Raw genomic sequence first — 57,671 nt, 5'->3', positions numbered from 1 at the left:
TTCGTCACAACGTGGATCTGCAATCCGTCGGATTGTCGATGAGGGGGCTGTTTGCCGTGTCGCCATTTCTCAATGATGCGAAGTACCGTCTGCGTCTGCGCACCGCCGTGGCAGCCATGGCCATGTCGATCCTGCCGTTGGCGTTCGCGCCCGCACAGGCCCAGTCCCCGTCCAGTGCGCAGGGCGCAGACCGGATAACGGGCGTGGTGGTGAACGCGGCGGGTGACTATCTGCGTGGTGCCGAGGTCCGGGTGGAAGGCTCGGACATCGTCAGCGTCACCGACAACGACGGCCGCTTCACGCTGCAACGCGTTCCCGGCAGCACCCATCAATTGAGCATAGCCTATGTCGGATACGAGACGGGCCATGTCGCGGCTGAGCCCGGTGCCACCGACGTACGCGTGGCGCTGAACGCTCAGACGACGGATGCGTCCAGCGATATCGTGGTCTCCGGCAGCCGCCCCATCGCCGAGTCCGAGGAGGCGGCGCTTCAGCTCAAGCGGTCATCCACCTCGCTGGTCGATGTGATCGCCGCCGACAGCGCGGGACGCTTCCCCGACCAGAACATCGCCGCTGCGGTCAGCCGCCTGCCAGGCGTCAGCGTCGGCCGCGATCAGGGACAAGAACGCTATATCAGCCTGCGCGGCGCGCCAGCGAGCTGGACGACCCTGGCATTCGACGGTGTCAACGTCATCAGCCCGGCCGGACGCGAGACCCGCTTCGATACGATCCCGTCGTCGATCGCCAGCCAGACGATCATCCGCAAGGCCGTGACCGCCGACATGCCGGGCGAGACCGTCGCGGGCAACATCAACATCGTGACGCGCAGCCCGTTCGACTATCCCGGGCTGAAAGGCGCGCTCGATGCCGGGTACGGTTTCAACGATCTGGGCCAGGGCAAGCAGTATAATCTGAGCGGCTTCCTGTCGGACCGATTTGCCAACGACACGCTTGGCGTGCTGGTCGGCGCCTCTCGCTACGAACGCGACATGGTGACCGACAATTTTGAGAATGACTGGGAGATCGCTTCCGAGGATCAGGAGCCCGGTGGCCAGAATCGCATCTGGGCCTCAAAGCACCAGAACAAGCTCTACCGCCTGAAACGGAGCAACACCTCCTACTCGGGTCGGCTGGAATGGCGCCCGAACGGCGACAACAAGCTGTTCCTATTGTCGATCTACAGCCAATTCCGCGACGACGAACTGCGCAACGCCTGGGTCTTCGACCTCGACCAGGACGCCAAGAAGACCGGCAGCAGCACCGTCGGCAAGACCACCGGTTATGCGGATATCCGCAACGGAAACACGCCAGCCCAGGGGACGCTGTACGGCGCCGAGATCGAGAGCACGCTCAACTCCAATTCGTCGCGCCAGAGCATCTTCACCAATACGTTGGCGGGCGAGCACGAGATGGATTCGTGGAAGCTGCGCTGGCGCGCGAACTACACCCGCGCCGACGACCGCAGCAAGCCGCCCTTCGGCTCGTCGTGGAGCAGCCCCAGCGATTTTACCAGGCGGCCGACGCTGGTCTATGACTTCACCGATCCGAACCTGCCGAAGGTGCAGCTGTTCAACACGGTGCTGAACGCCGATGGCACCTACGGCGCTGGCGCATCGCGGCCCTATATCTCGCCGACCGAGCTCAATTTCCTGGCGATGACGCGCAACCGGCAGCTCGACCGGACCAACGCTTATACCGCGAAGCTGGACGTCGAACATACGCTGGACCTATTCGGCGCCAACACCGTGTTACAGTTAGGTGGCGAGTATGACAAACGCATCAAGACCTCGACCCGTGTGGTGCAGGAGGTAACCCCAGCGACCCTTGGAAACGCCAGGATTTCCCGGCCGACACAGGCGGACATCAGCATAGATGCGCCATACAAGGGCAAGCTGCCGCTTGGTTATGGGTGGAAGTACTTCTCCAGCGAGCTGGGTGAGGCGCTGTTCGACCGATATCTCGCCGCCGGCGCCGTGCAGGTACAGGCGAACACCAGCGAGCAGAACAACTACCGCGTTTCCGAGGAGGTGATCGCCGGCTATGCGATGGGCACAACCTACTTCGACTGGGGAAATGTCGTCTACGGCGCCCGGATCGAGCATATCCGCAATGTCGGTTCGGCGCTGTCGCTGATCGGGGATGACTGGACGCCGGCCCGCGTTTCCAACAGCTTCACCTCGGTCTATCCTAGCATCCACGTCAATTGGGACATCAACCGCGACATGAAGCTGCGCCTGTCGGGCAATACCGGCGCGGCGCGACCCAATTACGACGCGCTCCGACCCAATTTCTCCTACAGCGATGTCGAACAGACCGTGTCGGGCGGCAACCCCAGGGCGAAGCCGGAACGCGCCAAGGGTGTGGACCTGTATTTTGAATGGTACATGCCCTCGCGCGGGTTCTTCTCGGTCGGCGGCTATTACAAGGATCTTCGCGACATCCTCTACGACGTGGAGCTGCCCGCATTCGGTTCCGACGCGCTGAACACCACGGGCGTCGACCGTTCGGTTTATCGCTACGCGACCATCGCAAACGGCGGCGGCGGGCATATTAAAGGGCTGGAGTTCGCCTTCTCGCAACCGTTCGAGGGGCTCGCGCGCTCGATGGGGCTGGCTGATTGGGCGCAGGGCTTCGGCATCCAGGCCAATCTGACGCTGAACGACTCCAAGGCCACGACCCCGGATGGCCGCACCACTGACCTGCCAGGCGCCTCGCCGCTGATCTACAATGTCTCGGGCTATTACGAGCGTTACGGCTTCTCGGCGCGGCTCAGCTATCAGTGGCAGAAGGCGTATCTCGACTCGCTGGGCGCAGGCGACATCATCGGCGACGCGTATTGGGCCGATGTCGCGCGGCTCGACGCCTCGCTGCGCTATTCGATCAACGAGCATGTGCAGCTCTATGTCGATGCCAACAACCTTACCAACGAACCGGGCATCCGATACCAGGGGGACTATTCGCGCCTGATCGAGCACGAGACGTTCGGTCGCCGCTATCTGGCGGGCGTGCGCATCAACTTCTGAGCGTGACGTGTGGAGACGCCGCGGGGCGCCTCCCGGACCCGCGGATCGAAACGGTATGACCAAGACCATTCTCGTTGTCGAGGACGACCAGGCCACGGCCGACTTCATCGAGACCGGGCTCGTGCTGGACGGCTATCTCGTCCTTCGCGCGGCAGACGGCGTGCACGGGCTGCGGATCGCGCGGGCCGAGCCACTCGACGCCATTGTCCTCGACCGGATGCTGCCCGGCCTGGACGGACTGACCGTGCTGGAGACGCTGCGCGCCGAGGGAACCGACACGCCGGTCATCATCCTGTCCGCGATCGGTTCCACCGACGAGCGGGTGCGGGGACTACGCGCCGGGTCGGACGATTACCTGGTCAAGCCCTTCGCCATGCCCGAACTTCTCGCCCGGCTGGACGTGGTCCACCGCCGCCGCGCAAGCACCCCCGCCGTGGTCACGCGCCTGACATGCGAGGACCTTACGCTCGACCTTCTTGCCAATCGCGCCGAGCGGGCCGGTGACGTCCTGATGCTGCAGCCGCGGGCGATCCAGCTGCTCGAATTTCTGATGCGCAATCAGGGCCAGGTGGTGACCCGGTCGATGATCTTCCAGAAGGTGTGGAACTACGACTTCGACCCCGGCACCAACGTGATCGACGTCTATGTCAGCAACCTGCGCCGCGAAATCGACCGGCCCGGCCTTACCCCGCTGCTGCGCACGGTGCGTGGTGCCGGGTTCCGGCTGGGGGCGGCGCGATGAAACGCCCGGCGACGCTGCGCCGACACGCGCCCTGGCGCTCGACGGCGGGCAAGTTTCTGCTGCTGTATCTGGCGCTGTGCTTCGCATGTACGGTCCCGGCGCTGCTCTACGTCTATCTCGAGACCGACCGCATCCTGCTGGCGAATTTCCAGCGTCCCCTAGAGCATGAGCAGGGGCATCTGCTGAGTCATTATCGCCGGGGCGGAGTCGCGAATTTGAGCAAGGCGGTCGCCGACCGCGCTGGCCCGGAGTATAAGGACGACACCGCAATCCTGCTGGTCGACGCGCAGCATCGTAAGCTGGCGGGCAATATAACGTCCTGGCCAAAGGGGCTGGGGGACTCCATCCAATGGCAAACCAGCGGCCTGCATCGCCGAGGCCACGCGAACCCGGAGCAGTTCCTGGTTCTGACGACCCGCTATCCCACCGGAGAGCGGCTGTTGCTTGGCGGATTGCTCGACAACCGGACGCAGATGCAGCTCGCGCTGCTGCGCGGGCTCGCCGGAGCGCTGGCGCTTGCCATTCCCATCGGTCTGCTCGGCAGCATCGTCCTCGTCCGGCAGATGAACCGCATGGTGAAGACGATCGCCACCGTCGGCGAGCACATCGGGGCCGGGGACTTGCGCCGCCGTGCCGAAACCGACGGCAGCGGCGATCCGGTCGACCGGCTGAAGATCACGCTCAATGCGATGCTCGACCGGATTGAGGTGCTGGTGGAAGAGCATCGCACCTTGACCGACGCGCTAGCGCACGACCTGCGCTCCCCGCTCACCCGCATCCATATCCAGGTCACCCAGGGCCTCGCCGGGGCGACCGATCCGGCGGGTGTAAAGCGATGCGAGGCGATCGCGCAGGAGGTCGCCATCGTCCTGCACATGCTGGAAAGCGCACTGGAGATTAGCCGTGCCGAGGCGGGAGTCGGGCGCGGCACCTTCGAGCGCTTCGACCTCGCCGCCGTGCTGACCGATCTCGGCGAGATCTACCAGCCGCTGGCCGCCGCCAGTAGCGTGGCGATCTCCGCCGCCTGTTCGCCGCGCCTGGAGCTGGAGGGCAATCGCGCGCTGGTAGCACGAGCGCTCGCCAACTTGATCGACAACGCCTTGAAATACGGCGCAGCTGGCGGCGTCATCGCGCTGGAAGCGTCCGCCATCGGTGGCGAGGTGCATATCTGCGTCGCCGACCGCGCGAGCGGCATCCCCGCCTTCCGCCGTGACGAGGCAATGCGCAAGTTCGGTCGCCTCGACGCCTCGCGCAGCACGCCCGGCACCGGGCTGGGCCTCAGCCTCGCCAAGGCGGTGGCATCGTTGCACGGCGGACGGCTCGAGCTGGAGGACAATCACCCCGGTCTACGCGTGCGCATGATCCTCGCGCGCCGTCACGCGGCCTTATGCGATCACCAAGGAGTATCTCAATGATCCTTTCCCGCACGTTCCCCCGCGTCCTGGAGGGCGTAGCCGCTCTCCTCCTGTCGACCGCTTCGACCGGTGCCGCCGCGCAGCAGGCGCGGAACGTGATCCTCCTCCTGGGCGATGCGGGCGGGCTTCCGACGCTCAACGCCGGCGGCATTCTCGCCAACGATGCGCCGCAGTCGCTGTACCTCCACACGATGCCCAATATCGCGCTGTCGGACACGTCCTCGCGCAACCAGTGGGTGACGGACTCGGCGGCGGGGATGACCGCGATCGTGACCGGTCACAAGACCGACAACGGCATGGTCTCGACCCTCCCCTCGGCCAACGGCGCGGTCGTGCCGGTCAAGACGCTGCTCGAATATGCCGAGGAGCGCGGGCTTTCCACCGGCGTCATGACCAACATGAAGATCTGGGACGCGACGCCCGCCGCCACCTTCGCACACGTCGGTACGCGAAAGGACAAGGCGGCGATCTTCAAGCAGATGCTCGCCCCGCGCTATGGAAACGGCGTGGATATCCTGATCGGCAAGGGCCGCGCCGATGCGATCGCCGCCTTCGCCGAGCAGCAGACGACTCCAGAAAAGGCCTTCGCGGCGGCGGGCTATGGCTTCGGCGAGGACCCTGCGCTCGCGCAGCAGGGCGGCCGCATCGCCGTGCTGCGCGACAGCGACTTCGCACCCATCCCGGCGGTGGAGGCGACGATCGCGCAGCTCGCGCGCAATCCCAAGGGCTATTTCCTGATGGTCGAATGGGACATGCACACCGACGATCCGAAGAAGGGCCTGACGCATGTGAAAGAAATGGACGACATGATCCGTCGCGTCAGCCAGATCGCGGGCAAGGACACGCTGATCCTGTTTACCGCCGACCATAGCTTCGGGCTGCGGCTGGGCGGCGGGGAGCGCGGCGTCCCGCTGCTGCAGCAATATAATACCGAAGCGGCCAAGCCTGGCGTGACCGCCGCCACCAACGATGTTATCAGCGTGCAGGACGGCCATACCGGCGAGGAGGTCGTCGTCGCGGCGAGCGGACCCGGCGCTGACAAGGTTCATGGCTTCATGCCCAACACCCGCCTGTTCGATGTAATGCTGTCCGCCTATGGGTGGAAGCAGGACAGGCAGGCACGCTGAAAGCTGGCCGTCCGCTCCCCGGAGCGGACGGCCAAGGTCATCAGCGCATCGGCTCGGCGTGGCGGGTGCGCTCGTCGCGGACCTGGTCCGCGGAGTGTCTCCGCTTCGATGTCCGAGTAGCGCGATTGCGACCGCCTCTCTCGTGCCGAAGACCCAGAAGCACTCATTCAGGAGCTCTCAACCGCTCTCCGAAACCCGCCATTCGTTCATCTCTGTTCAAGCTCGCGCGTTGAGGTGATTGGCTACCCGACCTCGCTAGGCCGAGTGACCAAGCCGCTGGTCGAACGCCGTCGCAGCTCCCCGACAAAGGTCGCGATCCGCGAGTCGAGCTCCGTCGCACGGCGGCGGACCTGATTGCCAAGCGCCTGCGTGTCGTCGGCCGAGGCCGCAAGTATCGAGGAAGCGTCCGCGAAGCGCATGACGATGGCGGAGGTCGACGTTGCGTTGTCGGCGACATCCCTAGTGATCGACTGAATGCGCGCGGTCTTGCACTCGTGCCGCTCGACCGCCGCGAGGCTGCTGGACGATGAGGCCGCGAGACTCACTAGCAGCGCATGGACGCGATCTACCAGCGCTCCCGTTGACCGGCTTGCCTCCTCGATGCGCGCCACGGCCGAGAAGATGGCGGCGGTCGTGCTCGAGATCTGCGCGGCCAGGCTCTTTACCTCGCCTGCGACCACCGTCGCACGCGCGTTCGCGTTGGCATGCGCGAGCGTGCCCAGGTGGTCGCCGAAGAGCCGCTCTGCCAATTCTGCTTCAAACGCGGCCTCGAGGCCCCGACAGAGGACGTGACCTAGTGCAGACGCACTAAGCTTCATGGTGCCGGCCAAGGGCGGTTGCCGCGGTTCGGCTGTCCCTTGTTGGGCCCGGGCGCACCCGCCTGACGTTCAGAGGTCCCAAATGGGAGAGGTACGATGAAGCGTTATGTCACGACCGCATTGGTCGGCATTGCCCTGTGTGCAACGGGAAGTTTCGCACAGTCGCATCAACAGGGCTCACATAACCCTGCTATCAAGGACGGAAGTCCTCACCCTGTGGCATCTGCGGCCAGTGGTGCCAACTCGTTCACCGAGGATCAGGCCCAAGGACGCTTGAAGAAGGCCGGCTTCTCGCGCGTGTCTGCGCTCAAGAAGGACAGCCACGGCGTATGGCGCGGGATGGCTTACAAGGGCGAGAGCAAAGTCCGGGTCGGCGTGGACTACAAGGGCAACGTGGTCCGCTGACCTTTTCTCTTTTCAAGGACGATCCTATGACCCAGACCATCACACGGCTGTTCGACAACTACTCTGACGCGCAGGCCGCGGTGCAGAAGCTCGAAGCGCTCGGCATACCGCATTCAGATCTCAGCATCGTCGCGAACAATGCAGATGGCGCTCATGGCGAGCATCACGTTCACGACCACGGCGGCGTGAACGATCACGGCGACGTGAGCCGTGGAAGCTCGACAGGCGCCGTTCTAGGCGGCGGCGCCGGCCTCCTAGCGGGCCTCGGCCTCCTCGCAATTCCAGGGCTCGGTCCGATCGTTGCGGCCGGCTGGCTTGCCGCAACGGCCGCAGGTGCCGGCCTGGGCGCCTTGGGCGGAGCGGCGACGGGCACGATCGTTGGCGCGTTGAAGGAAGCGGGTCATACGGACGAAGAGGCGCACGTCTACTCGGAGGGCGTGCGCCGTGGCGGCACTCTCTTGAGCGCCCGCGTGTCTGATGAGCTTGCGGCTCAAGCCGAGGCGGTGCTGCACAGCCACAACTCTGTCGACGCGGTCACGCGCGGCGCCGCGTACCGGAGTCAGGGGTGGGCCAGCTTCGACGAGAACGCTCCCCCCTACGACCGCGAGCAGGTCGTAGCTGAGCGATCGCGTTACGCCGGCGCAGGTATTGAAACCGTGCCGAGGACCGATCGCAGCTTCTAATGTTTTGGGCAGCGCTCACGAGCGCTGCCCAAAACCGAGGACTTCGGCCTTAACAGCAGTCGTGATTGCCAGATCTCGGCAAGATCGAATTTCTATGACGGGTGGCTCTTATATGCTCGTGAATGCCTGACAGCCTTCGCACCTTGGCACCGCGATGCCGTGAGCGGGAGCCATCCACCCCATTCGTTCATCTTCGGGTTCGAGCCTTGAGGAGTTTTGCGCAGCTGTCCGGCTTGCATATGCTGCCGGCCGGCGGCGCACCGCCCGCCACCAAACGGCCGACTCGGTTCGGTGTCACGCCCTGAGATGCCGTTCGATCTCACTGAGGCGGAGCGTGAGCGCACGACCCGACAGATGAACGGTCATTCGCTGCCGCTCATCTTCGTTGAAACGAGCAGCCTTGATCAGCAGGTCACGTAAAGCGGCCCGACCAACAACCCTGTTGCCGCCTAACCAGCCACTGCCAAGAGCTGTCTCGGGAGCGAGAATGAGAAGGCCATAAGCGTCGGGTTCGATGTTCTCGATGATGGCGGCGGTGTCCTTCTTCCAAATGGCGGCTCAGCTTACACGCTGAAACGGTCCAGAGGGGGTCGACCTGACAGCCTGCCCTCTGGACGCTCTCCCACATGCCCCCTGGTCCTTTCCTCAGCGATGCTATCGAGATACTTGGACGCGCCGAGGAATGGTTCGCGGTCGGCTTACCCTCGAAACAGGCGCGATAGATCCGCTACCCGCGACGATCATGGTCAGGCGGCCAACCTCTCGGCCACGATCGCTCGGTCACGCCCCTCCCGCTTCGCACGGTAAAGTGCCGTGTCCGCGCTGGCGATCAGCGGCGCATTGTCACGGCCCAAGCCGGCGCCCCACTCGGCCACGCCGAAGGAAAGGCTGACGGCGCCCAACGCTTGCGCACCCTGTCGCGCCCGCAGTGCGCCCAGCGCGGCGCGGAGCCGCTCGATCCGGGGCAGGAGCGCCGCTGCCGTCGCCCCCGGCGCGATGATCGCGAATTCCTCGCCGCCGTAGCGGCAGGCGACATCGCCGTCACGGAAGTGCTCCCGCAACGCCGCGCCGACGAGCTGTAGCACCGCGTCGCCGGCGTCATGGCCGAACTCATCGTTGAAGCGCTTGAAGTGATCGACGTCGCACATGACGAAGGCGAGCGGCGTGCCGGCGCGCGCGGCGCGCGCGATCTCCAGCTGAAGCGCCTCCTCCATGTAGCGGCGGTTGTTCAGTCCGGTGAGCGCGTCGCGAACCGTTTGTTCCCTGAGATCGCGCTGAAGGCGATGATTGACGAGCGCGGACGCGATGTTCTCGCCGAGCGCGTTGAGTCGAAACGCTTCCTCCGTGCCGACGACACCCTGTAAGAACAGTAGCCCGATGACCTCGCCACCGGCGAGCAGCGGCTCGCAGCGGTACGCGCCGGCATCGTCGGCAGCGTGACGACACCCCACCTCATGGCCGTCGCCTAGCACGACATGCCCTTGGCCGAGCCGCAGCGCCCAGCATTCGTCCGGGCCGAAACTCTCGGGGAGCGCCCCGCCCTCACCCCAGCCGGCGAGCCGTACCAGCAGGTTGCGCGAATTGTTGTGAGCGTAGAGCGCGCCCGCCAAGCCGGGCAGCACCTGTGGCACGTAACAGTCGATGATCTGCGCCAGCTCGGCGTCGGTGCGCGCCGCCTGCAGCCGATGCGCCATGTCGCCGAGCCGGGCGATGACGTGTCCACGCGTCTCCAGCGCGCCGCGCTGCGCGAGCAGGTCGGCGTTGGCCGCCTGCAGTCGCCCATCGGTGGCACGTTGCTCGCCCAGCGCCTCGCTGAGCCGCTCGGCCATGCGGTTATATCCGCTGGCGAGGCGATCGAACTCGAGCGAGCCGGTGCGCGTGTCGAGCCTGCTCTCCCCCTCCCCCTCCCCCAGCGCCGCCATGGCATCGAGGACACGACGGAGCGGGCGACGCACGCCGATCGCGACCGTGGCGACCAGAAGAGCGAGCAGCATCGCGACGAGCGGGCCGCCGACCATCACCGCACGCTTGGTGCCGGCGAGCCGCGCCTCGGCGTCCGCCGCGCGCTGTGCCAGCAGGTCGCGCTCGCGCTGTAGCAGGAGGCTTGCGCGCCGATCGACCTCGGCCATCAGCTCGCGCCCTTGTCCGCCGGCGACGATCCGCGTCGCCGCCGCGAAGTCGCCGCGCCGGCCCAGCAGCAGGGGCGTGCGCAGCACCGCGATGCGCCGCGCGACCGCCTCCCTGAGCGCGACGGCGCGCTCGTGCTGGAGTGCATTGTCGGCCGTGAGTCGTTCGAGCCGGCCGAACTGACGGGCCGCGTCTGCGAGCCGCTGGTCTACCGTCGCGACGAAGCGGAGGTCCTGCGTCAGCAGAAAGCCGCGTTGGCCCGATTCCGCCTCGCGCAGTTCGGCAAGGGCCTCATCGAGGTTGACGATCACCTGCTGCGAATGAGTCACCCAGGCGAAACTCTCGCGCGTCTCCAGCGACGATTGCAGCAGAAGTGCGATCAGCCCGGCTAATGCTGCACCGACAATGATGCCCAAGGCGGTCACGCGCGAGATCAGCGATGGGAGCACGGCGGATGATCCAGATCAGGTTGCTATGCTCCGGGCGTAAGGCCGCCATGGTTTCTGACACGTTAAGAACAGGCGGCAGCTCAAGCCCGTGAGCTCTACCGACGCCGCTCTCGCCCAGCGCGCGGGCGAGCATGCCGCTCCCCTCGCACCCCAATGGCGTCGTCACCGCCTGCGCCTTGCGAGGGTGGGTATGCTGATCTAGGTCAACCTGGGAAAAGGGGAGCCTACGGTAACAGGTCCCGTCAGCGAAGATGTACGGCGTCACTACGCCAAAGCCTTCAGGTACATGCATCGCGCGTCTCGAACCAGCGGCGACACTCTGGTGCCATCCGCGCAGGCGTCAATCACCGGAGTGGGTTTGAACCCTAGTACGCGTCAATCGATTAAACTTGCCACAGCCTTGAGCGATTTCGATAGCGCTGGCAAGACGAGGCGGACGCGTAAACCACTGTCACTGTCCGGGATGAAGCACCTCGCCTCGTGCAGTGTGGCAATGGCCGCCACCAAGGCTAAGCCAAGCCCGGCGCCCTCCGTCGCGCGACTAGCGTCGCGACGACAGAAGCGCCGGAATACCTTTACTCGTTCCTCGGACGGGATCCCGGGCCCAGTATCGCACACTTCGGCAACGATACCGTCGTCGAGTAGGCGAAGGCGTGAGACGTCAAAGACCCATAACCGGTCATCCCGCGTGCCCTGCCCGCCTCTCCACTCCAGACATTCATTGATCTTGAGGGCGCCGCCGCGATGAGCGACCGCTGGCGGCACCGCTCCATGTCCAATCCCATGGGCGTTCGTAGGAGACACCGCTAACCCAACTCGCGTTGCGGACGTTCAAAGCGCGTCAGCGGTGGCGACTCATTAACATATGTTGCCCTACGTTGCTGGCACCTTTTTAGAGTGTCAGCACGTGAAGAACCTGAAGATCAGCTCGAAGCTGCTCCTTGCCTTCGGCATCCTACTCGGCTCGCTCCTACTCATGGCAGCCGCGTCAATCACCAGCCAGCGCACCTTAAACGGCGCAGCCGAGCTGCTCGGGCACGACCGACGCGACAAGCTGGTCGCCGTTGCGGCGCTCGACACGGCCACGTCGGACTACCGAAATGCGGAGGCGAACAGCATTCTATCGGAGGCGCCTGCCGACATCGCTGCTGCAGAGACTGACGCGGCAGATCAGGCGGCAGAGGTCGGCAAGAACGCGAGCTTCCTGAGCAATGCGCTCAAGAACCCTGCCGCACGATCCATGTTCGAGCGTTTCGAGGCGGACTGGCGCACTTATCTAGCGCAGTCGAGGACCACGCTGACGCTATCTCATGACAATCAGAACGACGCGGCGCTTGCCAGCTTCCGTCGCAGCAAGGCGGTCTACGATAAAGCGAGCGATGATGCCGGGAAGCTCAAGGCGATCCAGGTCAGCCTGATGGATGGCGACATGGCCGCGGCGAATGCGATCTACACGACGTCGCGCAATGTTTCGATCGGCATCGCCGTCGCGGTGCTCGCGTTGACGATTGTCATGCTGATATCGCTGATCCGCGGCATCGCCACGCCGCTGACCGCGATGACCGCGACGATGCGCCGGCTCGGCGCGGGCGACCTCAACGCCGATGTCGCGGTTGATCCCCGCCGCGACGAAGTGGGTGAGCTCGCCGGCTCGTTGGTGGCGTTCCGCGACCAGCTCGTCGCCGCCGAACGCGCCAAGCAGGAGCAGACGCGGCTGATCGTCGACAGCGTCGGCAATGGGCTCGACTCGCTCGCGCGCGGCGACCTCACCGCGCGGATCGACGCCGAGCTGACCGGCCCCTTCGCCAAGCTGAAGGACGACTTCAACAACGCGATGCAGTCGGTCGCGGGCACGCTCACCGCGGTCAACGCCAGCGCCGAGGGGATCACCAATGGCGCCAGCGACATCCGCCAGGCGTCGGACGATCTGTCGCGGCGCACCGAGCAGCAGGCCGCCAGCCTGGAGGAGACCGCGGCGGCGATGCACGAGATCACCACGACCGTGCGCGACACCGCCGCCAACGCCACCAAGGTCAACGGCGTGGTGACCGACACGCGCCGCGACGCCGAACAGTCGGCCGACGTGGTGCGCCGCGCGGTCGAGGCGATGAACGGCATCGAGCGTTCGTCCAACGAGATCAGCGACATCATCGCGGTGATCGACGGGATCGCCTTCCAGACCAACCTGCTCGCGCTCAACGCCGGCGTCGAGGCGGCGCGCGCGGGTGACGCCGGCAAGGGCTTCGCGGTGGTCGCCTCCGAGGTGCGCGCGCTGGCGCAGCGCTCGGCCGACGCCGCCAAGGACGTGAAGAGCAAGATCACCGCCTCGACCGAGCAGGTCGATGCCGGCGTCACGCTGGTGGCGCAGGCGGGCGAGGCGCTCAGCCGCATCACCGGGCGGATCGGTGACATCAGCGCGCTGGTGTCCGACATCGCCTCTGCCGCCGAGCAGCAGGCGACCGGGCTCCAGCAGGTCAACACCGCCGTCAGCGAGATGGACGGCGTGACCCAGCAGAACGCCGCCATGGTCGAGGAGGCCACCGCGGCGGCGCGCAGCCTGGCCGAGGAGACCGAGAATATGGCGCGGCAGGTCAGCCGCTTCAAATTAGCCGAGACTGCATCACCGGCGTCGCCGGTCCACCAGCTCCAGGCGCGCGCCGCGCAGGTGGCGGCCCGGATGGCTGCCGGCGCGCGCGCGCGCCGGACCAGCGCGGCTGCGGCGTCACCGCAGGATGACTGGTCCTCCTTCTAGGGGTTGATGATGCGTCGACGCCAAGAAGCTGTACCTACCGAGGTGACCGCCGAGGCTCTCCTGATGTCTGCCCAGGCAGAGTGCCTGCTGCTGGATCTTGCCGAGCTGAAGCAGCAGGTCGAAGCGACCCTCGGCCTGCGACGGGCGAGCGAGAAGGGCAACCAGATAGCAACCCAATTACAGTAGCTAAGGACCCATGGAAACGCTGCTGAGTGAGGCGTTCAGAATGGCAAGGCTTTGGGCAGCGGTGATGCGGCACAGACTCAAGCTGCTCGACGGCTCGGTCCTCGTAGTCGTGATGACCTTGATCGCCTTCTACTGCCTCGAGGTGGATGTCTTCGAGCACGAGGGAGATGGGCAGCCTAACATCACGACCAACGAGGCATTGCTCATCGCTGCCTTGTTCTGCGGGGGCCTCGTGGTATTCGCCCTGCGCCGTCTGTCGGAGGCGAAAAGGGAGACGGCACGGCGCATTGTCGCCGAGCAGGAAGCGCGTAATCTCGCCCTTCACGATGCCCTGACAGGTCTGCCGAACCGCCGCGCCTTCGATGAAGCATTGAAGGTCGCTGTGGCGTCGCCTCCGAAGGTCGGCTCATCGCACATCCTCCTGATGATGGACCTGAACGGCTTCAAGCGCATCAACGACGTGTACGGGCACGGCGTCGGCGACGAGGTGCTTCTGCACGTCGGCGGACGGCTGACACGCATGATCAGGGGCGGCGACATGGTGGCGCGCCTGGGTGGTGACGAGTTCGCCATCCTCGCGACGCATGCCGCCGGGGTTGAGGCAGCAACCGGGCTCGCCCAACGCGTCATGGACGCCCTGGAGGCGCCGGTGAACGCGGGCGGTACCGAGCACCGGGTTGGCGTGGCGATCGGCATCTCGCTCACGCCGCAGGACGGCTTGGAGCCCGCAGAGCTTCGCAACAAGGCTGACAAGGCGCTTTACCGCGCCAAGGAGGAGAAGCACCGGACGCCATCGGCGGCGCGCTTCTTTGAAGAAGGCATGGACGCTCAGGCACGCGAGCGTGACGCATTGGAACGCGAGCTTCGCGTTGCGATCTTCAACCGGAGCGTGCAGCCGTTCTACCAGCCGCTGGTCTCGCTCGATGGTGGACGCATCATCGGCTTCGAGGCGTTGGCGCGGTGGACGTCGCCAAGCCTCGGCGAGATAAGGCCGGAGCGCTTCATCGCGGTCGCAGAAGACACCGGGCTCATCAACGATCTCACCCGATTGCTCCTGGAACAGGCCTGCCGCGACGCAGTGACCTGGCCCGCGCACGTCACGCTCTCGTTCAATGTGTCCGGCATCGTGCTTCAGGATCCGCTCTTCGGCGTTGCCGTGTTCAAGATCCTGACCGATGCCAAGCTACTGCCGCAACGCCTCGAGCTCGAGATCACGGAAAGCGCCCTGGTGCGCGATCTTGACGCCGCAGTGCGTGCGTTGGACCAGCTTCGCGGCATGGGGGTGCGCATCGCTTTAGATGATTTCGGCACCGGCTACTCGAGCCTCTACCACCTGCGCGTCTTCAAGCCCGACAAGATCAAGATCGACCGCAGTTTTGTCGACGACATCGAGCGCGACGCCGGCAGCGCCGCCATCGTTCGCGGCCTCATCGGGCTTGGTAGTGGTTTGGGTGCGCAGATCACCGCGGAGGGCGTCGAGACGCAGGCGCAGCGTAACCTGCTCTGGGCACACGGTTGCGATCAGGGTCAGGGCTTCCTCTTCGGCTAGGCTCTCGCTGCCGAAGGCGCGCACCGGCTCTTATCGGCTGAGCACGTCGAGCCAGGCATGAACTTGCGTGGTGAGGCCGCAACTGCCTAGCGCCTTCTACGATCGCGGGGAAAAATGAGCTAGGAGCGTCGCTTGCCGCTTGCGACCATTCGCCTCGTCGTGCCGAGGACACAAGTGCGGTCACTGCAGGCGCCTTTCTCATCTCCCAACTTCGGTCAGTCGTTAATCTCGGCAGTCGCTGCTCGTGGCGTTCCTGGCAGCCGCCTGTCCGACTGACTGGTGTCACCAGCCCATGTGACCCGCGGCAATTTCACGATCGCGAAGGGCAAGCTCCGCCTCGTCGGCCGGACACATAGTTGACATGCCTTCGTCCGCCGCGCGCTGCTGGATCTGCTCGACGAACGGCCGCAACTCGTCCTCGTAAAGACGGAACGCCGATGCATGATCCTCGGGATATCGCTCCAACGCGGCCGCCAGACGACCGGCGCCGATGATCGCCATCGAGCCACCCAGGCCGGCAAGCGGTGAGACGCAGTAGCCCGCGTCGCCCACCAGAACGACCCGCCCGCGAGACCAGCACGGCATCCGGATCTGATTGATCCGGTCGAAGTAGAAATCATCGTCACCTGCGACGGACGCCAGCATGGCCGGCGCCTTCCAACCCAGATCGCCGCACTGCTGCTGGATCAGTCGCCGCTGTTGCGCGCGATCGCGATAGTCATAGGCGATCTCGGCGTCGGTTCGGAAGCCGAAGCCGATATCGGTCCGATCGTCGTAGCCGTTGAGCATCGCCATGCGCCGGGGCACGCGAAAAACCTCGGTCGTGTCGGCGGCCAGCAGCCCGGTCTCCGGCACCACCTTCAGGAAGAAATACCCGCCCATGAAATGGGTGAACTGGTCTCCGTCCCCGAAGACAAGCCGCCGCGTGTTCGATCGGTTGCCGTCGCATCCCACGATTAACGCGACGTCGCGGCGCTCGCCGTTGTCCAGGGTCACGGACACACCGTCGGCACGCTCGTCGAGGCTCGAGATCGATCTCCCGAACAATAGGGTGACGTCGTTCGCCACCGCGCCATACAGGATGTCGAGCAGATCGTCGCGATGGATCTCGTACCGTGTCTCAGAGGCTTGATCGCCGCTGACCGCGATCGAACCCAGCGTTGTATTGTCCGCGTTCTTGAACTCGAAGCGGCGGGACGGCAGTGCCTTGGCACGAACGCGGTCCGCGAGCCCCATCCGCTCCAGGATCGCGATCGTCTCCCCTTCGATGTCGACAGGCGTGCCACCGCGCCGCAATCCCGCAGCCGCCTCCACGACGGTGACCCGATAGCCGAGACAATTCAGGCCGTAGGCCGTGGCCAGGCCAGCGAAGCTGGCACCACTGATGAGGACCTCCGGGCGACTTGCTCCTGCCCCAATATCGTAAGTGGTTGACGGCACCATCGGAACATCCTCAATCTGGACGAACTCCGAGCATATACCGGGTACATGTTAATGTGCAATACCAGCAACGATCCACGCCTGGACAGGCGTACGCGCAAGCGCATGGCCACTCGCCAGGCGATCTCTGATGTCGCCACGCGCCTGTTCATAGAACGCGGGTTCGATCAGGTGACCATCGACGAGATCGCGAACGCCGCGGACGTTGGCCGCATGACGGTGTTCAACCATTTTCCCCGCAAGGAGGACATGTTCTTCGACCGCGAGGAGGAAGCGCGCGCGCTGGCATTCGAGACGGTGCGGTCACGCCCGCCGGGCAGCTCGCCGATCAAGGCGCTGGGTGCGCTCGCGCATCAGATGATCGAACAGCCGTCAGAAACCCTTCCCTTATTCGAAGATACGCGGGTGTTCGTCGAGACAGCACAGGCCAGCGAGACGCTGAAGGCGCGCGCGCGGCAAATGCGCGACCACTTCGTCCAGGATCTGGCGGCACTCCTGCGGCAGGAGTCGACCGGAGGAGACGACGAAAACACTGCCTTTCTGGCAGCGGCGCTGATCACCTCGGCGTGGAGCACGGCGTTCCTGCGGGCGCACGCTGAACTAAGCCGGACGGGCGATGCGCACGCGGCCAAGCGCGTCTTTCTCAGAGTCGTTGATCTAGGAGTTGTAGGTACGTTAGCCGCTCTTGAAGGAACAGCTCCAGGAGGCACCGGCTGAGGCCCACTAGCGGTCACTCAGAGGCTTCTGCCCGCCTCCGCATTCCGGCCGATCGTTCATGTCTCGTCTCGAAGCTCGCGCTTGGCCCGCTGCTCGACGCAAAGCCCGTGCAGCATGACGTCCACAAACGCGTAAGTCTGCTCCTTCCAGTTCAGTCCTTGGCGGATCGTCGCGACTCCCACGATCCCGCGAAGTAGATCGAGCGGCGAGATCCGAACCGACGTGCGCTCGCGTCGGAGTCGCCCTGCAAGGCTATGCAGTGCCACCTTTCGTAGGCTCAGCTGCGATCATGCGGCGGTGGCCGCGGCTCTCCAACAACCTGCTCCTGTCCGATATCGACATCGCGATCCAGGGCCGAGCGCGTCGCATGGGCCGGGCCATTAATTGACGTCTGTTCGACAATCGGTTGACAAAGTCAGATTAATCTGGCGGATTTGCGGAGAACGCTAACAAGCGTGTTCGCGGAGAGGGTTAAGATGAATCGGAAGGCTTCGTTGCTGGGGGGCGCAGCGATCGTCTCGATCGGATTGGCCTCATCCGGCTTGGCTGTGGCGCAGACAACGCCCACTCCGACGGGACCCGCAGGAACCGCGACAAACTCGTCGAGCCCAGATTTGGGAACGTTCACGGCGCCAGATCGGGCGACCAATCAGGCAGACGTCGGCATCTCCGCCAACGAGGAGGCAGGCTCGGGCGAAGTGCTCGTCACCGCCCGCCGCCAAGCGCTCCAGAGCGCCACGGAGCGCAAGCGGAACTCCGACACGATCATCGACTCGGTGGTCGCTGACGATGCCGGCAAGCTCCCGGACAACTCGATCACCGAAGTGCTGCAGCGCGTGCCCGGCGTTTCGATCGTCCGCTTTGCGTCTCTCGGTGATCCGGACCGCTTCTCGGTGGAAGGGTCCGGCATCCAGGTGCGCGGACTGTCGGGCGTCCTGGCGACGCTGAACGGCCGTGAGATCGTCGGCGCCAACGGCGGTGGCGGGATAAGCTGGGGCGAGGTCACGCCCGAGCTCATGGCCGCGGTTGACGTCTACAAGGCAAGCACCGCGGACCGCATTGAGGGTGGGATCGGCGGAGCGGTCGATCTCCGGACCAAGATGCCTTTCGACTTCAAGTCGTTTACCGTCTCAGGCAACGCGCAGGGAGGTTACGGCGACTCCTCCAAAAAGGGCTCGTACGGCGGCTCGCTCCTGGTGGCGAACACCTGGGACACCGGCATCGGCCGACTGGGCGTGCTGGTCGACGTCGCGTACAACAAGCTGCGGAGCCGCAGCTCCTTCGCGCGCGCCGAGCCCTATTACCCCCGCATCGTCGCCGGCGAGCAGCGCTATATTCCCGGCGGCTTTGACTTCGGCCAGGAGGATTTCGAGCGACGTCGTCAGGGCTTCTACGGCGCGGTTCAGTGGGAGCCGACCGAGGGGCTGCGCTTCTTCCACACCAGCTTCATATCCAATTATCGAAGCGATCGGACCGAACGCGTCGTGTTCGCGGTGCCGAGCAACACCGATGCCACGCTCTTCCCCAATCCTTCCGCGGACGCAGCCTACGACTCAAACGGGATTCTGGTGAGCGCCAGCAGCCTGACTCCCGCGTCGCAGGCCAACTTCACGCAAGGCTCGCTTTCGACGTCGGGCACCGCCAGCCGCCAGGAGAACGAGACGCGTGACTTCAGCCAGGGCTTCACGTGGGACGTGAGCTCGAAGCTGCGGTTGTCCGGCGCGGTGCAGTTCATCCATTCCTTCTCGAACCTGGACGCCGAAAGTTCGTCGATTGGCACGACGCTGGGCTCGTTCGGCTTCGACGCCACGGGCGACCTGCCGCTCTTCACCGCCACTCCTGCAACTTCCTTCGGCGATCGTTCAGCCTACCAATGGCAGAGCTTTGCCTTCAATCCGGATCGGAACCGGGCAAACGAGACCGCGGTCAATCTCGATCTCTCCTGGAACGTGGGCGACGGCACCGGCTTCGTGCGCCAGATTCAGGCGGGTGCGCGCTATGCCAACCGCCGAGAGCGGGACAATCAGATCGGCACGTATTGGGCCGCTCTCGGGCGTGACTGGAACGGCTCGCCGCAGCGCACTCTCGCCGACGGACGGCCTGGTGACGCGAACTTCGAAGGCTTCAGCAACTTCTTCAAGGGCGATCTCGATGTCCCCGCCGGCGTCTACACGCCAAGTCAGTCGCTGCTCGGCACCTACGACCCCATCCTGATCCAGCAACTGTACGGCTACGACACGGCAGCCAATCCCAACGGACCCAACCCTGTAGGCCTTCAGGATCGCGCCGGGCTGATCGTCACCCGCCTGCGCAACAAGGCGGCCTACGTTCAAGCCCGCTTCGCCGGGGGCACGGACCTGCGGGTCGACGGCAACGTCGGTCTTCGCGTCGTCCGACTGGAGCGTGAAGGTTCGGGCAACAGCGTGATCACGACCCCGAGCTTCTACTTCTCGCAGGCCGACGCAGACGCGGATCTTGCTGTCGGCGTCGCGAACAACTTCGTGCCGCAGGCCAGCAGCGCCTCGGTGGTCAGCGGTCGCTTCAACGTGACCCGCTTCCTGCCGTCTCTGAACATCAATCTTCACCCAACCGAGAACCTGGCCGTTCGGCTGGCGGCGACGCGCACGCTGTCGATGCCTGACTTCATCTCGACGAGAGCCACGCAGATCATCGGCCTCAACACGGCGACAAATACCAACAACACGGACGGCAACTCGTTCAATCCGATCTTTAACGGCTTCACTGCGAACCGCGGAAACGTCGCACTCAAGCCGACCATGTCGACCAACCTCGACCTGAGCGCTGAATATTACAGAGGCAACGACCTCAATCTACATATTGCTGTCTTCCACAAGGCGTTGACCGACCAGATCCTGTATGGAACAACACTTCGACCCTACTCGCAGACCTTCACGCGAGCGGACGGCACGACCTTCAACGCCACCAGCTTCATCCAGGCCAATGAGGTCTACAACGCCTCCAAGAAGTCGTTCGTCACTGGGACGGAGATCGGCGGCCGGAAGTTTTTCAGCGAACTTCCCGCGCCCTTCGATGGCATCGGCGTGGAGGCAAACTACACCTTCATCGACAGCAAGTCGCCGAGCGCACTAGCAAGGGGTATCAGCGGCGAGGAGCTGAGCGACATACCGCTCGTCGGCCTTTCAAAGCACAACGTGAATGCGCAGCTGCTATACGAGCGTAATCCGCTCTCGCTCCGCGTCGCTTACTCGTGGCGCAGCCGGTATCTGCAGACGACAAATGGCAACGGTACCACGCCGAACTACTCGCTGGTGGATGCATCGGGCGCCAGCAGAACGGTCAGCGCCTCGCTTCCCGTCTACGCCGCGGCATATGGCCAGTTGGACGCCGGCGTGACAATCGAGCTGATCAAGAACCTTCGCGTCTACATTCAGGGAACCAACCTCACCAACTCCACGACCAAGACGCTGATGGGCGGCTATCCGGGCGGCACCCTGCTGACGCGTAGCTGGTTCATCTCGGATCGTCGGGTGGAAGGGGGTATAAACTTCAGCTTCTGATCGGTTCGTAGTAGGAGAGGGTCGGTTGGCGCCGGTCAGGGACATCATCATCGTGGGAGGCGGGACGGCCGGCTGGATCGCCGCCGCCTACCTGGCCAAACGCCTGAACTCAGCCTCCCCCGACGGAGTTCGTGTCACCGTCATCGAGGCACCCGACATTCCGCCCATCGGCGTCGGCGAGGGCAGCTTCCCCAGCCTGCGCAAGACGCTGGAGGCCATCGATATCGACGAGGCCGAGCTGATCCGCGAGTGCTCCGCTACGTTCAAGCAGGGCATTCGGTTCAACGACTGGTTGATCGCGCCCTCGGCCACGGCCCAGCACCATTACTTCCACCCTTTCCAGCTCAGCGATGATCACGACGGACTCGATCTGTTGCCGTACTGGCTGCTCGGTGCCGCCGGCGAGGTTGCCTGGGCGAGCGCCAACACTGTTCAACAGGTCGCGGCCGATGCGTGCCTCGCGCCGAAGCTGGCACAGCACCCGGCTTATCGCGGCCCCCTCGCCTACGCTTACCACTTCGATGCCGCTCTACTTGGCCGACTCCTGCGGCGGCGAGCCGTGGAGTTGGGGGTCACGCACGTGGTCGACACGGTCACCTCGGTGCAGCTTGGAGATGACGGCGCCATCGCCGAACTCGCGTGTTGTGACAGCGGCACCCATCGCGCCAGCCTGTACGTCGACTGCACCGGCTTCCGGGCGCAGCTGATCGGTCAGGCTCTCGACGTTCCGTTCCGATCGCGTCGAGCCGAGTTGTTCACCAACCGGGCGGTGGCGATCCAATTGCCGTATCGATCGACGCAATCGCCCGTGCCCTCGCAGACCTTCGCTACCGCGCAGCGCGCGGGATGGATCTGGGACATCGGGCTGCACGAGCGCCGCGGGACTGGCTACGTCTACTCCACCGATCATTGCAGCGATGATGACGCCGAGCGCATGTTGCGCGACTATCTCGGACCTGACGCGGAGCGATCGAACGCCCGCAGGCTGGACTTCGAGACCGGCTATCGCACCGCACAATGGCACAAAAACTGCGTCGCAGTTGGATTGTCCGCCGGCTTCATCGAGCCGCTCGAAGCCACCGGGATCGGCTTTGCCGAAATCGCAGTTATGAACCTGGTCAATCTTTTTCCTTGGAATGGACAGATGGAGGTGTCGGCACGCCAGTTCAACGAGATCATGGTGCGCCGCTACGATCACGTGGTTGACTTCATCAAGTTGCATTACTGCCTCAGCCGTCGTGATGACGACCCGTTCTGGCGCGACAACCGCGACTTCTCGACGATCTCGGACAGCCTCAGGGAACGTATGGAGCGCTGGCACTATCGCGCCCCCGCCTTCATGGACGTGGATCTGAACCACGACGTGTTCCTCGCCGAGAACTGGCAGTACGTGTTATATGGCATGAACTTCCAGACAGACCTGACCGCCCAGGCTGGATCGTATCGCTTCTTCGAGGACGCGCGCAGGACCTTCGCCGACATCCGCGCGCAACAGGCCAACGCGGTTCGACGGCTTCCGCCACATCGCGCTCTGTTACAGCAGCTCGGTGCAACGATGCCGGCCGTGGCCCTGACATGACGGTCGAGGGCCTCGTCCGGCGCGTCGTGATCGTGGGCGGGGGTAGCGCCGGCTGGATGACCGCGGCGGCCATGGCTCGGCTGCTCATGCCCTCGGGCGTTGAGGTGACGCTCGTCGAGTCGGACGCGATCGGGACGGTGGGGGTCGGCGAGGCGACGATCCCGACCATCAGGGACTTCAACGCCCTGCTGGGGATCGACGAGCATCAGTTCATCCGCGAGACCGGCGGCAGCTTCAAGTTGGGGATCGAATTCGTCGACTGGGGGCGTGTCGGCAACCGCTATTTTCATCCCTTCGGCACCTTCGGGCGGGATACCCGGACGTTGCGGTTCCACCAGCTGTGGCTGCGTCGCCGCCACGACGACGGAAGGTCCGAGCAGGAAGGCCTCGAACACTACAGCATGGCCGCGCTCGCCGCCTCCCGCGGTCGCTTCGGCACGCCCTCGTCCGATCCCAACCACCCGCTCTCGACCGTTAGTTATGCCTATCACTTCGACGCAGGGCGCTATGCGATGCTGCTGCGGCGCTGGAGCGAGGCGAAGGGCGTGCGCCGGATCGAAGGCCGGATCACGAACGTACGCCGCTCCGACCGCGACGGCGCCGTCGCCTCCATCGCGCTCGAGAACGGGACCGAGATCGTCGGCGACCTCTTCATCGATTGCAGCGGCTTCGCATCGCTGCTGCTCGGTCGCGCGATGGCAGAGCCGTTTGAGGAGTGGTCGCATTGGCTGCCCTGCGATCGCGCCATCGCACTGCCCGCCGCGCGGTCCGGCCCGGTCCTGCCCTACACCCGCTCCACGGCCGTGCGCGGCGGCTGGCGCTGGCGCATTCCGCTGCAGCATCGGACCGGTAACGGGATCGTCTACAGCAGCGCGCATCTGAGTGACGAGGCTGCATTGAAGGAGCTGCGCGCCGGCTTGGAGGGCGAAGCGGTCGGCGAGCCGAGGCACCTCCGCTTCATCGCCGGTCATCGACGAAGGCTGTGGAGCCGCAACGTCGTCGCCATCGGTTTGTCGGGAGGCTTCCTTGAACCACTCGAGTCGACCAGCATCCACCTCATCCAAACGGCCATCACACGGCTGCTCACGCTCTTCCCGACCGCCGCGGGCTGGCAAGCCGAGCGCGCTGAGTTCAACCGACAGAGTGTCAGCGAATATGAACGAATACGTGACTTCCTCATCCTTCACTACAAGGCAAGCACGCGCGACGACGACGCCTTTTGGCGATATTGCGGCGACATGCGCGTGCCGGACTCGCTGGCTCGGCGGCTCGATCTGTTTCGTGCCGCCGGACGGATCTTCCGCGAGGGCGACGAACTCTTCTCCGAGAGCAGCTGGCTCGCCGTGATGGTAGGCCAAGGCATCATGCCGCACGCGCACGACCCCGCCGCCGATGCGATTCCAGCGCTTTCGTTGGCGACACAGATGGCTGCGATGCGCAGTGCCCTTGCGCGAGCCGCCGACCAACTAGCGCTCCACGAAGACTACATTTCCCGCTGCTGTGCAGCCGCTTCGGCAGTCGATGCCTCATCGCCGGACGTGCGCTGGCCAGCGATCGACCGGTCGAGAACGGCGGCGGAACCATGAGCGAGTCGCCGCCTATGTCCCGTTGGATCGACCGCCTCGTCTTGTTCGCCCTGGCCTGTGCCGTGCCGGGCGCTGGCGTCGCCGGGAAGTCGGGTGGCACCATGTCGGTCCGCGGTCGCTTCCTCTACACCGCAGCGGGCGAGCGGGTGGTGCTACGCGGCGTCAACGAGATGTTCCCCCACTCGCCCGACCCGACGGGACAGCGGACCCTCCCGGAGATCGCCCGGACCGGCGCCAACTCGGTCAGGATCATGACCACACCCGATTATGCGGCGGAGACGCTCGATGCGGTCTTGCGCAATGCGATCAACAACGGGCTGATACCCATCGCGGAATGCCACGCCGCTACCGGCAAGTGGGAGAAATTGGGCGACTGTGTCGACTATTGGACTCGGCCCGACATTGCCGCGGTAGTCCGACGTCACAGGCGCTGGGTGCTAGTCAACATCGCCAACGAGGCCGGCGCGGAGGTCTCGGCAAGCGCGTTCGTCGCGGGTTACCGCGTCGCGATCGCCCGCATCCGCGCGGCCGACATCGATGTGCCGCTTGTGATTGACGGCTCAAACTGGGGTAAGGAGTACGAAATGCTCCTAGACAGCTGGACCCCGCTGAACGCTGCGGACCCGCGCCGGGCCATCCTCGTGTCCGCGCATAGCTATTGGGTCGGGACCGAGCAGCAGCGCAAGGCGCCTTATCGCGCGATCGTCAAGCGGGTGACGCGCGAGAACATCCCCTTTCTCCTGGGCGAAGGACCGACGTCGTCGGGATGGGACTGCGGGGCGTCGCCGTATCGCTGGGCCATGCGGGTGCTCCAGCGCGCGCAGATCGGCTGGCTTACATGGTCCTGGGGCATGGTACCCAACGGCGACTGTCGCGCCGAGAACCGCTACGACGTGACCAACGATGGGCGATACGGACATTGGAAGTCCGACGCGGGCGAGGCGCTGATGATCTCCGATCCCGGCAGCGTCCGGCACACGTCGCGCCGCCCCTGCTCAATCTCCAACGCAGGCGCCTTATGCACGCCCCCGAGTGGCGGGCGACGCAGGTCGTTAGCCGAGGAGGCACAATGAATATCATGAGGACCGACCGCGGACGTCGTTGCGGCATCGGCGAGAATGCTCACGCGAGCCGTACCCGCGTGACGCTGCTGGAGGGTTAAATGACAAGAAAGATCTCATCTGCCATCGCAGCGACCATCCTGCTGCTGCAGGCCACGTCGCCCGCCCTGGGGCAGGAGGTTCTCGATCAGGACCCGAACACCTTGGCGCCGTCGAAAGACCCGAAGCGGCGGCCTAACGGCCTCGCGCAGACACCGCCGATGGGATGGAACAGCTGGAACAAGTTCGCCTGCAAGGTGAACGAGCAGACGATCCGCGCGACTGCGGACGCGATCGCCACGAACGGCATGAAGGCCGCCGGGTACGAGTACGTCGTCATTGACGACTGCTGGCATGGCACACGTAATGCCGACGGCTTTATCACCGAGGATCGAGACCGATTTCCCTCCGGGCTGAAAGCGCTCGCCGACTACGTTCATGGCAAAGGCCTGAAGTTTGGCATCTATTCAGATGCTGGCACGAAGACCTGCGGAGGTCGTCCGGGCAGCCAGGGGCACGAGTACCAGGACGCGCTCCAATATGCGCGCTGGGGCGTAGACTATCTCAAATACGACTGGTGCTCGACCGGCGTGCGGAACGCCGAGGAGGCGTATGCTCTCATGTCGGATGCGCTTCGTGCCAGCGGTCGCGCGATCCTGTTCTCGATGTGCGAGTGGGGCAACTCGAAGCCTTGGCTCTGGGCCGCCAACATCGGCAACATGTGGCGCACCACCGGTGACATAACCGACAAGTGGAAGGGCAAGCACAGCTACAGCTGGGGCGTCTCCTCGATCGTCGACATGAACGAACCGCTGTGGCCCTACGCCGGCCCTGGGCATTGGAACGACCCGGACATGCTTGAAGTCGGTAACGGCGGACTGACGGACGAGGAGTACAGGTCACACTTCTCGCTCTGGGCTATGATGGCCTCGCCCCTCATCGCGGGCAACGACGTGGCGGCCATGTCGCAGGCCACTCGCGACATCCTCCTCAATCGCGAGGTAATCGCGGTCGACCAGGATCCACTCGGGGTGCAAGGGCATCGTGTTCGGCGCGACGGCGACCTAGAGGTCTGGTCGAGGCCGCTCGCGGACGGCGGTCGCGCGGTGACGTTGTGGAACCGGGGCGAGACGCCGGCGCGCATCACGGCCGAGTGGGCGGCGCTCGGCTTGCCCCCATCTGTCAGGCTGAAGGTTCGCGACCTGTGGGCACACCGGGATCTCGGCTCTAGCTCTCGCCAGTTCGCCAGTCAGGTGGCGCCCCACGGCGTGACCATGATCCGACTAAAGCCATAAACGCCCCTCGCGCTCGCCTCGATGACCGGACGTGCGAGCCATCAGCGGCAACAATTCCCTTCTTGCCATGACTTGATTTGTAAAGTCAGGCTCTAAGCTCATGGAGCACGACGATGAATCATGGTGACCCTGCCAGCCTACAACTTCATTCGTCTGCGCACGATCTATCGCCCCCTCTCTATTCGAGGCGAGGTTACCTTCTAGGAGGTGGTGCGCTGGCGGCGTACATCATTGGTCCGTTCAGCGGTGCTGTCGCCGCAACGGCCGCGCCGCTCAACGTAGCGAAGCTCAACGGCTCAGCGGGCGGGAAGAGGTTTGACGGAATTGGCGTCGTCAATGGCGGTGGGGCGACGTCGGTACTGCTGAAGGATTATCCCGAGCCGCAGCGCAGTCAGATCATGGATCTCCTTTACCGGCCCAAGTTCGGCGCGTCGGTAAGCGCGCTGCTGGTTGAGATACCAGGGGACGGCAACTCAACACAGGGATCGATGCCGAGTCACATGCATACCCGCGACGACCTCGACTACAATCGTGGATACACCTGGTGGGTTCTCAAAGAAGCCAAGAAGCGTAATCCGAAGCTGTCTCTCGACGCAACGGCATGGAGTGCACCCGGGTGGATCGGTGCGGGGGAAAGCAACGGGCGTCCTACCGGCCAGCGGAACAACTCCGAGTTTTGGTCGCAGGACGCGGTCGACTATTATATCAAGTGGCTAGAGGGACTGCGCTCCGTTCACGGCCTCGAACTGGACGCGATTGGCTGCCGCAATGAGAAGGGTTCCAGCATCAGCTTCGCTAAGGCGTTAAAGGCGGCGCTTAACTCACGCCACTTTGACAAGGTGAAGTTGCATGCTTTCGATAACTGGGGTCCTGATAAGCTGAACTTTGTGCCAGCGATGCTCAAAGACAAGGAGTTGCGCGACGCGATCGACGTCGTAAGCGCCCATACATTCAGTGAGATACCAGCCTCTGCGGCCATTGTTGAGGCCGCAAGGCGGATGGGCAAGCCGATCTGGAACACTGAGGATCATGTCTACAAGAAGGGCTTCGACTGCGCCATAAGCATAGTGAACTGCTTCAACAGAAACTTCATAGAAAGCGGCGTGACAAAGATAGTTAATTGGTATGATATTGGCGGCGTCTACCCTCTTGAGCCATATTCGGAGGACCCACCCGCCGTGCTTGCTTGGGAGCCGTGGAGCGGCCACTACAAGGTGCGGGAGGCAATTTGGGGATACGCTCACTACGGGCAGTTTTCGGAAGTTGGCTGGACTTATCTTGATGGCGGCAGCGGAAAGCTGGATAAGGGCGGGACCTACGTTACCTTAGCGTCGGGCGATGGTGACTTCAGCGTCGTTCTTGAGACGCGTGAGGCCAAGGCCCGCCAGATATTCCGACTCGAAATAGCTGGCGGCCTGTCAACCGCTCCTTTGTCCGTTTGGAGGAGCGACGCCACCGAGCAGTTCGTTCGACAGTCAGACCTGAATGTGAAAGATGGGCGTGCAACGCTTACACTGGAGCCGGGCACCATCTATACCTTGTCAACAACAAGGGGCCAGCGCCGAGGCGAGTTTGACGACATTCCTTCTTCAAAGCCCTTTCCTTTTCCCTACTCCGACGATTTCAGCTCGTATACAAATCCGGCGGAAAGTGGGTATCTTCCTCGCTTCACGGCGGACATCTTAGGCGCTTTCGAGCTCTCGAAGCGACCGGACGGGAAGCCGGGGACATGCCTGCGGCAGGTGGTTCCCACACCCACTCTCTCTTGGGCTCCCGAATGGCAGCCATACACAATCATCGGTGACAGCAACTGGTCGGATTACGAAGTCAGTGCCGACGTTTGGCTTCAACCCGGCGACACGGCCGGCGTCATGGGCCGGATCAACCACGTGGGTACCGGCTATGGCTCAATCCCCAAGGGATATTACCTCGAACTTCATCATACAGGCGAGTGTCGCCTGATAGCCATTCGCGGCAAGAAAGATCCCAAAGAGCTGGTTGGTGACGCAGAACAACGAAAGCTCATTGCTGCGGGCAAGTTCGAGGGTGAAGGAGGTGAGTTGATTCTCGATAAAGCCAAGGCTCCGATCAGAAGTAATAGCTGGGTACGGCTGACGCTGCGGATGGAAGGCAAGAATCTCACTGGTCTTGTGGATGGCAAATCGGTCTTGTCAGCAACAAATCGTCTCTATAGCACGGGAATGGCTGGTCTCCTGGCTGGACAGGACGACAATCGCACGAGCACGCCATACTTTGCGGGGCTTCGTCTAGAGACTACGCGTGATCCTGCAAGGTAGTACAAGCCTGATCATCAATGTGCCCGTCGCTTGCCGATGCGAGGGCACACTGATGTGGGCACCGTTCTCTCCAAGAGGGCCGAACGCGCCGGCAGGTCGGCTGCGCTACAGCTGCTTCTGAGCGCTTTCTGGTTGCCGATTGGGGCACAACCTCGCGCGACGGTGCTGTCAGTCTAATGCGAACTCGTCTCTGCACGATGCACCTCGGGCTTTGCGGGCAACGGATCAGCTGGCAAGCGCCTGCCACTGAGCCGGCGCCGCGGAGCGGCGCTGCTTGTAGGTCTTGCGATTGACGAGCTGGCGTTCGTGGTTGTGGACGTTGGCATGAACCGAGGCGAACTTCTGTAGAGTTCGCATCTGCCGGAACCGCAGCATCGCCCGATCTCGTCGCCTGAATGGCAAGTGCGAGTTCTCGACGCGGTTGTTGGCCCAGCGACCCACCTCCTGCTTCTCGCGGGCGCCGAGCTCCGTCAAGGCAGCACCGTAGGAGCGCAAACCGTCGGTGGTGATCGCCTCAGGCGAGCCGTGGCGCTTAAGCGCCCTCTTCATGAAGGCAAGCGCTGCCTTTTTTTTCGCGCGTCTGGGTGGCGTAGCTCTCGAGGATCTCGCCCTCGTGATCCACCGCTCGCCACAGGTAGACCATGTCGCCGTTCAGCTTCACGTACATCTCGTCCAGGTGCCAGCGCCATTGGCGAAAGCCGCACATGCGGCTAACCCGCTGGCGCCGCACCTCGCCCGGGAACAGCGGACCAAACCTGTTCCACCACAGCCTCACCGTCTCGTGGCAAATGTCGATCCCGCGCTCGAACAGCAGGTCCTCCACGTTCCGCAGCGACAGCGCGAAGCGCACGTACATCAGCACCCCCGACCGGATCACCTCAGGCGACGAGTTGAAGTAGCGGAACGGGCTGGCTGGCTTGCGCGGGCGAGGCATGGCGCTCCCCTACCCCGATCACCTGCGCAGGTGCATTAGCTTTGACAGAGCCCGCGCGGCTCATCGCACGCGCACCACGAGCTTGCCCTTGGCCCCGCCCTTACCGAGCTGGGCCATTGCATCGTTCATCCGCTCGAACGGAAAGACCCGGTCGACGACGGGTCTGATCGTCAGGTCCTCCAGCAGCGACGTAAGCTTGCCCAGTTGCCCGCCATCGGCGTGCATGAACAGGAACGAATAGTCGACGCCCACCCGCTTCGCCTTGCGGCGAATCCCCGCACTCGTCGCGCGCAGCAACAGGCGAAGGACGACGTTCAGCCCCTGCGCCTTCGCAAAAGCCGGATCGGGTGGCCCGGAAATCGAGATCAGCTTGCCGCCAGGTTTGAGCACCTTGAGCGACTTCTCCAGCGTCGTGCCGTCCAGGCTGTTGAGTACGACGTCATAACCGGACAGTTCCTTTGAAAAGTCCTGAGTCTTGTAGTCGATCACGACATCCGCGCCGAGGTTGCGGACGAACTCCGCATTGGCCGCGCTCGCCGTCGTCGCGACGGTTGCGCCGAGATGCCTGGCGAGCTGGATCGCCAGCGTGCCGACCCCGCCCGAGCCGGCGTGGATCAGAACCTTCTGACCCTTCTTGAGCTTCGCCCGCTCAACCAGTACCTGCCACACGGTCAACCCGACGAGCGGGATGGAGGCGGCTTCCTCCATCGACAGATTGGCGGGTTTCAGCGCGAGGTCGTCCTGCTTGACGGCGATCCGCTCGGCGAAAGTGCCGATCTGGCCATCGCGCGGGCGGGCATAGACCTCGTCCCCCGGCTTGAACGTCCGCACCGCCTGACCGACCGATACCACCCTGCCGGCCAGGTCGTGCCCGAGCACGAAAGGCGGCTTGTAGGGCAGGATCGGCTTGAACGCGCCGTCGCGGAACTTCGCGTCGAGCTGGTTGAGGCCCGTCGCGTGAATGTCGACCAGCACCTCGTCGGCCGCTGGTACAGGCTCGGGCATGTCGCCGAGCCGCAGCGACTGCTGCTTGCCGTAGCGATCAAGAACATAGGCTTTCATCTGCCCTCTCTTCAGGCGTCGGCCAGGATCGGATAGTCGGTGTATCCTTTCGCACCCCCTCCGTAGAGCGTGGAAGGGTCGAGCTGATTGAGGTCAGCGCCCGACTTCAGCCGCTCGACGAAATCGGGATTGGCGATGAAGCCGCGCCCAAAGGCGAACAGGTCCGCCTTGCCTGCCGCCAGCTGCTCCTCGGCGAGTGCCTTGTCGAAGCCGTTGTTGGCGAGGAAGGTACCGCCGAACTTACGACGCAGCGCGCCATAGTCGAACGGCTTGGCATTGCGCGGCCCACCGGTCGCACCCTCGACGACGTGGAGATAGGCGATCTTTATCGCGCCCAGCCGCTCCGCGACATGGTCGAACTGCGGCTGCTCGTCGTCCGCCGGCACGATGCCGCTCGCAGGCGAGACGGGCGACAGGCGCACGCCGGTCCGGTTCGCGCCGATCTCACCCGCGACGGCGGCCGTCACCTCGAGCAGCAGACGCGCGCGATTCTCGATCGAACCGCCATAGGCATCGGTTCGCACGTTCGCGGTCTCACGCAGGAATTCGTCGAGCAGATACCCATTGGCGCCATGCACCTCGACTCCGTCGAAGCCTGCCTCGATCGCGTTCGCGGCCGCCTGGCGGAAGCTGTCGATGATGCCGGGCAGTTCGTCCAGTTCGAGCGCGCGCGGCTCCGACACGTCGGCAAAGCCGTTGTTGACGAAGGTCTTGGCCTCGGCGCGGATCGCCGACGGGGCGACCGGCGCCGTGCCGCCGTGTAGATCGACATGGCTGACGCGCCCGACATGCCAGAGCTGGACGAAGATGTGACCGCCCTTCGCATGGACTGCGTCGGTCACCGTGCGCCATGCAGCAATTTGCTCGGGCGTGTAGAGGCCAGGCGTGTCCTGATACCCCTGCGCCTGCGCCGACACCTGCGTCGCCTCGGTGATGATGAGGCCGGCGGACGCGCGCTGTGAGTAATATTCCGCCGCATGCTCGCTCGGCAGGAGGCCGGGCGCGGCGCGGTTGCGGGTCAGCGGCGCCATGACGATACGATTGGGCAGCGTCAGCGGGCCGAGTTGGTAGGGGGAGAAAAGATCGCTCATCGTTGGTCCTAATTGCAAAAAGAGGTCAGGCTGCGGTGTAGCGCGGCGCGGGGTGGACCGAGCCGAAGTTCGGCAGCATCGCCTGACGCGCCTGATCGAATGCGTCCCACAGCGTGCCGTCGTGGAGCGGCGGGATGGTGACGCTCTCGCGGCGGTCGAAGCCGACGAGCGCGGCGTCGACCAGCTCGTTCACTTCCATCATCGGCGGAAGGCTTGCCTCATCGGCGCCGGCACGGCCCCAAAGCTCGGTGCGCGTCGCTGCCGGCAGCACGGCCTGGACGTAAACCCCCTTGGGTCCGAGTTCGAGCGACAACCCTTGGGACAGGAAGAGGACGAAGGCCTTGGTCGCGCCGTAAACGCTCATTCCGAACTCGGGCACCAATCCGACGACCGAGCCGATGTTGACGATTGCGCCCTCGCCAGCCTGCGCCAGCCGTGGAGCGATGGCGCTGGCGAGGCGGACGACCGAAGTCGTGTTGAGCGCCACCAGCCGGTCCACGGCGTCGATCGACTGATCGACGAACCCGCCGTTCAATCCCGCGCCGGCGTTGTTGATGAGCGTGCCGATCTTAGCATCGTCACGCAGTCGCGTCTCGACAGTTGCCAATTGCCCGGCGTCGGTCAGGTCGGCGGGTAGCACGTCGACGGCGACGCCATGCGCCGACGACAACTTCGTCGCCAGCGCGTTCAGCCGCGCCTCGTCGCGGGCCACCAGTACGAGATCGTGGCCGCGCTTGGCGAAACGATCAGCATAGGTGGCACCGATCCCGGTCGAGGCGCCGGTGATGAGAATGGTCGGCTTGGTCATCCTGTTGCCCTTTGCGGCTGAAGCATTATATTCATGACAGTCGTCACGATAAGGGTTTATGTGATGGCGATCATGAATATGTCAACCGGGTGATCGGAGATTTTCGCATGCGGGTCAGTCGTGACCAGATGGCGATGAACAGGGTCCGCATCCTCACCGAGGCAAGCCGGCTGTTCCGGGAGCGAGGCTTCGATGCGGTGACCGTGTCGGAGGTGATGAAGGCCGCCGGGCAAACCCACGGCGGCTTCTACAGCCACTTCGCGTCCAAGGACGATCTGGTCGCGCAGACGGTCGCGTTCGCGCTCGACGGCGAGGGTGAGACCATGCCTGATCTGCAAGGCTGGATCGACGTCTATCTGTCGCCGCTGCATCGTGATCATGCCGGCGAAGGATGCCCGACGGCGAGCCTGGCCGGGCTGATGCGCCAGCAGACCCTGGAAGCGCGCGCGGCGATGGCCAAGGGCCTGGACGCGCAGATCGACCGGCTTGCGCGCTCCTTGCCCGTGGGAAATGCCGTCGAGCGCCGGCGCGAAGCGATCGGGCGGTGGTCGGCGATGGTGGGCGCCCTCGTCATGGCGCGCGCGGTCGACGATCCGGCGCTGGCCGACGAGCTGCTGACCAGCACGCGGGCGTGGATCGGGGCCGCAGGCGATGCCGACAGCGACATATCAGGAGAAACCAGCCGATGAACGTGACGCTGGCCCGTGCCGATCTGGACGGCCACGACCAGCTTGCGGCGCTGGTGGCACCGCAACGATCCGGGCTGTCGCTAACGGCGCATGTCAATCTCGATAAAGTGCAGGAGAGCGAGCGATGAGCGAAACAATGTCCGAGGCAGACGGTCTGGCGCAGGTCAGGGCGCTGCTCGCTACCGGCCGGCAACCATCGATGGGGGAGAAGATGGGCGTATCCCTCGTCGAGGTCGATCGCGGGCGGTCGGTGTTCGAGGGGCGGCCCGATGCGAGCGTCCTCAACCCAATGGGAGGCGTGCACGGCGGCTACGCCGCTGCAATGCTCGATAGCGCCTGTGGCATCGCCGCGCATTCAAGCCTGAAGGCCGGGCAAGCCTATACGACGCTGGAACTGAAGATATCCTACATCCGGGGGCTGACCAAGGAGAGCGGGCTATGTCGCGGGGAGGGACGCATCGTCTCGGTCGGTCGACGCGTCGCCTTCGCCGAGGCCACTCTTCACGACGAGCGCGGACGCTTGTGCGCGACGGCTACATCCACGCTGCTGGTGTTCGAGGCCCCGCCGTCACCCTGACGTATCGGCCAGCCGATGCACAAGCCTTCAGGCGCTCGCGGAGCCGGTGCGTTTGGTTTGACAGAGCCGTTGCGCCCGCTGGTCGACGCCGAGCGCTGGGACAAGACCGCGACCTACCTCGCGGTGCAGGAGCGCGAGGCGCGCTGGTGGCGTGACGCGAGCCTGGCCTATTGGATGTCGGTCAACGACCACTCGCTGCCCGCCGGCGCGGCGCCGCCCGAGCACGACCTCGCCTGGTACAAGGCACAGCACTTCCCCTACGCGCCAGGTCACCCGGAATGAGAAGATGGACGCGCGCGAGGCCGAAAGGGGCGTTCTCCTGCTATTGCGAACCAAGCACCAGCGTGCCGCTACGGAACCTTACCGATGACCAGCTTCACGCCGATGCTGCAACAAAGCCTTTCCAATTGCCGCGTCAGCAACGGTGGCCATGAGCGCGTAGCCCGCACGTAAGGGATGAATACCGTCCTCCGTCAGCTCGCGGCGCATCAAACCGCGCTGGTCGACCATCGCGGTGTAGTAGTCAGCGTAGACGTAACCGCGCCGGAGGCAAAAAGCCCGTAGCCAATCGTTGAGCCTGCGTAACCTCGCCGGATCGCGCTCGCGGAGCACGTCGACCGCCGCAGGCGTGTCGCCGTTGACTGGTAACAATGATCCAAAGACCGCAGCGATGCCGTGGCGGTCCGCCAAGTCACCCAGCGCCTCCCAATTGGCCTCGATCTCCTCATCACTCCCCTGCTGGAGAAAGCCCTGCACATCGTTCACGCCGGCGAGAACCACCACCACCGCGGCTTGCAGCGAGACGACATCCTGGTGGAACCGTAGGACCAGCTGGCTGGTCACTTGGCTGCCGATACCTCGATTCACGTAGGGCCTGCCGGGGAACGATCGCGCGAGGTCCCAGCGGTCCGTGATGGAATCGCCGAGGAAGACGACGCGACGCTCGCCTACGTGCGGCGCGCCGAGCGTACGATTGCGCTCGGCGTAGATGTATCGCTCGCCAAAGTCTTGCATCAGGCTGGGCACCAGCCGGGCACGGAACGGCCCCAGCCAGGGCCCCCAGTCTCGCTCCGGTACGGTCCGTCGCTCGGGTGAGCTCTGATAGACGGGCTCGGCCAAACACGACGCGGCTCCCACGAACACGAAGGAAGCGGCGGCTACGCTTCGCAGCACCAGCATACCAGATCGCAACACCCTATCGCCCTCCTTCGGCTCGTCTTTTTTTTGGCCGTACCTCGCTAGTACCACGAGATTTCATATATAAATATGCTCAAAGATACTCTAGTGAACGTTCTCGGGTGCCGCTGCGGCTGCGGTGAGACGCCGACAGAGAACACACCGACCGGCGACGTCGCGCCGGCAAAGGAGGACGAGGATGATGACGGCAACCGGGTTCATCGTGCGCGATGCACGCGCGCGACTGGCGCTGACGGCTTCCACCCTTGCGTTGCTCATGGCGGGTACGCCTGCGGTGGCGCAGGCTGGCTCCGCCACGGCGCCTCAAGCGCAGGGCGCAAGCAGCGGCGTAACCGCGCCAAGCGGCGACCAGGGCACCGTCGATCCCAACAGCGGGAACAGCGATGCAAGCGGCGGTGACATCGTCATTACCGGCGTTCGCGCGAGCCTCAGCAGCGCGCAAGGGATCAAGCGCAACGCCGACCAGATCGTCGACTCGATCGTCGCCGAGGACATCGGCAAGCTACCCGACCGGAACGTCGCCGAGGCATTGCAGCGGATCACCGGCATCCAGATCCAGCGCAGCTTCGGCGAGGGAAGCTCGATCGCGATCCGCGGGCTCAGCCAGGTGCGCACCGAGATCAACGGCCGCGACGTGTTTACCGCCAACAATGGCCGCACGCTGAGCCTGGAGGACGTACCCTCCGAGCTGCTCGCCGGCGTCGATGTCTACAAGAATCCCTCGGCCAATCTGATCGAGGGCGGCATCGGCGGCCTCGTGAACCTGCGCACCCGTAAGCCGTTCGATTTCAACGGCTTCAAGCTCTCCGCCAGCGCGACCGCCAATTACTACGACCTGTACGACGGCACCAAGCCGCAGGCGAACCTGCTCGTGTCGGATCGCTGGCAGACCGGCGTCGGCGAAATCGGTGTGCTCCTCGACGTCGCCTATCAGGAGACCGCGTTCCGCCAGGACCAGATATCGAGCCAGCCCTTCTACCTGCTCAACGACCAGCTGAACGCAAGCGGCGCGCCGGTCAATGCAACCGACTATGCCACCGCCCAGGGGCTCGGCCGGCTAGGCCAGCCGACCTACCTCTCGCACGGCGTCGGCATCGGCCAGTATCTCGGCGACCGCCGCCGCCTCGGCATCGACGCCGCGGTGCAGTGGCGCCCGACCGACACGATCGACGTCACCGCCGAATATGTCCGGTCGGACTACAAGTTCCGCTACGGCGACTACAGCTTCTTCGCCTATACCGGAGACAATCCGATCACGCCGGACTTCGCTCAGCCGTTCACCTACGACAGCGAGGGCAATTTCCGAAGCGGCACGTTCGTAAACGTGCCGGTCAATGCCAACACCAGCCTTGAGCAGCGCCACTCGGTCACCAGCGATTACTCGCTCAACGCGAAGTGGCGGCCAAGCGACCGGCTGACGATCAACGGCGACTTCCAGTACATCCGCGGCGTCACCGATGGTCAGCGCTCGATCGTCATTCTCGGCTCCACCGCCGAGCGGCTGACCACCTCAGTCGGCAGCGGCGTGCCGTCGATGATCATCTCGCCCGACAACGATCCCGCCAACGGCAACGGGCTGGTCAGCGATCCGGCCAATTACGCCTCGGGAGCGGGCTATCTCGACCATATCGAGCATTCGGTCGGGACCGAACATGCCGGGCGCCTCGACGCCGAATACAAGGTCGACGGCGGCTTCGTGAAGTCGCTCGCGGGCGGCCTGCGCTATACCGATCGCTCGGCAGTGACCGACAGCTCGACCTATCAATATTACGGCCTCACCCGCGCGCTCTCGCCCGATCTCTACGAGCAGCGGCTGTTCCGCGGCGATCTTTACCGCGGCTTTCAGGATGTGCCCGCGAGCGCGGTCTTCTTCAATCGCGATACTGTGCTCGATTACGGCGCCACTCGCCAGGCGCTCGCACCCTTTGTAGACACGTCGCAGCGTCAGTCACTGCTCGACGGCGTCGGTTACGCGCCGTCCGACCGCAACACGCAGGGCGAGAAGACGTATACCGCCTACGGCGTGGCGCGTTTCGGCACCGGGGGTGGCGTTCCGATCGACGGCAACATTGGCGTGCGCGTCATCAAAACCAAGGTCAGCACCGCAGGCTTCGTCGGCTCGTCTCCCCGGGTGCAGACTGGGACGGATGCCACGACCGGTGCGCCAGTCTTCGGCAACGGCCCGATCACCTTCAATCCCGTCAACGTCGACTCTGATTATACCAAGGCGCTGCCAAGCCTGAACCTGACGTTCCACTTTACCGACGAGCTGCAGCTGCGCGTCGCCGCGTCCAAGGCGCTGACCCGGCCGGGCTTCGACCAGCTCAACCCCAATATCACGATCTTCGAGAACAATCCCGCCAACGGTCAGCGCACCGCCACCTCGGGCAACGCCGACCTACGCCCGCTTACCGCGGACCAGCTCGACGCTAGCCTGGAATATTACTTCTCTCGCACCGGATCGATCTATGCGGCGGGCTTCTACAAGAAGGTCGACGGCTTCATTGCCACGATCACCGCACCCGAAACTTACTCGTTTAATGGTGTCGACTACGTCTATCAGGTCACGCGCCCCGTCAACGGCGACGATGGAACGATCAAGGGCTTCGAAGTCGGCGGCAACACCTTCTTCGACTTCTTGCCGGGATGGCTGTCGGGGTTCGGCACGCAGGCGAACTTCACCTTTGTCGACAGCAAGGCGCCATCGCCGGATGCGCAGGACACGAGCGGCGCTGCGTTGACCGTGCCGCTCGAGCAACTGTCGAAGTACAGCTACAATCTCATCGGTTTCTACGATCGCGGGCCGCTGTCGGCTCGGGTGGCCTACAATTGGCGCTCTAAGTACGTCGTGACAACACGCGGCAATGGTTCGGGTAACCTGCCGATTTTCAACGACGCGCGCGGTCAGCTCGATGCCTCTGCCACGGTCACGGTAACACCAAACTTCGCTCTGACAGTAGACGGTATCAATCTGACGAATACGGAGAACCGAACCTATTACGGTGTTGCAAGCAGGCCGCAGTCTTCGGTACTCAATGATCGCCGCGTGAGCATAACTGCACGACTGACGTATTAGGACAATCTCTGAGCCCTGCTTACGTTCATCTACGGGGGAAGTGACGTGATTAAATTGCGATATACCAAGTTAGAATAACCACCACGCAGAAAAAGGAGGGATTGGACATGCAGTTTCATCGTCGGACAGTCCTTGGGACCGGCCTAGTGGGTGCTGCCAGTCCTCTCGTGGCGAGCGAAGCCGCTGCCGTTCCAATGTCCTCAGCACTGCGGCCGGCGAAGGTGCCGCCTCCGCCTCGCCCGGCGTTGAACGTTTGAGCGCTTCAAAGCCAAGCCCGCCACCAAAGGAGCTTATGGCGAACGACCCACATTCGGCCATTCGCGGCGTCGGGTCGAGTCGCTTACTTCCGCCGCTCATTCATGTTGTGCGGAAGGCACTCACGGGCGTCGAATTTGCCTTCGCAGCCCTCCCCGACCTTCCCGAAAACGATAGAGAAATGAGAAAGGCCAATCGTTCCCAAAACCCGTATTTGGGAAGGTTCAGCCATCGATGGTCGGCCCAAGCGCCTCGATGATCCGACATTCGGCCACGGTGCCGCCGTCACAGGAATCAATTACCGCCTTTAGCTCGCGGCGAAGTGCGGTCAGATCGGCGAGCTTGCGCTCCACCTGCTGGGCTATAGCGTCGGTGGCAGCATCGGGCATGCTGCCGGGCGCGAAGACGATGGGGATCGTGGGTGTGGCGGCACTGATCGCCAACCTGGTCTGCGCCGCTCTGCTCTGGCGGCATCGAAGCGGCGACGCCAACCGGCAATCGGTCTGGATATGCTCGCGGAACGACGCGATCGGCAACGTCGCCGCCGTTGCCGCGGCGTTCGGCGTGTTCGGCACCGGCACGGGCTGGCCGGATATCGCGGTCGCCGCGATCTTCGCCGGCCTCGGCGTCTCCGGGGGCTGGCAGATCATCCGCAAGGCGCGGGTCGAGCTGGCTCAATCCGCACCGAACCGGAAGCGGACGCCGCCATTGATCGTGCGACCGTCGAGCGGCCCCCAGGCATCAACGGTCCACGCCCCGTCCGGCGCGCGCCGGGGCAGCAGCGGCGGATCGTAGCGGGTCTGGCGGACGTCCAGCAGGTTCTCGGCGTTGAGGAACAGGCTGACCTTGCCCAGCTTCAGCTCGCCCATCGCCCCCAGTTCGACATAGGAACGGCTCCGGCTGCGATAGGGATTGTCCTCAAGGCTCTGACGTCCGGTGTAATAGGCCTCCAGCCCGATCCGGCCGCGGTCGTGCTTCTCCCACACCGCCGTCAGCCCGGCGGTATTGCGCGGGGTGAGCGGGACCAAGCGCCGGCCGATGCCGTCCGGGTTCGGTTCGCGCGCGTCGGTGCGGACATAGCTTCCGGTGAAGGTAATGGCGTTCAGACGGTAGCGCAGCAGGAGCTCGGCTCCGCGTGTGCGCGTCACGCCATCGGCGTTGACCAGCTCGGCGCGGGTGGCGCTCACGTCGCGGAGCTGGACGGCATGGTCGATGTTCGACCCAAACAGCGTCAGGCTCGCTTCGATCGCCCCGCGCGTATAGCCGAAGTCGATCGAGGCGGTGTCGGCCGTCTCGGCTCGCAAGCCGCGCAGCGGCGCGATCCGCGACAGCCCGGCCGCCTCCACCTCTTCGATGAACGGCGTGGGCGCGTAAAATCCCCGGCCGAGCGACGCGCGCACGGTGAAGGGTCCGGGCCGGAACAACGCCGACACGCGCGGGCTGATCCGCGTGCCGTATTCGCTGTGATCATCGAGGCGGGCGCTGCCCGCCAGCGTCAGGTTCGCCGACAGCTTCTGCTCGGCCTGCACGAACAGCGCGGGCACGCGGTAGGTGTAGTCGAAAGCTGGGAAGGTGCGCGAGCAATAGCTGTCCACTTGGTAGGCAGCACCGGCGAGCCAGGTCGTGCCGCTGGTGCCGCCGCCCAGCGATGCCTCGGTCAGGACGGTGTTGTGGCGATCGTTCTCGATCACGTCGCCAAAGGTATGTCGGTGGGCCTGGGTGACACCCGACGCGCGCAGATAGAACGTGCCGACGCCCTCGATCGGGGCCTGCGCGTTGAGGCCGACGTCGAACCGTCGGCTGCGCTAATTCTGGGCGAAGGGCGAACCGTCCGGTACTACGCGGTCGGGCAGCGTGCCGCCGCGACGCTGCTCGGCGAGCGCGCCGACGGTCAGATAAGCTTTTGCGCCGCTCGCGCCCTCCCAGAATAGCCGCGGCCGGATCGTCCAGCGATCATAGCCGGGTATGTTCGCCCAACCGTCGCCATCTATGTCCTGCCGGTCCTGCCGGTTGAACCCGCCGGTTAACGAGTAGCTGAGCGTGTCGGTCAGCGGACCCGAGTTATAGGCGGTCACGTCTTGGCCGCCCCGGCTCGTTGCGTTCAGCAGCAGCTCGCCTTGCTGCGCCGGCGACGGCCGCCGCGACACGAGATTGACGACGCCGCCCAGCGCGGACGGGCCGTAGAGCGCCGACGCCGCCCCCTTGATGATCTCGACCTGGCCCAGGTCGGTCGGCGGGATCTGGAGAAGGCCGATGGAAGGGGTCTGCCCGCCGTAGAGCGGCAGGCCATCGGCGAGGATTTGGATGTAACGGCCCTTTAACCCCTGAACCCGGACATTTGCCGCTCCCAGCGCCGGCGATGTGACCTGGACACGCAGGCCAGGCGTCTCGTTGACCAGCATGGCAATGTTGCCGGGCACCATCGCGATCTTCTCTTCGATCTCCTCCCGGTCCAGCACCTCGACGCGGATCGGCTCGTCCTGCACACGACGACCGGTACGGGTCGCCTGCACGACGATCTCCTCGCCTTCCTCGGCTTCCTCTACAGATTCTTGCTGTGCTGGTGTCGCAGGTCGATCCTGTGCTGCTGCGGCGGTCGCCGTCAGGGCCAAGCTCGCAAACGAAAGTGACGACGCCACCAAGCTGTTGGCGTTCATCCGATATCGCACATCACCGTCCTCAACATGGACGGCGCGGTCATCGCGACGCTGAGCGAGGAAGCGCCATAAGGGCTCTAGCTGCTACAGGGTCAAGCGGACCCCTTCATTCCCGATTGGGAACGCGACGCGGGGAAGAGACCGCGCCGATCGTACCCCCAGGCGCCCGGGGCACCCGCTTTCCCAAGATATGTCCCCGAATGCACGTTCCCGAAACGGCTAAGTGGAGACGGAGAAATGGGAAAGTCGCGAGCTTCCCAGAGCAGCAAGTTGTGGAAAACCGATGGGCGTCGGGAACGGCCAAGATGGGCTATTAGGCGGTCAGCCACTCCTCGGCCGGGGAGACCCACAATCGATCACTCAGGCGCCCCTGCCCCGCTTCTCAACTCAGGCGCCCCTCCCCGCTCCTCAACTCCGCCCGCTCGTTCACCTCACCGCTCTAATCGCCGTTTCGCTTCAGGGCGACGAACTCACGAAGATCGCCGCTAGTGTAGATGGCAGGGTCAAGCGTCCGGGTACCCGCTCGGGGCGAGTAGCGGCTCGCCCGTTTACGCGTTTCAAACTGCTAGAGGCAGGCCTGGATGAGCCGACCGTGATGTCCGAAGAACGCTTTTTTCAGCGCGATCTGCTTCTCGCGTGCCATCATAGAACATCGCTTATTTTGTCGGATTGGAAGAAAAAAAGCTTCGGGAGAGTGCACACTGACGTTAACCGCGGATGAACGGCTATTCTTGGCTCGGCCGGATTTGGGGGTATGTCATGAACCGTTCCGCCGTCCTGATTACGGCTGCAGCGCTTGCGGCTTTTGGCACCGGCGCGGCATCCGCCGCCACTATCGTCCAGAACGATAACGAGGTCATCTTGCGCGGCTTCGATGGGTTCGACACCCGCCTGGGGCAACTCGACAAGGTGACGCTCGATATCAGCGTGACCAAGTACCGGATGTGGGGGGTGCAAACCGCGACCGCGATGACTGCGCCGATCACGTGGAGCGCGACAGGTCAGTGGCAGTTGAGCAGCTACAATCCGGCGATCGCATCGGTGCTGGTGCCAATCTCGGGTTCGGGCACGACCACAGTCACCACCCAACCGCTGGGAGGGCCGCTCTACACCGGCTTCATGGACGTACAACTGTCAGGTACCGCGTCGCTCACATTTGACACTGCGTTGTTCGTCGGAAAGCGAAATACCTTCACCGGGTTCGATCTCGGTTACTTCTATTCGACGCCAAGCGATACGGTGTTCACTGGGATGGCCGGCGCCACTTATCGCCAGGTTCCCGGCGGATGTTCGGTGCTGTGGAATGCGGGTGCGGAAGATCTGTGCGGGTGGCTAAACTTCAAGCTGACCTACGACTATACGCCGCCGGTGCCGGAACCTGCGACGTGGGCGATGATGCTAAGCGGGTTCGCCATCACCGGCGCGGCCCTGCGCCGGCGCCGGCGGCAGGTCGCGATGGCCTGACGCCGGAGCGGCTTCCGATCAGGTTGAATCATTGGGGTGACACGAATTTGCGTCGCCGCGTAGAAGATGTCCGGAAGGCCGTGACGATGGCTCAACATGGTCGAAAGCCGTTCAACGACGACCCATATGCAGCCGTTCAGATGCGCTTTGTCGCTCGTCACTTCCGATCACTCGTTCATCTCGCACAAGGCAGAACTGATACCGGTATAGCTTGGCAACCGGCGGCTAACCACGGCTCCCGAACGCTTCGTCCAGCATACCGAGCGCCGCACGCACCGCTGGGTTGACCCGGCGGCTCTCCGGCCAGAGCGCCGTGATATTGTTACGCTCCACCGCGAAGTCGGCCAGCACCGGGACCAGCTCGCCGCGCGCGACATATGGTGCCGTGACGAACGTGGCGCCCATGCCGATGCCGGCACCGGCGGCGAGCATGGCAACGAGGGCCTCGCTGACGTCGACGGTCAGTGTTGAGGGCGGGACGACCTCGACCACCTTGCCTCCGATCCGAAACGGCCAGCGCAGCGGCTGCCCGGTGCTCTGATAGCGAAGCGTGACCGTATCATGATCGGCCAGGTCGTCTGGGTGCGTCGGGATCCCGCGCTCGGCGAGGTAGGCAGGGGATGCGAAGCAGCAGAGCTGCACCGGCGCCAGTTTACGCGACAAGAGTTGCGAGTCAGCGAGGTCGCCGATGCGGACGGCGATGTCGATCCCCTCCTCGACGATGTTCACGAAGCGGTCGCTCAGCCGCAGGTCGATCGACAGCTTAGGATATCGACGACGGAACGCAGGGAGCGCCGGCGCGATCACGTGCACCCCGATCGGCAGCGAGGTCGCGATCCGCAAGCTGCCCGACGGCTCCGATCGCGTAGACGCCGCTACCTGCCCGATCTCCTCCGCGTCGCGCAGCAGCCGGACTGCCGGTTCGTGGAGCTCTCGCCCCTCCGCGGTCAGCGTCAACGAGCGAGTTGTACGCGTGAACAGCGGGACGCCGAGCTGCTTCTCGAGCCGCTGGACGCTCTTGCTGACCGCCGAGGGTGAGATCGACAGCGACTGTGCAGCGGCGGTGTAACTGCCCAGCGTTCCCGCGCGCGCGAACGCGAGGAGGCCAGTGAGCCGGTCAAGCGCTATTTGTTCCTTCACGGCATCACTAAATCGCCACTCGCCACCATTATCAACCCTACGCCCCGATCGTACCTTGTGCCGCATGGACGTGACGAAGGAGATGGTGGTGAGCGAGACAATGATGGCTGTACGGCTGCATGCATTCGGCGGACCCGACGTTTTGCGCTACGAGGAGGCGCCGCGCCCGGCTATCGGACCGGGCGAGGTGCTGGTTCGGGTTCACGCGGTCGGCATCAATCCGCCCGACCTGTACCTGCGCGACGGCTACCGGACGATGCCGCCCGAGTGGCAGCCTCATCCTGCATTCCCGATCATCATCGGCACCGACGTGTCGGGCGTCGTGGTCGCAATGGCGGATGACGTGGCCGGCTTCGCCGTTGGAGATGAGGTCTTCGCGATGGTGCGGTTCCCGGAAGACCTGATGAAGGGCAGCGATGCCTATGCCCAATACGTCAGGGTGTCCGCCAAGGAACTTGCCCACAAGCCCGTGGGCATCGACCATATCCACGCGGGCGCTGCCCCCATGTCGCTGCTGACGGCATGGCAGTTCCTGATCGACCTCGGCCATGACGCGCCTAACCCGTTCCAGTCGTTTCGCCACGAACCCGTGCCGCTTGCGGGCAAGACGGTGGTGGTCAACGGCGCTGGCGGTGGGGTGGGGCACCTGCTCGTCCAGCTCGCCAAATGGCAGGGCGCGCACGTCATCGCTGTCGCGTCCGGCGAGAACGCAGCGCTCATGCGCGATCTCCATGTCGACCGTTTCGTCGACTATAACAAGGAGGCGGCCGAGAAAGTGATCCAAGACGCGGACCTTGTCGTCGACGCTGTCGGCGGCGCCAATATGGAGCGGTTCCTCCGAGTCCTCAAACCCGGAGGCGCGCTGTTCCTCGTCAACCCGCTTGGCTTCACCGGTCATGACGAGGCCCGCGAACGCGGCATCATCGTGTCATCCACCCAGGTGCGCTCGAACGGGCCGCAGCTTCAAGAAGCGGGTCGCCTGCTTGAACAAGGTACGGTCCGCGTCGTAGTGGACAGCCACTACCCTCTGGCCGAGGCGGCACTCGCCCACATGCGCGCCGCTAGGCGTGGCATCCAGGGGAAGATCGTTTTGAGGTGGTGAACGGCATCCCCGAGGGCGGCAAGATCGCGCAGCTCGCCGGGGTCCCATGTGCCGTAACGCCAGACTACGCGCCCGAGGAAATGTTCGAGATGGCCAACAAGCTGTATTATAAGTCGCGCTGATCCATCAGGTCGACGATTGCCCAGGTGACCGGTGAGGAGCCCATGGCTCGCAATGGCGGGACGCCGGTTGCCTGGACCACCCGTGAAAGGAAGAAGGATGGACGACCGTAAGCCTATGCCGGTAGACGGCGGAGACCGCCTGAAGGGCGCCCCCGACGGTCTCAACATCGACAATCCCAGCGGCCGGAGCGAGCAGGGCGAGAGCGGCGGCGGCAGTCACCCCAGCGGCCGTGACGACCGCGACGGCGAAGGGGCCCGGAACCATGGCGGTCAGTCGAACATCGGCTATCATGGCGGTAGCCAGGCAGGCGAGGACGGCGCCGCCAACGTCAACGCCGCTGCGCGTGGCGATGACGATTTTAGCGGCCAGGGTGAGCAAAGGCCGAAGCCTGGTCCCCCGGGGCCTGACCAGGACGACGACGGTTCGCGTATCCGCGCTGTGACAGCGCTGGGGCGCACGGTCGCGGTTCAGAACATGTCCGGCATCGCCGCGGCCGCCGGGACGACCGGCAGCGCGGGACAGAAGGCGGCCGATGAGGAAAGACCCGGTGCCGGCTGATCCGACCCCCTCCTCTCCAGCGTCCATTCGGTGACAGAATTTCGGAGCGAACCCGCATGGTGATCAAGGCAGTCCTGTTCGATATCGACGGCACTCTCGTGGACAGCAACGACTATCACGTCGCGGCGTGGCAGGCGGTGTTTCGCCGGATCGGCGCTGACTTCGACGATCAGGTCGTGCACGATCAGATCGGCAAAGGCACCGATATGCTGGTGCCGACGCTGCTGCCCGAGACCGACGAGGCGGAGCAGGAAGCCCTGGGTGAGGAACACGGCAGGATCTTCAAGGCGCGGTTCCTGAGCCAGGTGACGCCCTTCGCCGCCGCGCGGCAGTTGCTCGTGGCGGTCAAGGACAGCGGGCGGCAGGTCGTCCTCGCGTCCTCCGCCTCGTCGGCAGAGCTCGACCATTATCTCGGACTGCTGGACGCGCGCGAGATCGTCGGCGTCTCGACCACCTCGGACGATGTCGAGAAGACCAAGCCCGCGCCCGACATCTTCACCACCGCGCTCGAGAAACTGGCGCCGCTCGGCGCGAGCGAGGTGATCGTCGTGGGCGACACGCCCTATGACATCGAAGCCGCCGCCAAGTGCGGGATCGCCGCCGTCGGCGTCCGCTCGGGCAAGTTCACCGACGCCGCGCTGAGCGAGGCGGGCGCCGTCGCATTGTACGACGATGTCGCCGCTCTGCTGGCCGATTTCGCGCACTCGCCGCTTAACCGCTGACGATAGCGGGACAGGCCTGCCTAGCTAGGCAAGCCGCCCCCCCCCCTACCGACAGGCCTGGCTCACTTCTCCGCGATCTCGCCGCCTCCGAACTCGGCGAAGGCGGCGCGGACGTCATCCGCCAGATCGTCGTCCTCGACGTCGACCGACACCGATACCCTGCCCTCAAGCGCGGCATCGTCGCGGTGTTCCGCGGTCGGCGCTCCGGCCTCCGTGTCGGAGCCGGCCTCCTCGACGCCCACGGTGTTGTCAGGGCCGTCGGCCGCGATGAAGATGTCGGTGCGCTCGATCCGAAACTGCTGGACCAATCGCTCGACCGTCATCTCCGCGTCGCGCCGCGTGTCGAAGCTCGCGCTCAGGCTCGTGCCCATGATGTTTTCCTCTCGTGATGCGGTTCGTGTCAGCGGGCGGGACGTCGTGTCCGCTCCGCCCTCTCCCGGACGTCGGTAGGCAGCCGTCTCCGCCCGGAATGTGGGTGTCCACCCTAAGATGTCCCCGCTTCCCTCCGCCAACGCCATGGCACCAACTTCGGGCGCATGACCCCTCGAATGATTGTATTATCGAGATTGGTGAGCGCTCGCTGCATGGTGCGGGCCTCAAACGCGGTCAGGATCGTTGTCCTTTCTCAGACGCATCGCCGAGCCGCGATGTTGACCCCTGACATGGAGATCTCCGATGCGCGCACTTTGCTGGCATGGAACGGGCGACGTCCGCGTCGACACCGTTCCCGAGCCCGAAATACAGCACCCGCGCGATGCCATCATCAAGGTGACGGCATGCGCAATCTGCGGGTCCGATCTTCACCTGCTCGACGGCTACCAGCCGACGATGGTGGCGGGCGACATCCTCGGCCACGAGAACATGGGCGTCGTCGTCGCGCTCGGATCGGAGGTCACCAACCTCAAGATCGGTGACCGCGTGGTCGTACCCTTCACGATCAGCTGCGGCGACTGCTTCTTCTGCCGCAAGGGCCTGTTCTCGGCGTGCGAGCGCACCAACCCCAACGCGGAGATGGCGATCAAGGCGATGGGCCACTCGCCCGCGGGCCTGTTCGGATTCAGCCACATGCTCGGCGGCTATTGCGGGGGCCAGGCCGAGTACCTGCGCGTGCCCATGGCGGACGTCGGCCCTATCAGGGTGCCCGACAGCGTGACCGATGAGCAGGCGCTGTTCCTCTCCGACATCTTCCCGACCGGCTACATGGCGGCCGAGAACGCGCAGATCGAGCCCGGTGATACCGTCGCCATCTGGGGTTGCGGGCCGGTCGGTCAGTTCGCGATCCGCTCCGCGCTGATGCTTGGGGCAGGCCGCGTCATTGCCATCGATGAAGTGCCCGAGCGTCTCGCGATGGCCGAGGCCGGCGGCGCGGAGACGATCGACTTCTCGCAGGTCGAAGATGTCTACGACGAGCTGCAGTTCCGCACCAAGGGCCGTGGTCCCGACAGCTGTATCGATGCCGTCGGCTGCGAGGCGTCGGCGCACGGTTCGGCGGACTCGGTGCTGGACAAGGTCAAGGCGGCGACGTTCCTGGCCACCGATCGGGTGCACGTCCTCCGCGAGGCGATCATGAGCTGCCGCATGGGCGGCACCGTGTCGATCCCGGGCGTGTACGTCGGAATGGGCGACAAGATCCCGATTGGCGCGATGATGAACAAGGGCCTGACCATCAAGACCGGGCAGACCCATGTGCAGCGCTACACGGCACCCTTGCTCGCACGCATCGAAGCAGGCGACATCGACCCGAGCTTCGTCGTCACGCATCCGGCCAGCCTCGAGGATGCGCCCGCGATGTACGAGAAGTTTCGCGACAAGAAAGAGGGCGTCATCAAGGTCGTCTTACGTCCCCATAGCTGACGCACGCCGGGGCTGATCGAGCGAGTGTTGTGAAAGCAACTAAACTCCGCGCGACAGCGGCGAGTTTCTATCCCGTTCGCTTGCTCAAGGGCAGGCGAACGAAGGCAATCTCGGAACCCGACCGAGAGAGGTCGCCGCACTGACAGCCCTAGGTTGGTAGCTGAGGGACCTTGCGATGCACAAGCCGTCGGCCGCTTGCGGAGCCGGTGCGTTTGGTTTGACGGAGTCGACCGCGGCGGGGACGCGATCAGCGTGGCGTAGGCGGCGTAGCCGCTGCCAGCCCACAAAATCCATGCACCAGCGCAGTAAACTGATCTCGCTCATGCTTATTGTTTATTATCGCGGAGCAATGTAAAAGCAGGTGCGCTTACAATGGTGCGACCGCCAACGAAGCGGCGCTCCCCCGTGGCCCGGCGTTCGCGCCCCCCTGCTCGCGCCGGGTCACACCCTCAATGAGTCGCGATGCAGGTCAGCTCGTCGCGTGCTGAAGTGCGGCGGCTGGATGGATGCCCATGCCCCAGTACCAGTTCGCCATCTACGATCGCTCTGCCGAGATCGGCAATAAAATCGAGGAGCTACCTGGCCCCGCGGAAGCGAAGTCGCTGGCAGTCGAAACCGCTGGTCAGGTATTGAAGATCGTGGACGGGGCTTTCTGGGCTGACGGGCTTTTGAAGGTCGTTGTAACCGATCAGGCGGGTACCCTGATCTGCGCCATCCTCATCAACGGCATCGACACGCCCACCGTTGGCACATCGCAGCGGCACGCGAACGGAATTGCAGACGGCGATTAGGTCAGCGTCTCCTGGCCGCCGGTCGACAGCCGCCGCACCGGTCCCGGTTGCGCGGTCCGCAGCGCCTCCGTCAAACTACTATGATATATTATAGAAAGTTAATGTACTTTAATCTAGGTTGATTGACGTAAGTCGCTTGCGGGTTCCTGATACAAATCGGACCTACAAGCGGAGACGAAGGTGTCAGAGCGCACCATGTTCATCCTTCTGGTCGAGGATGATCCAGACGTCAGCGCCATCACAGTCATGGCGCTACACCTTGATCCTCATCTCACAGTTACATCCATGTCGACTGGTGCTGATGCACTTCGGCATCTGCAAAACTCACCCAAACCGGATCTAATATTGACCGACAACAACCTGCCTGACATGGAAGGCGTGGCGCTGGTAAAAGCTGTTATGGCGTCGACGAGCGAAGCGCCTCCGGTTGCGTTTTTCACAGCGTCGGTTCGATCCTCCGACATCGCCCGCTACAAGGCCGCCGGTGCCATCGGAACGATTGCGAAGCCGTTCGATCCGATGGGCTTGGCAGCGCAGGTTCGAGCGCTGCTCCTTTCGACCTGGGGCTAAGTCGCTGCGTCGATTCTTATCCTGGCGAGGGGTTTCGTTCATCATAGCGTACTAGCAGTAGCTGGCGCTCTGACGACGAAAGGCTCCGACATGACGGACCGGAGGGACCTGGTAGAAGCCTTTGCTGTTGCTTTTACCGATGCGTTTGGCAGCCGCGCTATCGAGGTGGCGAAAAGCCAGCACGATGAGGCAGTTGGCATCGTTCGCGAGCGTTGGCAGCAAATTATAGAAGCCTGCGGCGCCCGCATGGCCTAAAGCGCAACGGCGACGCGATCAGCATGGCGCAGGCGAGTGTCGTCAAAGCAACCGCACCTCGCGCGAGGTAGGCCATGTCCTACCCCGTTCGCTTGCTCGATGGCAGGCGAACGACGGAAATCTCGAAACCTGCTCGAGAGAGTTCGCGGCACTGACAGCCTTAGGATAGTAGCTGAAGCAACCTACGATGCACGAGCCTTTAGGCGCACGCGGAGCCGGTGCGTTTGGTTGGACAGAGCCAACTTCTCCTATGCACGCTCACTCACCCGAGAGCGGCCGGTCCGCAAACCTGCCAGAAGCGATGCCGTTCCGGCCCCCGCAGACGCTGCCGAGCGCGACTCCTATACCCGCGCGATACCCGCTTGCGACGGCCGTTAGCGCCCATTTGCCGACGTTCAGCGCCTAGTATCGGCTCCCGAACTTCGGCCGTCCGTTCTACTTGCAAATATGAGGCCATACCAAGTGGCCAGTCCCGCGCGCTGTCCTGCTCCTGGGCGCGAACATAGACGGCCAATGAGAACGACCGGTCGCGCTTAATGCTAACGGCACGATTGCCGAGGAGAGCTGCGGAGCGCATGAAGGCCAATGATCACCGCCCCTCTACCCGGCGCTGCAAGCCCGGATGAACTGACCAATCGTCAGGCCCGCCTCATCATCGAGAGCGCTGTCGATTACGCGATCGTCGGCCTTGATGCCGATGGCGTTATAACCTCCTGGAACGCGGGCGCCCGCAATATCATGGGCTGGTCGACGAAGCAGGCGGTCGGCCAGTCCGTCACGCTGTTCTTCACGCCCGAGGATGCCGAGGCAGCTATACCGGCAGCGGAAATGCGGGCCGCCGTTCGCCACGGTCGGGGCCTCGACGAGCGCTGGCACATGAAGGCGGACGGCTCACGCTTCTGGGCTATCGGCGAAATGATGCCGCTTCGAAGCGCAGACGGCGAAATGGAAGGATTCGTGAAGATCCTTCGCGATCGAACCGAACAGCGCAAGGCCGCCGTAGCGCTTTCCGACAGCGAGGATCGCTACCGCACCCTGTACGACACGATCGATGAAGGCTTCTGCATCATCGAGGTGCGCTGTGACGATGCGGCGAAACCGGTCGACTATCGCTTCCTCGAGGTGAATCCGGCGTTCACCCGTCAAACCGGTCTGGTGGATGCGGCGGGCAAGTGGATGCGCGATCTGGCGCCGGACCACGAGCAATATTGGTTCGACCTATTTGGCAAAGTGGCCCTGACCGGAGAGTCGGCACGGTTCGCGCTTCCGGCACAGGCGCTCGATAGTCGCTGGTACGAGGTCTTTGCCTACCGCGTGGGTGAGCCAGAGGAGCGAAAGGTCGCGATCCTCTTCAGCGACGTCAGTCAACAGCGCAACAACGACGCCAAGATCAAGGCCAGCGAAGAGTATCTTCGAAGTGTCAACGCGACGCTGCACAAAAGCGAGGCGAACTTGAGACTGCTGCTCGATACTATCAACGAAGGATTCTATGCCGTCGATCGGGATGGAGTGACCACCAACTGTAACAGCGCCTTTCTACGGATAATGGGGTTAAAAACGGAAGAAGACGTAATCGGACGCAAACTTCATGACCTGATCCACCATTCGCACCCGGACGGTTCGGCCTACCTTGCCACGCAGTGCCCCATTTATATTGCCGCCAGCGAGGGCATTGCGGCTCATGTTCGCGAGGAGCAGTTCTTCCCTTTGGCCGGTGAGCCCGTGTGGGTGGAATATTGGGCGACCCCGGTCATCCAGGATGGTGCACTCCAAGGCGCTATCTGCACCTTCAGCGACATCAGCGAACAGCGGTTGCAAGACGACGCGAGGCGGGGTGTCGAGAAGCGCCGTACCGCGCTTCTCGCTCTCACCGACACGCTCCGCAACATGGACGATCTTGCCGCGATGTCGGAAGTCGCTTCCGATATCGTTGGAAAGACCCTCGATGTCAGCGCGGCTGGGTTTGGCAGGATTGATCCCTCCGGCGAGACTCTTGTGATCGATCGCGATTGGGCAAGCGATCCGGCTTATCGGATCGCGGGCGAGCACCCGATGCGCAATTATGGCTCATACATCGACGACCTGCTGGCGAACCGGCTCGTGGCGATCGGTAATGTACGGTCAGATCCGCGGACCGCCAGCCACCCCGAGCCATTCGAGGCGGCCGGAGTAGGTTCGCTGATCAATGCGCCGGTCGTCGAGATGGGAACCCTTGCTGCCATCTTCTGCGTCACCTCCGATCGTGTGCGCGACTGGGGTAACGACGAGATCGCTTTCATGCGCGAGGCCGCTGAGCGGACTCGCACTGCGATCGAACGGCGCCGCGCCGAGCAGCAGCTCAAGGCATTCGCCGATACGCTCCGACAGCAGGTCGAAGAACGCACGCAGGAGCGTGACAGGGTCTGGCAGGTCAGCCGCGATATGCTCGGTGTGGCGGACGATCAAGGCGTCTGGCTCAGCGTCAATCCGGCGTGGTCGGACATCCTCGGCTGGCCCGAAGACGCGTTCGTCGGCAAGACGTCCGAGTGGATCGAACATCCTGACGACGGCGCGAAGACCCGCAAGGAGGTCAAGCAGCTGGCGGCAGGCCATGCGACCATGTTCTTCGAAAACCGGCTTCGCACCAAAGCCGGCGACTATCGTGACCTGTCGTGGTCGGCAGTGCCAGCGGGTGGTTTGCTGTATTGCGTGGCCCGCGATGTGACCGAGCAGAAGGAGCGTGATGCCGCTCTCCTCAAGGCGGAGGAACAGCTGCGGCAAAGCCAGAAGGTCGAGGCGGTCGGTCAGCTTACCGGAGGCGTGGCCCACGACTTCAACAATCTGCTGACGGTCATCCGGGGATCGGTCGATCTTCTGCGGCGGCCCGCGCTTTCCGACGAGAAGCGGGCACGCTACATCGACGCGATCGCCGACACCGCCGATCGCGCCACGCGGCTGACAAGCCAGCTGCTGTCGTTCGCACGGCGACAGGCGCTCAGAGCCGAAATCTTCGACGTCGGCGCCAGCATCGTCGATCTTCGCGACATGCTCGACACGCTTACCGGCACCCGGATCAGGATAGGGGTGGAAATGGGAGAAGGGCCGTGCCTGGTGAACGCCGATCGCAGCCAGTTCGACACGGCTATCGTCAACATGGCCGTCAATGCGCGGGATGCGATGAACGCTGAAGGCGTTCTCACGATTGGTGTTCATGAGGCGAGCGGTATCCCGGCGACCCGTACCCATCCTCCCGTTCCAGGCCGCTTCATCGCCGTCTCGATCTCGGACACGGGCTCGGGGATCGCCGCGGATCAGGTCGATCGAATCTTCGAGCCGTTCTTCACCACCAAAGGCGTCGGCCATGGCACTGGGCTGGGCCTGAGCCAGGTGTTCGGCTTTGCCAAACAGTCGAGCGGGGATGTGCTCGTCCGGAGCGAGGTCGGCAAAGGGTCAACGTTCACGCTCTATCTGCCGACGGCTGCCGAGGGAGAGCAACACATCCCACATCTGCAGCGCAACGGCGCTGCTCCACTCGCCGAGGGTGCCTGCATTCTCGTCGTCGAGGACAACAGCGAAGTCGGTTCATTCGCGACCCAGGCGTTGGCGGAGCTTGGCTTCAAGACCCGTCTCGCCGTCGATGCTGCCAGCGCGTTGGTGGAATTGGGGAACGACGGCGCAGGCTTCGATCTGGTGTTCTCCGACGTGGTGATGCCGGGCATGTCGGGCATCGAACTTGGGCTGGAGATTAAAGCTCGGCTACCGCACCTTCCGGTCGTGCTAACTAGCGGGTATAGTAGCGTCCTAGCCGGCCAGGATAGTCTCGAGTTCGAGCTGCTTCACAAGCCTTATTCCCTTGATGAGCTTGCAAGCGTGTTAGCGAAGGCTTCCATTAAACAGGGTTAGTGCACTTCCTGACCGCATTTACTGAGAAACTGAGCAGAGTTCAGCCAGGAATTATATCGCCCCGGCTTCAATAGAATGCTCGCGACTTTCGACGACAACGCCTCAAGCGTGAAGGGATTCATCAAAAGCCCTATGCCTGTTTACCTCAGATGTCGGCCCCGGCCATTGCACTTTCACCATCTACAGTCGTCGGTAGCTCTCTGCGCCGCTTCCTGAACGACTGTCCGTTTGTCGCGGTCAACCGCCTGAAGGCGGCCGTTCCGCTTTCCATCCAAAACGCGAGATTGCTGCGGCATCGCCCGCTTGGCTTGATCGTTAATACTCGACGTCGCCGGCAAGCAGAGCAACCTGTACCCGCGCGAAGCCGCCTTCATTTGCGGAGCTGATCTCCCCGAACAGCAGCGACTCCCTCAAGGATACCATCGACGACAAAGGCCGGTGCTTCATGCGGCAGCCCGTGCCCAGCTCGCGCAGCAACGTTCTGGCGCGCGTTGGTCGACAGCGAGAGGAACTGCCGCTGCAGGCGCTGGGTCGCGTCTTCCAACCGGACAGCGATCGGCTCCGACAATCCAGGCACCATGCGAAAGCGCGGACTATGCGTCAGCACAATCACGGGCTTCTTACCTAGCAACGTCAGCTGGTGCGCCTCGCGGGCGCTCACTCGCATGTCCAGTCGCTCCTCGTTCTTGCTCGGATCCGTTTGCATGCTGGTGAGGAACGACCGAGCCTCCGTGACCGCCTTTTCCTCGCCCGGCGCCGGAGGAGGCAGGAGCGCGAGCCATGTCGTGACCTGGTCGGGATGCGTCGAGGACACGAGCACGAGGCCAGCTGTGTCAGCAGGGTAGCGCGCGGCGAATACCTGGGCATGGAGCCCGCCGACCGAGTGGCCGACCAGAAGGTACGGGCCCTTCACCTCTGCTGCTGACAATGCGGCATGCAGATCGCCAGCGGCGTCGGAGCTGGAGCGTGGATCAGCCGGAGCTGGATCGCTCTTCCCGAGACCCGCCCGATCATACAAGCAGACACGAGTTACCGAGCCCACTTGCGCAGCGATCGCCTGCCAACCTGGGTCCTCGACCGGCGCCGTCCCCATCCCGGCGTCGATCACCACCGACGGTGCTCCGGTCCCCGTGCAGGACAGCCGAATCGAGCGGCCACCAACATCGAAGCGGCCGTCAGCGGGCGTTTCCGGAGCCGCCACTACCTGGCCAAGCGCGCTGCTAGTGATGCAGGACAAGAGCACCGCGGCGGACAGGGCACGCAAGTAAGCCTCTCAATCAGGAGCGATGATGTACGCCTGCTTGTGGCCCAATCACAACGTCTGTTTGCCGGTCGGGCCAGCTGGCAACCTACCAACCTCACCATTCAAGAGAAGCGCCCGAACCGCTGGACTTCGCCTCCACCCAGAGCGACAGCACAGCTCGACTCAGGCGCTGGTGCGGCCGGGTCGCTGCCCCGCCGACACGATCGACGGGGCTGTGGGTGGTGGGAGCGGCACTGGCGCCGCTCTCCTCGAGAACGAGGACCCAGCATGCCCTAGCTGACCGACACCCACACGCTCCTGCTCGCCCAGCCGCACAGCGCGGCAGCGGCAGCGGCAGCCGGTGCTGTCAGTCGAACGCGAACTCGTCTCTACACGATGCACTTCGACCTTCGTTCACACCGACTCAGCTGGCGAGCGCCTGCCACTCTGCAAGCGCGGCGAAGCGGCGCTGCTTGTAGGTCTGACGGTCGACGAGATGGCGTTCGTGGTTGTGGACGTTGGCGTGGACCGAGGCGAACGACTGTAAGGTTCGCATCTGCCGGAACCGCAGCATCGCCCGCTCTCGTCGCCTGAACGGCAAGTGCGAGTTCTCGACCCGGTTGTTGGCCCAGCGCCCCACCTCCGGCTTTTCGCGGCTGCCGAGTTCGCTCAGCGCCGCACCGTAGGAGCGCAGCCCGTCGGTGGTGATCGCGTCAGGCGAGCCATGGCGCTTGAGCGCCTTCTTCATGAAGGCGAGCGCTGCCTTCTTGTCGCGGGTCTTGGTGACGTAGCTCTCGAGGATCTCGCCCTCGTGATCCACCGCCCGCCACAGGTAGACCATCTCGCCGTTCAGCTTCACGTACATTTCGTCCAGGTGCCAGCGCCAATGCCGAAAGCCGCGCATGCGGTTCACCCGCTGGCGCCGCACCTCACCCCCAAACAGCGGACCGAACCTGTTCCACCACAGCCTCACCGTCTCGTGGCAGATGTCGATACCGCGCTCGAACCGCAGGTCTTCCACGTTCCGCAGCGACAGCGGGAAGCGCACGTACATCAACACCACGAGCCGGATCACCTCCGGCGACGAGTTGAAGTAGCGGAACGGACTGGCTGGCTTGCGCGGGCGGGGCATACCCATCCCCTACCCCGGTGAGCGCCGCAGGTGCATTAGCTTTGACAGCGCCCTGTCAACACATCGACGCTTGAACGCCATCCACGGGATTGACGCCAGGATCAGACGTGTCGCGGTTGTCGCGCACCATCATCGCCGCGATCTCGTGGATCGTCTCGGCTGGAGCAAAGTGAGCCGAGATCAAGGGCTGGTAGCGATAAAAGATTTCGACGAACATGGCGGGGGAGCCCGGCGCCGCGACGATACGGGCGTTCCCTGGCCCCATGCCGTTGACATCATTGTTTCCCTTTCCGGCGCCTTGGCGGCCATAGCTCGATTGATAGTGCAAGGCGCCGTAGCAGCGCTGCCAATGCAGATATTGACCGTGTGGCTGGCCAGCGTCGACCTCGAGACTGGTCAGCATCACGCGCCCGTTCTGAGCAAGCGCCAAGGACCCGCTCTGCAGGCCAGCTCCTTGGAAAAGGTCATTAATTTGTTTCTCGTCGATCTGCGTTTGGATAGAGTTCTGCGTACCAATCCGCGCTGCGTTGTCCGAAACCTGCAGTGCGAGTTGGCTGATCTGCTGCGCAACGATGCAAAAATTCACATACTCGAACGTCCACAGCGTCGCGATGAGCAACAGCGGCAGGCACAGCCCGAGCTCGATGAGAGCGATGCCACGAACATCACGCTTCAACTTGCCCGCGAGGGCGACAGCAATCGTCATGGGCAGGTTCCCGTCGGCGGATCGGCTTGTTGATCATTTGGCTGATTTCGGATCAGCGTCTTGGCCGTGAGCACCGTTCGAGGTGCGGCGGCAAGCAAGGTAGTCAAGCCGAGCCGATTATAGCTGACGGTCGCGATGAGAAGAACGACATCACGGGCGTTTCCTCGGCCAAATACCGCGCCATCCAGATCCCAGCTGCCGTTGCGGTTGCTGTCAACAAACGCTTCGCCATTGTCGCACCGGCCGTCATGGTTCGCATCATTAAATTCTTCAGCTGGATCAGCTACGTTTCTGTAATCACGGTAGCTCTTCGAGGCCAATGTCACGCTGGCGCCTGGGATGATCTGGTGAACCGCGTCGGCGACGCTGGCGGTTATCGCGTCCTGACGGGCCCCAGCACTCGCCCCCTCGAGGCTGATGTCGCGGGCAGCCTTCTGCAGTGCGCCAACGAGCGCCGAGCGTACGTACATCGTGTGACCGACCTCAAGTCCGCCAAGAAGCATAAGGATCAGCAGCGGCGCGACCAAGGCGAACTCGATTATCGTCGAGCCGCGCGTTGAAGCCACGACTCGTGTGAGCAGCGGCACTCTCATCGCGTGAGCCTCAGCTGCGCGATCTTGGCCGCGATCTCCGCGAAGGTTTCGTTGAGCTGCTGGCTGTTGTTTGCCTGAAAGGCACGGCCCTGCGAGGCGCAATCCCGCAGCAAGGGTGTCAAGTTCGTGCCGAAGGCGATGACCCATACGGTAATGCCCTTCTGGTTCTTTGCGACCGAGCAGTAGCGCTGCAGCCGGTCCTCGACGATCGTGTCCTGCTGTGCGTTGGTCGGCAGGGAGCCCTGATCGGTTCGGCGACGGTCCAGCGCGGACAGACCGTAGGCGTCATAGTCCTGGATGCGCGTCTCCGTGTCGCCGTCTGTCATGAAGATGATGTTGCGCGCGATCGAGCTGCCGTCCG

The 57,671-nt window shown here is 64.0% G+C and carries 49 protein-coding genes and 1 pseudogene (1 of these 50 only partly in view); 31 read left to right on the top strand and 19 right to left on the bottom strand.

Translation table 11 applies throughout. The features are described from left to right. Positions 1 to 38: 38 nt before the first annotated feature. From QBJ89_RS09170 to QBJ89_RS09155, 4 genes are read left to right on the top strand one after another with little or no spacing between them, the layout of a single operon-like run. Entirely contained in the window at positions 39 to 3,023 is a 2,985-nt protein-coding gene (locus QBJ89_RS09170) for a TonB-dependent receptor (RefSeq protein WP_277980210.1), read from the top strand. A gap of 55 nt (positions 3,024 to 3,078) precedes the next feature. Then, positions 3,079 to 3,765 carry a response regulator transcription factor gene (locus QBJ89_RS09165; RefSeq protein ID WP_277980209.1) on the top strand — a complete coding sequence of 229 codons (687 nt, stop codon included), beginning with the start codon at positions 3,079 to 3,081 and terminating at the stop codon, positions 3,763 to 3,765. Beyond that, complete coding sequence (locus QBJ89_RS09160) at positions 3,762 to 5,180, top strand: sensor histidine kinase (RefSeq protein ID WP_277980208.1); 1,419 nt, start codon at positions 3,762 to 3,764, stop codon at positions 5,178 to 5,180. Before QBJ89_RS09165 ends, QBJ89_RS09160 begins: the two co-directional genes overlap by 4 nt. Then, positions 5,177 to 6,307: an alkaline phosphatase gene (locus QBJ89_RS09155; RefSeq protein WP_277980207.1), complete on the top strand. Its 1,131-nt coding sequence runs from the start codon at positions 5,177 to 5,179 to the stop codon at positions 6,305 to 6,307. Before QBJ89_RS09160 ends, QBJ89_RS09155 begins: the two co-directional genes overlap by 4 nt. A gap of 242 nt (positions 6,308 to 6,549) precedes the next feature. On the opposite strand, the gene QBJ89_RS09150 is transcribed toward QBJ89_RS09155, so the two are convergent. Continuing rightward, positions 6,550 to 7,056 carry a hypothetical protein gene (locus QBJ89_RS09150; RefSeq protein WP_277980206.1) on the bottom strand — a complete coding sequence of 169 codons (507 nt, stop codon included), beginning with the start codon at positions 7,054 to 7,056 and terminating at the stop codon, positions 6,550 to 6,552. A 165-nt stretch (positions 7,057 to 7,221) separates the two neighbouring features. Here QBJ89_RS09150 and QBJ89_RS09145 point away from each other — a divergent pair, with 165 nt between their 5' ends. Both QBJ89_RS09145 and QBJ89_RS09140 read left to right on the top strand, forming a co-directional pair. Next, positions 7,222 to 7,530: a hypothetical protein gene (locus QBJ89_RS09145; protein WP_277980205.1), complete on the top strand. Its 309-nt coding sequence runs from the start codon at positions 7,222 to 7,224 to the stop codon at positions 7,528 to 7,530. Between the two features lie 26 nt (positions 7,531 to 7,556). After that, positions 7,557 to 8,213: a hypothetical protein gene (locus QBJ89_RS09140; protein WP_277980204.1), complete on the top strand. Its 657-nt coding sequence runs from the start codon at positions 7,557 to 7,559 to the stop codon at positions 8,211 to 8,213. 746 nt (positions 8,214 to 8,959) lie between these two features. On the opposite strand, the gene QBJ89_RS09135 is transcribed toward QBJ89_RS09140, so the two are convergent. Both QBJ89_RS09135 and QBJ89_RS09130 read right to left on the bottom strand, forming a co-directional pair. Beyond that, positions 8,960 to 10,789: a diguanylate cyclase gene (locus tag QBJ89_RS09135; protein WP_277980203.1), complete on the bottom strand. Its 1,830-nt coding sequence runs from the start codon at positions 10,787 to 10,789 to the stop codon at positions 8,960 to 8,962. Positions 10,790 to 11,164: 375 nt separating this feature from the next. Beyond that, complete coding sequence (locus tag QBJ89_RS09130) at positions 11,165 to 11,554, bottom strand: sensor histidine kinase (protein ID WP_277980202.1); 390 nt, start codon at positions 11,552 to 11,554, stop codon at positions 11,165 to 11,167. A 142-nt stretch (positions 11,555 to 11,696) separates the two neighbouring features. On the opposite strand from QBJ89_RS09130, the gene QBJ89_RS09125 reads away from it, so the two are divergent. The 3 genes from QBJ89_RS09125 to QBJ89_RS09115 all read left to right on the top strand — a co-directional run bounded on the left by QBJ89_RS09125 (position 11,697) and on the right by QBJ89_RS09115 (position 15,276). Continuing rightward, positions 11,697 to 13,541, top strand: coding sequence for a methyl-accepting chemotaxis protein (locus QBJ89_RS09125; RefSeq protein ID WP_277980201.1), 1,845 nt, complete (start codon positions 11,697 to 11,699; stop codon positions 13,539 to 13,541). 63 nt (positions 13,542 to 13,604) lie between these two features. Further along, positions 13,605 to 13,727: a hypothetical protein gene (locus QBJ89_RS09120; protein WP_277980200.1), complete on the top strand. Its 123-nt coding sequence runs from the start codon at positions 13,605 to 13,607 to the stop codon at positions 13,725 to 13,727. Between the two features lie 10 nt (positions 13,728 to 13,737). Continuing rightward, the gene (locus QBJ89_RS09115) at positions 13,738 to 15,276 is read left to right on the top strand and encodes a putative bifunctional diguanylate cyclase/phosphodiesterase (RefSeq protein WP_277980199.1); all 1,539 of its coding nucleotides are present in this window, start codon (positions 13,738 to 13,740) and stop codon (positions 15,274 to 15,276) included. Between the two features lie 282 nt (positions 15,277 to 15,558). Here the strand turns inward: QBJ89_RS09115 and QBJ89_RS09110 are convergent, their stop codons facing one another. Beyond that, on the bottom strand, positions 15,559 to 16,719 hold the full coding sequence (locus QBJ89_RS09110; RefSeq protein WP_277980198.1) for an FAD-dependent monooxygenase: 1,161 nt from the start codon (positions 16,717 to 16,719) through the stop codon (positions 15,559 to 15,561). A 102-nt stretch (positions 16,720 to 16,821) separates the two neighbouring features. On the opposite strand from QBJ89_RS09110, the gene QBJ89_RS09105 reads away from it, so the two are divergent. From QBJ89_RS09105 to QBJ89_RS09075, 7 genes are all read left to right on the top strand, one after another. Then, complete coding sequence (locus QBJ89_RS09105) at positions 16,822 to 17,433, top strand: TetR/AcrR family transcriptional regulator (protein ID WP_277980197.1); 612 nt, start codon at positions 16,822 to 16,824, stop codon at positions 17,431 to 17,433. A gap of 614 nt (positions 17,434 to 18,047) precedes the next feature. After that, complete coding sequence (locus QBJ89_RS09100; protein WP_277980196.1) at positions 18,048 to 20,972, top strand: TonB-dependent receptor; 2,925 nt, start codon at positions 18,048 to 18,050, stop codon at positions 20,970 to 20,972. Positions 20,973 to 20,997: 25 nt separating this feature from the next. Further along, complete coding sequence (locus QBJ89_RS09095) at positions 20,998 to 22,551, top strand: tryptophan halogenase family protein (RefSeq protein WP_277980195.1); 1,554 nt, start codon at positions 20,998 to 21,000, stop codon at positions 22,549 to 22,551. Next, complete coding sequence (locus tag QBJ89_RS09090) at positions 22,548 to 24,137, top strand: tryptophan halogenase family protein (protein WP_277980194.1); 1,590 nt, start codon at positions 22,548 to 22,550, stop codon at positions 24,135 to 24,137. Before QBJ89_RS09095 ends, QBJ89_RS09090 begins: the two co-directional genes overlap by 4 nt. 14 nt (positions 24,138 to 24,151) lie before the next feature. After that, the gene (locus QBJ89_RS09085) at positions 24,152 to 25,210 is read left to right on the top strand and encodes a cellulase family glycosylhydrolase (protein WP_277980193.1); all 1,059 of its coding nucleotides are present in this window, start codon (positions 24,152 to 24,154) and stop codon (positions 25,208 to 25,210) included. A gap of 89 nt (positions 25,211 to 25,299) precedes the next feature. After that, a complete protein-coding gene (locus QBJ89_RS09080; protein ID WP_277980192.1) occupies positions 25,300 to 26,532 on the top strand; it encodes an alpha-galactosidase in 1,233 nt (410 codons plus the stop codon). Positions 26,533 to 26,645: 113 nt separating this feature from the next. Next, on the top strand, positions 26,646 to 28,829 hold the full coding sequence (locus tag QBJ89_RS09075) for a hypothetical protein (protein WP_277980191.1): 2,184 nt from the start codon (positions 26,646 to 26,648) through the stop codon (positions 28,827 to 28,829). A 225-nt stretch (positions 28,830 to 29,054) separates the two neighbouring features. Here the strand turns inward: QBJ89_RS09075 and QBJ89_RS09070 are convergent. The 4 genes and pseudogenes from QBJ89_RS09070 to QBJ89_RS09055 form a co-directional block, all read right to left on the bottom strand. Next, positions 29,055 to 29,763 (bottom strand): annotated as a pseudogene (locus tag QBJ89_RS09070) (IS6 family transposase). Between the two features lie 60 nt (positions 29,764 to 29,823). Further along, complete coding sequence (locus QBJ89_RS09065) at positions 29,824 to 30,825, bottom strand: NADP-dependent oxidoreductase (RefSeq protein ID WP_277980190.1); 1,002 nt, start codon at positions 30,823 to 30,825, stop codon at positions 29,824 to 29,826. 11 nt (positions 30,826 to 30,836) lie between these two features. Further along, entirely contained in the window at positions 30,837 to 31,916 is a 1,080-nt protein-coding gene (locus QBJ89_RS09060) for an alkene reductase (protein ID WP_277980189.1), read from the bottom strand. Between the two features lie 25 nt (positions 31,917 to 31,941). Then, the gene (locus tag QBJ89_RS09055; RefSeq protein WP_277980188.1) at positions 31,942 to 32,724 is read right to left on the bottom strand and encodes an SDR family NAD(P)-dependent oxidoreductase; all 783 of its coding nucleotides are present in this window, start codon (positions 32,722 to 32,724) and stop codon (positions 31,942 to 31,944) included. 107 nt (positions 32,725 to 32,831) lie between these two features. Between QBJ89_RS09055 and QBJ89_RS09050 the strand changes: the two genes are divergently transcribed. From QBJ89_RS09050 to QBJ89_RS09035, 4 genes are read left to right on the top strand one after another with little or no spacing between them, the layout of a single operon-like run. Further along, entirely contained in the window at positions 32,832 to 33,413 is a 582-nt protein-coding gene (locus QBJ89_RS09050; RefSeq protein ID WP_277980187.1) for a TetR/AcrR family transcriptional regulator, read from the top strand. Beyond that, positions 33,410 to 33,541, top strand: coding sequence for a hypothetical protein (locus QBJ89_RS09045; protein WP_277980186.1), 132 nt, complete (start codon positions 33,410 to 33,412; stop codon positions 33,539 to 33,541). Before QBJ89_RS09050 ends, QBJ89_RS09045 begins: the two co-directional genes overlap by 4 nt. An 8-nt stretch (positions 33,542 to 33,549) precedes the next feature. Further along, complete coding sequence (locus tag QBJ89_RS09040; RefSeq protein ID WP_277980185.1) at positions 33,550 to 33,990, top strand: PaaI family thioesterase; 441 nt, start codon at positions 33,550 to 33,552, stop codon at positions 33,988 to 33,990. A gap of 57 nt (positions 33,991 to 34,047) precedes the next feature. Continuing rightward, entirely contained in the window at positions 34,048 to 34,272 is a 225-nt protein-coding gene (locus QBJ89_RS09035; RefSeq protein ID WP_431522524.1) for a hypothetical protein, read from the top strand. A 78-nt stretch (positions 34,273 to 34,350) separates the two neighbouring features. Here QBJ89_RS09035 and QBJ89_RS09030 read toward each other — a convergent pair whose 3' ends face one another. Continuing rightward, complete coding sequence (locus QBJ89_RS09030) at positions 34,351 to 35,169, bottom strand: GDSL-type esterase/lipase family protein (protein WP_277980184.1); 819 nt, start codon at positions 35,167 to 35,169, stop codon at positions 34,351 to 34,353. A gap of 196 nt (positions 35,170 to 35,365) precedes the next feature. Between QBJ89_RS09030 and QBJ89_RS09025 the strand changes: the two genes are divergently transcribed. Next, a complete protein-coding gene (locus QBJ89_RS09025; RefSeq protein WP_277980183.1) occupies positions 35,366 to 38,263 on the top strand; it encodes a TonB-dependent receptor in 2,898 nt (965 codons plus the stop codon). 479 nt (positions 38,264 to 38,742) lie between these two features. Here QBJ89_RS09025 and QBJ89_RS09020 read toward each other — a convergent pair whose 3' ends face one another. The 3 genes from QBJ89_RS09020 to QBJ89_RS09010 all read right to left on the bottom strand — a co-directional run bounded on the left by QBJ89_RS09020 (position 38,743) and on the right by QBJ89_RS09010 (position 41,175). After that, the gene (locus QBJ89_RS09020; protein ID WP_277980182.1) at positions 38,743 to 39,168 is read right to left on the bottom strand and encodes a hypothetical protein; all 426 of its coding nucleotides are present in this window, start codon (positions 39,166 to 39,168) and stop codon (positions 38,743 to 38,745) included. Positions 39,169 to 39,192: 24 nt separating this feature from the next. After that, a complete protein-coding gene (locus QBJ89_RS09015; protein ID WP_277980181.1) occupies positions 39,193 to 40,209 on the bottom strand; it encodes a TonB-dependent receptor plug domain-containing protein in 1,017 nt (338 codons plus the stop codon). Between the two features lie 114 nt (positions 40,210 to 40,323). Beyond that, positions 40,324 to 41,175: a TonB-dependent receptor plug domain-containing protein gene (locus QBJ89_RS09010; RefSeq protein WP_277980180.1), complete on the bottom strand. Its 852-nt coding sequence runs from the start codon at positions 41,173 to 41,175 to the stop codon at positions 40,324 to 40,326. Positions 41,176 to 41,934: 759 nt separating this feature from the next. On the opposite strand from QBJ89_RS09010, the gene QBJ89_RS09005 reads away from it, so the two are divergent. Next, on the top strand, positions 41,935 to 42,639 hold the full coding sequence (locus tag QBJ89_RS09005; protein ID WP_277980179.1) for a choice-of-anchor E domain-containing protein: 705 nt from the start codon (positions 41,935 to 41,937) through the stop codon (positions 42,637 to 42,639). A 225-nt stretch (positions 42,640 to 42,864) separates the two neighbouring features. On the opposite strand, the gene QBJ89_RS09000 is transcribed toward QBJ89_RS09005, so the two are convergent. After that, positions 42,865 to 43,845 carry a LysR family transcriptional regulator gene (locus QBJ89_RS09000; protein WP_277980178.1) on the bottom strand — a complete coding sequence of 327 codons (981 nt, stop codon included), beginning with the start codon at positions 43,843 to 43,845 and terminating at the stop codon, positions 42,865 to 42,867. Here QBJ89_RS09000 and QBJ89_RS08995 point away from each other — a divergent pair. The 4 genes from QBJ89_RS08995 (at position 43,844) to QBJ89_RS08980 (ending at position 46,284) form a co-directional block, all read left to right on the top strand. Further along, positions 43,844 to 44,881, top strand: a complete 1,038-nt coding sequence (locus QBJ89_RS08995; RefSeq protein WP_277980177.1) for an NADP-dependent oxidoreductase — start codon at positions 43,844 to 43,846, stop codon at positions 44,879 to 44,881. The genes QBJ89_RS09000 and QBJ89_RS08995 overlap by 2 nt on opposite strands. Beyond that, positions 44,875 to 45,003, top strand: coding sequence for a hypothetical protein (locus tag QBJ89_RS08990; protein ID WP_277980176.1), 129 nt, complete (start codon positions 44,875 to 44,877; stop codon positions 45,001 to 45,003). Before QBJ89_RS08995 ends, QBJ89_RS08990 begins: the two co-directional genes overlap by 7 nt. Before the next feature lie 97 nt (positions 45,004 to 45,100). Then, positions 45,101 to 45,562: a hypothetical protein gene (locus QBJ89_RS08985; protein WP_277980175.1), complete on the top strand. Its 462-nt coding sequence runs from the start codon at positions 45,101 to 45,103 to the stop codon at positions 45,560 to 45,562. Between the two features lie 56 nt (positions 45,563 to 45,618). Then, positions 45,619 to 46,284 carry an HAD family hydrolase gene (locus QBJ89_RS08980; protein WP_277980174.1) on the top strand — a complete coding sequence of 222 codons (666 nt, stop codon included), beginning with the start codon at positions 45,619 to 45,621 and terminating at the stop codon, positions 46,282 to 46,284. Between the two features lie 62 nt (positions 46,285 to 46,346). On the opposite strand, the gene QBJ89_RS08975 is transcribed toward QBJ89_RS08980, so the two are convergent. Further along, positions 46,347 to 46,655, bottom strand: coding sequence for a hypothetical protein (locus tag QBJ89_RS08975; RefSeq protein WP_277980173.1), 309 nt, complete (start codon positions 46,653 to 46,655; stop codon positions 46,347 to 46,349). Positions 46,656 to 46,959: 304 nt separating this feature from the next. On the opposite strand from QBJ89_RS08975, the gene QBJ89_RS08970 reads away from it, so the two are divergent. The 5 genes from QBJ89_RS08970 (at position 46,960) to QBJ89_RS08950 (ending at position 53,636) form a co-directional block, all read left to right on the top strand. Continuing rightward, the gene (locus QBJ89_RS08970) at positions 46,960 to 48,138 is read left to right on the top strand and encodes a zinc-dependent alcohol dehydrogenase (RefSeq protein WP_277980172.1); all 1,179 of its coding nucleotides are present in this window, start codon (positions 46,960 to 46,962) and stop codon (positions 48,136 to 48,138) included. Positions 48,139 to 48,650: 512 nt separating this feature from the next. Beyond that, positions 48,651 to 48,929 (top strand): hypothetical protein, encoded by a 279-nt coding sequence (locus QBJ89_RS08965; protein WP_277980171.1) that lies wholly within the window; start codon positions 48,651 to 48,653, stop codon positions 48,927 to 48,929. Positions 48,930 to 49,124: 195 nt separating this feature from the next. Continuing rightward, positions 49,125 to 49,499, top strand: coding sequence for a response regulator (locus QBJ89_RS08960; RefSeq protein ID WP_277980170.1), 375 nt, complete (start codon positions 49,125 to 49,127; stop codon positions 49,497 to 49,499). 90 nt (positions 49,500 to 49,589) lie between these two features. Next, on the top strand, positions 49,590 to 49,754 hold the full coding sequence (locus tag QBJ89_RS08955) for a hypothetical protein (protein ID WP_277980169.1): 165 nt from the start codon (positions 49,590 to 49,592) through the stop codon (positions 49,752 to 49,754). Between the two features lie 585 nt (positions 49,755 to 50,339). Beyond that, the gene (locus QBJ89_RS08950) at positions 50,340 to 53,636 is read left to right on the top strand and encodes a PAS domain S-box protein (protein WP_277980168.1); all 3,297 of its coding nucleotides are present in this window, start codon (positions 50,340 to 50,342) and stop codon (positions 53,634 to 53,636) included. A 370-nt stretch (positions 53,637 to 54,006) separates the two neighbouring features. Here QBJ89_RS08950 and QBJ89_RS08945 read toward each other — a convergent pair whose 3' ends face one another. The 5 genes from QBJ89_RS08945 to QBJ89_RS08925 all read right to left on the bottom strand — a co-directional run. After that, the gene (locus QBJ89_RS08945; RefSeq protein WP_277980167.1) at positions 54,007 to 54,747 is read right to left on the bottom strand and encodes an alpha/beta fold hydrolase; all 741 of its coding nucleotides are present in this window, start codon (positions 54,745 to 54,747) and stop codon (positions 54,007 to 54,009) included. Positions 54,748 to 55,303: 556 nt separating this feature from the next. Next, entirely contained in the window at positions 55,304 to 56,011 is a 708-nt protein-coding gene (locus tag QBJ89_RS08940) for an IS6 family transposase (RefSeq protein WP_277980166.1), read from the bottom strand. A 55-nt stretch (positions 56,012 to 56,066) separates the two neighbouring features. Beyond that, entirely contained in the window at positions 56,067 to 56,717 is a 651-nt protein-coding gene (locus tag QBJ89_RS08935; protein WP_277980165.1) for a pilus assembly protein, read from the bottom strand. Continuing rightward, on the bottom strand, positions 56,714 to 57,310 hold the full coding sequence (locus QBJ89_RS08930) for a TadE/TadG family type IV pilus assembly protein (protein ID WP_277980164.1): 597 nt from the start codon (positions 57,308 to 57,310) through the stop codon (positions 56,714 to 56,716). Before QBJ89_RS08930 ends, QBJ89_RS08935 begins: the two co-directional genes overlap by 4 nt. Further along, on the bottom strand, positions 57,307 to 57,671 hold the 3' portion of the coding sequence (locus QBJ89_RS08925; protein ID WP_277980310.1) for a pilus assembly protein TadG-related protein. The gene runs 1,573 nt beyond the window's last position; the window shows 365 of its 1,938 coding nt (coding positions 1,574-1,938); its start codon lies off the right edge, out of view; it ends in the stop codon at positions 57,307 to 57,309. The genes QBJ89_RS08930 and QBJ89_RS08925 overlap by 4 nt, the downstream gene beginning before the upstream one ends.

Source organism: Sphingomonas phyllosphaerae (assembly GCF_029623345.1).
Taxonomy (GTDB): domain Bacteria; phylum Pseudomonadota; class Alphaproteobacteria; order Sphingomonadales; family Sphingomonadaceae; genus Sphingomonas; species Sphingomonas phyllosphaerae_C.
This window is presented reverse-complemented; position numbering and strand designations above follow the sequence as displayed.

Bases quoted from the DNA above. Each gene is read 5' to 3' on its own strand.
- QBJ89_RS08935 (WP_277980165.1), bottom strand. From the start codon at position 56,717: ATGACGATTGCTGTCGCCCTCGCGGGCAAGTTGAAGCGTGATGTTCGT.
- QBJ89_RS08980 (WP_277980174.1), top strand. From the start codon at position 45,619: ATGGTGATCAAGGCAGTCCTGTTCGATATCGACGGCACTCTCGTGGAC.
- QBJ89_RS08950 (WP_277980168.1), top strand. From the start codon at position 50,340: ATGATCACCGCCCCTCTACCCGGCGCTGCAAGCCCGGATGAACTGACC.
- QBJ89_RS09075 (WP_277980191.1), top strand. From the start codon at position 26,646: ATGAATCATGGTGACCCTGCCAGCCTACAACTTCATTCGTCTGCGCAC.
- QBJ89_RS09000 (WP_277980178.1), bottom strand. From the start codon at position 43,845: ATGCGGCACAAGGTACGATCGGGGCGTAGGGTTGATAATGGTGGCGAG.
- QBJ89_RS08955 (WP_277980169.1), top strand. From the start codon at position 49,590: ATGACGGACCGGAGGGACCTGGTAGAAGCCTTTGCTGTTGCTTTTACC.
- QBJ89_RS09090 (WP_277980194.1), top strand. From the start codon at position 22,548: ATGACGGTCGAGGGCCTCGTCCGGCGCGTCGTGATCGTGGGCGGGGGT.
- QBJ89_RS08970 (WP_277980172.1), top strand. From the start codon at position 46,960: ATGCGCGCACTTTGCTGGCATGGAACGGGCGACGTCCGCGTCGACACC.
- QBJ89_RS09050 (WP_277980187.1), top strand. From the start codon at position 32,832: ATGCGGGTCAGTCGTGACCAGATGGCGATGAACAGGGTCCGCATCCTC.
- QBJ89_RS09165 (WP_277980209.1), top strand. From the start codon at position 3,079: ATGACCAAGACCATTCTCGTTGTCGAGGACGACCAGGCCACGGCCGAC.
- QBJ89_RS08940 (WP_277980166.1), bottom strand. From the start codon at position 56,011: ATGCCCCGCCCGCGCAAGCCAGCCAGTCCGTTCCGCTACTTCAACTCG.
- QBJ89_RS09060 (WP_277980189.1), bottom strand. From the start codon at position 31,916: ATGAGCGATCTTTTCTCCCCCTACCAACTCGGCCCGCTGACGCTGCCC.
- QBJ89_RS09105 (WP_277980197.1), top strand. From the start codon at position 16,822: ATGGCCACTCGCCAGGCGATCTCTGATGTCGCCACGCGCCTGTTCATA.
- QBJ89_RS09055 (WP_277980188.1), bottom strand. From the start codon at position 32,724: ATGACCAAGCCGACCATTCTCATCACCGGCGCCTCGACCGGGATCGGT.
- QBJ89_RS09045 (WP_277980186.1), top strand. From the start codon at position 33,410: ATGAACGTGACGCTGGCCCGTGCCGATCTGGACGGCCACGACCAGCTT.
- QBJ89_RS09010 (WP_277980180.1), bottom strand. From the start codon at position 41,175: ATGAACGCCAACAGCTTGGTGGCGTCGTCACTTTCGTTTGCGAGCTTG.
- QBJ89_RS09040 (WP_277980185.1), top strand. From the start codon at position 33,550: ATGTCCGAGGCAGACGGTCTGGCGCAGGTCAGGGCGCTGCTCGCTACC.
- QBJ89_RS09005 (WP_277980179.1), top strand. From the start codon at position 41,935: ATGAACCGTTCCGCCGTCCTGATTACGGCTGCAGCGCTTGCGGCTTTT.
- QBJ89_RS09115 (WP_277980199.1), top strand. From the start codon at position 13,738: ATGGAAACGCTGCTGAGTGAGGCGTTCAGAATGGCAAGGCTTTGGGCA.
- QBJ89_RS09020 (WP_277980182.1), bottom strand. From the start codon at position 39,168: ATGATCTGCCAGCCCCCGGAGACGCCGAGGCCGGCGAAGATCGCGGCG.
- QBJ89_RS08975 (WP_277980173.1), bottom strand. From the start codon at position 46,655: ATGGGCACGAGCCTGAGCGCGAGCTTCGACACGCGGCGCGACGCGGAG.
- QBJ89_RS09030 (WP_277980184.1), bottom strand. From the start codon at position 35,169: ATGCTGGTGCTGCGAAGCGTAGCCGCCGCTTCCTTCGTGTTCGTGGGA.
- QBJ89_RS08985 (WP_277980175.1), top strand. From the start codon at position 45,101: ATGGACGACCGTAAGCCTATGCCGGTAGACGGCGGAGACCGCCTGAAG.
- QBJ89_RS09140 (WP_277980204.1), top strand. From the start codon at position 7,557: ATGACCCAGACCATCACACGGCTGTTCGACAACTACTCTGACGCGCAG.
- QBJ89_RS09085 (WP_277980193.1), top strand. From the start codon at position 24,152: ATGTCCCGTTGGATCGACCGCCTCGTCTTGTTCGCCCTGGCCTGTGCC.
- QBJ89_RS09155 (WP_277980207.1), top strand. From the start codon at position 5,177: ATGATCCTTTCCCGCACGTTCCCCCGCGTCCTGGAGGGCGTAGCCGCT.
- QBJ89_RS09170 (WP_277980210.1), top strand. From the start codon at position 39: ATGAGGGGGCTGTTTGCCGTGTCGCCATTTCTCAATGATGCGAAGTAC.
- QBJ89_RS08930 (WP_277980164.1), bottom strand. From the start codon at position 57,310: ATGAGAGTGCCGCTGCTCACACGAGTCGTGGCTTCAACGCGCGGCTCG.
- QBJ89_RS09110 (WP_277980198.1), bottom strand. From the start codon at position 16,719: ATGGTGCCGTCAACCACTTACGATATTGGGGCAGGAGCAAGTCGCCCG.
- QBJ89_RS09080 (WP_277980192.1), top strand. From the start codon at position 25,300: ATGACAAGAAAGATCTCATCTGCCATCGCAGCGACCATCCTGCTGCTG.
- QBJ89_RS09025 (WP_277980183.1), top strand. From the start codon at position 35,366: ATGATGACGGCAACCGGGTTCATCGTGCGCGATGCACGCGCGCGACTG.
- QBJ89_RS08960 (WP_277980170.1), top strand. From the start codon at position 49,125: ATGTTCATCCTTCTGGTCGAGGATGATCCAGACGTCAGCGCCATCACA.
- QBJ89_RS09160 (WP_277980208.1), top strand. From the start codon at position 3,762: ATGAAACGCCCGGCGACGCTGCGCCGACACGCGCCCTGGCGCTCGACG.
- QBJ89_RS08965 (WP_277980171.1), top strand. From the start codon at position 48,651: ATGCCCCAGTACCAGTTCGCCATCTACGATCGCTCTGCCGAGATCGGC.
- QBJ89_RS09145 (WP_277980205.1), top strand. From the start codon at position 7,222: ATGAAGCGTTATGTCACGACCGCATTGGTCGGCATTGCCCTGTGTGCA.
- QBJ89_RS09065 (WP_277980190.1), bottom strand. From the start codon at position 30,825: ATGAAAGCCTATGTTCTTGATCGCTACGGCAAGCAGCAGTCGCTGCGG.
- QBJ89_RS09120 (WP_277980200.1), top strand. From the start codon at position 13,605: ATGTCTGCCCAGGCAGAGTGCCTGCTGCTGGATCTTGCCGAGCTGAAG.
- QBJ89_RS08995 (WP_277980177.1), top strand. From the start codon at position 43,844: ATGGACGTGACGAAGGAGATGGTGGTGAGCGAGACAATGATGGCTGTA.